This is a genomic window from Streptomyces sp. NRRL F-5755 (genome assembly GCF_001279365.1).
GTDB lineage: Bacteria > Actinomycetota > Actinomycetes > Streptomycetales > Streptomycetaceae > Streptomyces > Streptomyces rimosus.
Genome location: NZ_LGCW01000148.1, coordinates 1 through 53,349, shown reverse-complemented (window position 1 = coordinate 53,349; position 53,349 = coordinate 1). Strand labels below are relative to the sequence as shown.

The window sequence follows — 53,349 nt, the reverse complement described above, 5'->3', positions numbered from 1 at the left end:
CACAAAAGGACCCGGGGGCAACGCTGCCCGGATCCTTCTTGCCCAGCAGAATAGCCCACATGACTTCCGGACCCGAGGCGGATTTTGCGCGATCTTGTGTTCCGTCGATCACTTCGAGTGGCCGGCGCACGTCGCTGTTGACGGAGGACGGGGTCCGCATCGAGGCCCTGTACACGCCTCCGCGCGCCCCCGCCGGCGCCCCCTCGGACGTCCTCGCCGTGGTGCTCGCGCACGGCTTCACCGGAGCCCTGGAGCGGCCCGCGCTGCGCCGCGCGGCCGGGGTCTTCGCCCAGGATGCGGCCGTGATCACGTTTTCCTTCCGGGGGCACGGGCGGTCCGGCGGGCGGTCCACGGTCGGCGACCGCGAGGTGCTGGATCTGGCCGCGGCGGTCGGCTGGGCGCGGGCCCTGGGCCACCGCCGGGTCGCGACCGTGGGTTTCTCCATGGGCGGCTCGGTCGTCCTGCGGCACGCCGCGCTGTCCGGAGGGGCGCGCGGGGGGCGCACGGATGCGCGGACCGACATGGTGGTGTCGGTGAGTGCTCCCGCGCGGTGGTTCTACCGGGGCACGGCGTCGATGCGCAGGCTGCACTGGGTGGTGACGCGGCCCACGGGGCGCCTGGTGTCACGCCTGGGGCTGAAGACGCGCATCCATCCGGAGGACTGGGACCCCGTACCGCTCTCCCCCGTCGCCGCCGTCCCGCGCATCTCCCCCACCCCGCTGCTGATCGTGCACGGTGATCAGGACCCGTACTTCCCGCTGGACCATCCGAGGATGCTCGCCGCTGCCGCCGACCCGGACACCGCCGAGCTGTGGCTGGAGCACGGCTTCGGCCACGCGGAGAACGCGGCGCCCGAGGCGCTGCTCGGCCGTATCGCGGCGTGGACGGCGGAGCGGGCGGCAGAGCTGGACGGAAACTGACGACGGCGGCCCGTACCGCTCCCGGTACGGGCCGCCGTCCATGTCGCCGGATATCCGGTTATTCGGCCTCCGCCACCGGCTCCGCGAACTGCGCCGCGTACAGCCGTGCGTAGGCGCCGTCCGCCGCGAGCAGCGCTTCGTGGGTGCCCTGCTCGACGATCGCGCCGGACTCCATGACCAGGATCAGGTCCGCGTCGCGGATCGTGGAGAGCCGGTGCGCGATCACGAAGCTGGTGCGGCCGGTGCGCAGCTGCGCCATGGCGTGCTGGATGAGGACCTCGGTACGGGTGTCGACCGAGCTGGTGGCCTCGTCCAGGACCAGGATCGCGGGCTCGGCGAGGAAGGCGCGGGCGATGGTGATCAGCTGCTTCTCGCCCACCGAGACATTGGCGCCCTCGTCGTCGATGACGGTGTCGTAGCCGTCCGGGAGGGTGCGCACGAAGCGGTCCACGTGGGTGGCCTTCGCCGCCTCGATGATCTTGTCCATCGAGGTGCCCTCGGGCGCCCCGTAGGCGATGTTCTCGGCAATGGTGCCGCCGAAGAGCCAGGTGTCCTGGAGCACCATGCCGATGTTGGAGCGCAGTTCCTCGCGGCTCATCGCCTGGATGTCCACGCCGTCCAGGGTGATCCGGCCGCCGCGCACCTCGTAGAACCGCATCAGCAGGTTGACCAGGGTGGTCTTGCCCGCGCCGGTCGGGCCGACGATCGCGACGGTCTGGCCCGGATGGACGGCCAGCGACAGATCGTCGATCAGCGGCTTGTCGTCCTCGTAGCGGAAGGAGACGTCCTCGAAGACGACATGGCCGCTGATGTGCTCCGGGCGCTCGGGCGCGGCGCTGTCCGGCTCCTGCTCGGCGGCGTCCAGCAGCTCGAAGACCCGCTCCGCCGAGGCGACGCCGGACTGCACCAGGTTGGCCATCGAGGCGACCTGGGTGAGCGGCTGGCTGAACTGCCGGGAGTACTGGATGAACGCCTGGACGTCGCCGATGGACAGCGCGCCGGAGGCGACGCGCAGGCCGCCGACCACCGCCACCAGGACGTAGTTCAGGTTCCCGATGAACATCATCGCGGGCTGGATGATCCCGGAGATGAACTGCGCCTTGAAGCCCGCCTCGTACAGGTCCTCGTTCTCCTTGCGGAACAGCTCGGCGGACTCCTTCTGGCGGCCGAAGACCTTGACCAGGGAGTGGCCGGTGTACATCTCCTCGATGTGCGCGTTCAGCTTGCCGGTGGTCTTCCACTGCTGGACGAACTGGGGCTGCGCCCGCTTGCCGACCTTGGTGGCGACGACGACGGAGACCGGGACGGTGACCAGCGCGACCAGGGCCAGCAGCGGCGAGATCCAGAACATCATCGCCAGCACGCCGACGATGGTCAGCAGCGAGGTGAGGATCTGGCTCAGGGTCTGCTGGAGCGTCTGCTGGATGTTGTCGATGTCGTTGGTGGCGCGGGAGAGCACCTCGCCGCGCGGCTGCTTGTCGAAGTAGCGCAGCGGCAGCCGCGCCAGCTTCTCCTCGACCTGCTCGCGCAGCCGGAAGACGGTGCGCTGGACGGCGAAGGTGGCGATCCGGGCCTGCACGAAGCCGAAGGCGGACGCGCCCACGTAGATCAGCAAGACCCACATCAGGACGGTGCCGACGGCGCCGAAGTCGATGCCCTGGCCGGGTACGACCGGCATCGTGCCGAGCATGTCGGCGAGCCCGTTGTCGCCCTGGGCGCGCAGGTGGGCGACGGCCTGGTCCTTGCTGATGCCGGCCGGCAGCTGCCGTCCGACGATGCCCGCCACGATCAGGTCGGTGGCGTGGCCGAGGACCTTGGGGCCCAGTACGGACAGCGCGACGCCCAGCAGGCCGAGCACCACCGCCACCCACATGACGGCGCGCTCGGGCCGCATCTGCCGCAGCAGCCGCAGACCGGAGCCGCGGAAGTCCATGACCTTCTCGGTGGGCTGGCCGCCCATCATGCGCGCGGGACCGGCGGCCGGCGCGGGGCCGCGCCGCTGTGGCGCCTCCTGGCTACTCACGCGGCCTCCTGCTCGGTGAGCTGGGAGAGGACGATCTCCCGGTACGTGGCGTTGTCCGCCATCAGTTCGGTGTGGGTGCCGGTGCCGACGACCCGGCCCTCGTCCAGGACGACGATGCGGTCGGCGCCGCGGATCGTGGACACCCGCTGGGCGACGATCACGACGGTGGCGCGGCCGGTCTCGCGGGCCAGCGCGGCCCGCAGCGCGGCGTCGGTCGCGTAGTCCAGGGCCGAGAAGGAGTCGTCGAACAGGTAGATCTCCGGTCTGCGCACCAGCGCCCGCGCTATGGCCAGGCGCTGCCGCTGCCCGCCGGAGACATTGCCGCCGCCCTGGGCTATCGGCGCGTCGAGGCCGCCTTCCATCCGCTCGACGAAGTCGCGGGCCTGCGCGGTCTCCAGCGCGTGCCACAGCTCCTCGTCGGTGGCGTCCGGGTTGCCGTAGCGCAGGTTCGTGGCGACGGTCCCGGAGAAGAGGTACGGCTTCTGGGGGACGAGGCCGATGACGGAGGCCAGCGTCTCCGGGTCGAGGGTGCGTACGTCCACGCCGTCCACCAGCACCTGGCCGCCCGTGGCGTCGAACAGCCGGGGCACCAGGCCCAGCAGGGTGGACTTGCCGCTGCCGGTGGAGCCGATGACGGCGGTGGTCTCGCCCGGCCGGGCGAGCAGCGAGATGTCCTTCAGCACCGGCTCCTCGGCGCCCGGGAAGCGGAACTCCACGCCGCGCAGTTCCAGTTCGCCGTGCCGCCGCAGCTCGGTGACCGGGGCCTTCGGCGGGGTGACGCTGGTGTCGGTGCCCAGCACCTCCTGGATGCGCTCGGCGCAGACCTCGGCGCGCGGCAGCATCATCACCATGAACGTCGCCATCATGATCGACATGAAGATGTACATCAGATAGCTGAGGAAGGCGGTCAGCGCGCCGATCTGCATGCCGCCGCTGTCTATCCGGTGCCCGCCGAACCAGACCACGGCCACGCTGGAGACGTTCACGATCAGCATGACCAGCGGGAACATCAGCGACATCAGCCGGCCGGCGCGCAGCGAGACGTCGTACAGGTCGTGGTTGGCGCCCTTGAAGCGCTCGCGTTCGTAGCCGTCGCGGACGAACGCCCGGATGACCCGTATGCCGGTGATCTGCTCGCGCAGCACCCGGTTGACGGTGTCGATGCGTTCCTGCACACCGCGGAACAGCGGGCGCATCCGGCGCACGATCAGCGACACCAGGACCGCCAGGACCGGCACGATGACCAGGATCAGGCCGGACAGCGGCACGTCCTGATTGAGGGCCATCACCACGCCGCCGACGCACATGATGGGCGCCGCGACCATCATCGTGAACGTCATCAGGACCAGCATCTGGACCTGCTGCACGTCGTTGGTGGTACGGGTGATCAGGGACGGCGCGCCGAACCGGCCCACCTCACGGGCCGAGAAGGACTGCACCCGGTCGAAGACCGCGGCGCGGATGTCCCGGCCCAGCGCCATGGCCGTACGGGCGCCGAAGTACACCGCCCCTATGGAGCAGCAGATCTGGAGCAGCGTCACGGCGATCATGACGCCGCCGAGGCCGAGGATGTAGCCCATGTCCCCCTTGATGACGCCGCCGTCGATGATGTCGGCGTTCAGGGTGGGCAGGTAGAGGGTGGCCAGCGTCTGGATCAGCTGGAGCAGAACGATCAGGGATATCGGGCGCATATGGGGTCGCAGATGCGCCCGCGCCAATCGGACCAACACCTTTCGAGCCTAAGCGAGCGATGACCACCGGCAATCGAATTTTCCGGCGCCACCCGAACGGACCAGCAGGCTTTGCCAGAACTTGTCCGGACACCCGCCACGGTCAACCGGAACGGGGCCCGTCGCGGCGTACGCCATCATGGAGGCACCCTGAACGACGCAAGCAACGACGTGACGACAAGAACGACCACGAACACGACGAAGAGGCCGCCGTGACAACAACTGGCACCGTGCGCTACTGGGCCGCGGCGAAGGCCGCCGCCGGCACCGCCGAGGAGCCGTACGCGGCGGCGACGCTCGCCGAGGCGCTGGCCGCGGCGCGCGAGCGGCACGCCGCGAACCCGGAGTTCGCCCGCGTCCTGCTGCGCTGTTCGTTCCTGGTGGACGGGGACCCGGTCGGCAGCCGCGATCACGCGGCCGTCCGGCTGGCCGAGGGCGGCACCGTCGAGGTCCTGCCGCCGTTCGCAGGAGGATGAGCGAGAGCATGAGCGAGAACCAGTCGCCGAATCCGTACGGGCCCTACGGCCCGTACGAGCCGCAGGACCAGCAGCAGCCCGCACCGGACCCGCAGGCTCCGTACGGGGCCTCCGGGACGTACGAGAACGGCGGTGCGTACGGGCAGCAGGCACCGCAATCGTACGGCGGTCACGACGGCACCTACGGCCAGGCTCCGCAGCAGCCGTACGGCCAGCAGCAGCACGGACAGCAGGCGTACGGGCAGCAGCCGCAGCAGTCCTACGGCCACCAGGCATACGGAACCCCGCCGTACGGCCGGCAGCAGCACCAGCAGCACCCCCAGCAACAGGCTTACGACGCGTACGGGCAGCCGCAGCAGACGGCCTGGCCCGCGGCGGCCGGTCAACAACAGCAGACCGGTCAGTACGGACAGCCGGGCCAGGGCGGGCAGTCCGGCCAGTACCCCACCGGCCACGACGGCCGGGCGGGCTACGGCCAGGCACCGGCCCAGGGCACTTCGTACGGACAGGACGCCTATGCCACGGGCGGCGGCCACGAAGACCCGCAGACCCAGATCTGGACGGCGCCGACCTGGGACACCAGCGCCCAGCTGCCCGTCCTGGGCGCGGCGGACGCGGGCAGCGACCCGTCGGCCGCGGAAACCGCGTACCTGCCGAAGCAGAGCCCCGCGCCGGCCGCCGCGCGGAACCCGCAGCCGCAGCCCCGCCCCCAGACTCCGCCGCAGACCGGCGCGCGGCCGGCGCAGCACCGGGGCGCCGCGGAGCACGAGCGGCCGTCGGACGGGCCCGCGCCCGACCTGTCGCGGCTCGCGCCCAACCAGCGGGCCCGCGCCGAGGGCCGGTCGCCGATCATCCCGCCCGGCCTCCAGCCCGCGGCCGTCACCGCCGCGCTGGCCCTGCTCCTGGCGCTCGCCGCGCCGCTGCCCCGGGTGGCCCTGATGGTGCCGGTGGTGCTCCTCCAGGCCGTCACCGCGGCCGGCTGGTTCCGCCTGAACGGCATGTGGCCGGCCCGGCAGGGCATCGCGCTCGCCTTCCTGGCGGGCGTGACCACCGACATCGCGCTGCTGGCCACCGAACGCGAGCAGGCGCCCCTGGTCGCCATGGGCACGCTCGGCGTCTGGTGCCTGTTCGTGCTGATCCTCCAGCTGCGCAACCGCAGCAGCGCCGACGAGCGGATGTACGCGCTGACCGCGGGCCTCACCTCGACCGCCCTCACGGTGCTGGCCGCCGGCCAGCTGGCCGCCGCGGCGAGCGCGGTCACGGTGGGCTGCGTCGCGGTGGCCGTGGCCACCCTCGCCCGCGCGCTGCCGCTGCCCCCGGTCCCCTCGCTCGCCGTCGCCCTGCTCGGCGGCGCGGGCGCGGGCATCGCGGCCGGCCAGCTGAACGGCCTGGGCGCGGCCGGCGCCCTGCTCGGCCTGGTCGCCGCCGGCTGCGCCCTGATCGGCCTCCGCGTGGCCAGCTACGACTACCCGTCCCGCTTCGTCCACCTGACCGCGGGCGTGGCCCTGCCGCTGACGCTGGCGGCACCGGCGGTGTATGTGCTGGGGCGGGCGCTGGTCTGACGTCGCTGTTCACAGGCGGGCCCGGAAATGCCCTGGGCCCGCCTGTGCGCAAGCCCGTCCGGCGATTGAGGACATCCGCGCGGCAGCGCCGGATCCACCGGCCCCCAGGCCGCGGAAAAACTCCGGCTCCCATGAGCCGGTTAGGCTCACGGGAACAGACCGGGGGTCTGACCCGGTACGAAACCGGGCCGAAATCGGCCCCACGCCTGGGGGTAAGGGTTCGATGCGCGCACTACGAGTGCTGTTGGTGATCGTCGTGATACTCGGCGGCCTGTTCGTGGCCGCCGACCGTGTGGCCGTGAACATCGCCGAGGACAAGGCCGCGGACAAGATCCGCAGCAGCCAGGGGCTGGACCGTACGCCGGAGGTCTCGATCACCGGCTTCCCGTTCCTGACACAGGTCGCCGGCCGCAGCCTGGACGAGGTGGACGCCACCATCGACGGGCTGAACGCCACCGCCGAGGGGCGCACGCTGCGCATCCAGCAGTTGTCGGCGAAGTTCCATGATGTGAAGCTGACCAGCGACTACACCTCGATCGAGAGCGCCGCGAGCGCGTCCGGCGAGGCCCGTATCTCGTACGCGGACCTGACCACCGCGTCCGGCAGGAACGTCAAGGTGAGCTACGGCGGCGAGAAGAACGGCAAGAGCCAGGTGAAGATCTCGCCGAATCTGCCGAGCCTGCCGATGCTGAACTCGCTGGAGGTCACCGGCACAGTGAGCGTCGTCAACGGCGACACCGTACGGCTGCGCGCCGACTCGCTGCCGGCCCTGTGCTCGCAGCTGTCCGCCTGCCGCGACCAGGTCCGCGCGCAGACCGACCACGAGTGGAAGCTGAACCGGCTGCCCGGCGGCCTGAAGCTGGACAAGGTCGTCTCGACGCGCGACGGCATCTCGATCTCGGCCAGCGGCACGAACGTCAAGCTCCAGGGCTGATCTCCGCCCACGGCACCGGCCGGGGCACCCCCCACCCCCGGCCGGGCCGGTAACGGTACGGAACACCGCGAATCGCCCGGCCGTCCGAGCACTGAGACACCGCGTCCCGCACATCAGACCCGCACCGCCGCGCAGGCCGCACCCGGACGCCCCACAGCCCTCCTCCAGCCCCACCGCATACCGCCATACGGACGACCGCGTCTCAGCATCCGACACACCGGTGACACGTCAAGCCGTCCCTCCCTACGATCGGTCGCATGCAGAGCTCTCTGAGCGGTTCCCGTCACCGGGGACAGGCGAATCTCACGAAGCGGCGGGCAGTCGACCTGTGCCGCGTCGCCGCCATGCTCTGTCGCACTGCCTGACGGGCGGCCTCTCCCCCCGTACACGCCCGGCCCGCTGAGGCCACCCCTGCCACTTCCCACGCAGCGCCGCGCCCCTCGCCGCAGCGCGCACCGGCGTACGCGTGCCCCGCAACTGCCCCGGAGGAGAACAACATGAGCCGTAGCGACGTCCTGGTGGACGCCGACTGGGTCGAGGCCCACATCGACGACCCGAAGGTGGTCATCGTCGAGGTCGACGAGGACACCTCGGCCTACGACAAGAACCACATCAAGAACGCCGTCCGCATCGACTGGAAGCAGGACCTCCAGGACCCGGTGCGCCGCGACTTCGTCGACCAGGCGGGCTTCGAGAAGCTGCTCTCCGCGAAGGGCATCGCCAACGACGACACGGTCGTCCTCTACGGCGGCAACAACAACTGGTTCGCCGCGTACGCGTACTGGTACTTCAAGCTGTACGGCCACGACAGCGTCAAGCTGCTCGACGGCGGCCGCAAGAAGTGGGAGCTGGACTCCCGCGACCTGGTCGACGGCTCGCAGGTGCCGAACCGCCCGCAGACCGACTACAAGGCGAAGGCCCAGGACACCTCCATCCGCGCCTTCCGGGACGACGTCGTCGCCGCGATCGACAAGCTGAACCTGGTCGACGTGCGCTCCCCCGACGAGTTCAGCGGCAAGCTGCTCGCCCCCGCGCACCTGCCGCAGGAGCAGTCGCAGCGCCCCGGCCATGTACCCAGCGCCCGCAACATCCCGTGGTCGAAGAACGCCAACGACGACGGCACCTTCAAGTCGGACGACGAGCTCAAGGCCCTCTACGAGGCCGAGAACGTGGACCTGGCGAAGGACACCATCGCCTACTGCCGGATCGGCGAGCGCTCCGCGCTCACCTGGTTCGTCCTGCACGAGCTGCTCGGCCAGTCCAACGTCAAGAACTACGACGGTTCGTGGACCGAGTACGGCTCGCTGGTCGGCGTGCCGATCGAGCTGGGCGCCGCAAAGTAGGCGCACCGCCGCAGTACCGCCCCCGTACCCCTCAACCCTCCAAGGAAGTACCGACATGTGTGGAGCACAGGCCGGCGGCCCGGACGCTTCGACGATCAAGCCGGGCGAGACCACCATCCAGGGCAGCGTGACCCGCGACGGCCAGCCCGTCACCGGTTACGTGCGCCTGCTGGACAGCACCGGCGAGTTCACCGCGGAGGTCCCCACCTCGGCGACCGGGCAGTTCCGCTTCTACGCGGCCGAGGGCACCTGGACGCTGCGCGCGCTGGTGCCGGGCGCGACCGCCGACCGCACCGTGGTCGCCCAGCAGGGCGGCCTCGCGGAGGTCGCGATCGCCGTCTGACGACGGCGACCCATACGTACGCGCGTACGGCCGGAGGGCCGCACCCCAGGGGTTTGGACGCCTTGGCTGGGGGTGCGGCCCTCCGCGCTTCCCAGGCACCCCCACCGGACCTACGGTGGAAACATGTCCGCGCACCAGCGTCCGCCCGCGCAGCGCCGGCACCGCCGGTACTTCGCCCTGATGGGCGTGTGCATCACCCTGTTCGTGCTGGCGTGGGGTGTGGTGCGGCTGTGGTCCGTGCCGGCGGCCGTGGCGATGTGCGTGGTCGCCATGGTCATCCCGCCGTTCGCGGCGATCACCGGCAACCGGCGGGAGCCGGGTGAGCGCTGGTGGGACGAGTCCGGCGACCCGGAGTCGGACCGGTGGTGGCGCGAGCTCGACGATCACGGCCACGGGCGCCGCTGAGCCGCGTACGCCCGGCCCGCCCGCTTCCTGGCCGCAGGCGCCCGCCTCAGTACACCAGCGCCTGCACGCCGTCCGGCATGACCTCGCTGACGAAGACCTGCGCCCCGGCGATGCGGGCGCCCTCGATCAGGTCCTTCTCCTCGATGTCCCGGCGCGCCGCGCACTGCGTGCACACGGTGATGGTGCCGCCGCCCGCCGTGATCGACTCGATCAGGTCGGGGAGCGGGGCCGCGTGCGGCAGCTCGAACTCCGCCGCGCGGCCCGGCAGCGCGAACCACGCCGACTCGCCGGTCAGCCACAGCGAGACCTGCACCCCGCTCGCCACGGCCACCGCCGCCACGGTGAACGCCTGTGAGCACCGCTCGGGAGCGTCCGCCCCCGCCGTCACCTTGATCACCAGCTTCTTCGCCATGTGGCCACTCTAGGGCGCGCGGCGGACCTCACAGCGCTGCCCCCGGCCACGCCGACTAGACTCGCTCCCGGTCCGTAACACCTCACTGACGTCCGAGGAGCGCGCTCGTGCTTGAGGCAGTCTTCACCACCCTGCTCGTCCTGGTCGCCGTCGGCGTCGTCGCCTTCGCCGGGCTGACCTGGAAGAAGCTGTACCAGGGCCAGCGCTGACCCCCGCCGGACAGACCAGAACCTCCCCCAATACAGATCGCCTGAGCTGATGATCGAGATCCCGTCCGACCTGAACCCGGCCCTCGTGCCCCTCGCCTTCCTGCTGGGCAACTGGGAGGGCGCGGGCGTCGCCGACTTCCCCGGTTCCGAGAAGTGCAACTTCGGCCAGGAGGTCACCTTCACCCACGACGGCCGCGACTTCCTGGAGTACACCTCGCACAGCTGGGTGCTCGACGGCGAGGGCAAGAAGGTCGCTCCGCTGGAGACCGAGTCCGGCTACTGGCGCATCGACAAGGACCGCAAGGTCGAGATCGTGATGATCCGCGACGGTGGGGTCGCGGAGGTCTGGTACGGCGAGCTCGCCGACCAGAAGCCGCAGATCGACCTGGCCACCGACGCCGTCGCGCGCACCGCCGCCTCTGGCCCGTACAGCGGCGGCAAGCGCCTGTACGGCTATGTGAACAGCGACCTGATGTGGGTCGGCGAGAAGGCCACCCCCGAGGTCCCGCTGCGCCCGTACATGTCCGCGCACCTGAAGAAGGTCGTCGACCCGCGCGAGTGGGCCAAGGACATCAAGGACCTGCCGGACGACGGCATCGCGTTCTTCAAGTAGACAGCTTCTTCAAGAAGACAGCACATCGTCACACAGCGCCCCGCGGGGGAAGTCCGGTGAGAGTCCGGCGCTGACCCGCAACGGTAAGCGGAAGCCTGCTTCCGCAAGCCCGATCGCCCGCGGGGGCGCCCGTTCCTGACAACTCGCCGTGGACTGCGAGGGGACTCCGCCGCCGGCCTCGCGCCACGCGCCGTCACCCTTACCGTACGGAAGCGGCCCGAGCCGAAGGCGTACGTCCCCTTGGCCGCCTCCGCCCGTACCGCCGCTCCCCCGGAGCCCACCTCCGGGCCGCGCCGTACCGCCGCCCCGGTGCGTACCGTGCCGCTGGCCGCCGGGCTGGTCCTGGCGCTGCTCGCCTCACTGCTGTGCGGCGTCGGCCTCGGCGCATCCGGCGTGGGGTGGACCGATGTGCTGCGCTACCTCGGCGCGGGGCTGACCGGCGGCACCATCGCCCCGGACGAGGTCTCCGCGTACACCATCGTGTGGGAGCTGCGCTTCCCGCGCGCCGTGCTGGCCGCCGTGGTCGGCGCCGGGCTCTCCGCCATCGGCGTCGCCGTGCAGGCCCTGGTGCGCAACGCGCTCGCCGACCCGTTCGTGCTCGGCATCTCCTCCGGCGCCGCGGTCGGCGCCAACGCGGTCCTGCTCTTCGGTTCGCTCAGCGCGCTCGGCGTGTGGGCGCTGTCCACCGCCGCGTTCGGCTCGGCGCTGCTGGCCATGGTGCTGGTGTACGCGGCGGCCCGCAGCGCGCACGGTCTGACCCCGCTGCGCCTGGTCCTGACCGGCTCCGCGATGTACTACGGCTTCTCCGCCGTCTCCACGCTGATGATCTTCGCCCATGACCACGGCGAGGCGGCGCGCTCCGCGATGATGTGGCTGCTCGGCAGCCTCAGCGGCGCGGGCTGGGGCTCGGTACCGGTCGCCGCCGCCGCGGTGGCCGGCGCGCTGCTGTACCTGACGCTCTCCGCGGGCCGCCTGAACGCGCTCGCCATGGGCGACGAGTCGGCCGCCGCGCTCGGCGTGGACCCGGGACGGCTGCGCCGGGAGCTGTTCGCGGTCACGGCGGCCGTCACCGGCGCGGTCGTCGCGGTCAGCGGGGCGATCGGGTTCGTCGGGCTGATGGTGCCGCATGTGACGCGGATGCTGGTGGGCGCGGGGCACCGCCGCGTGCTGGCGGTGGCGCCGCTGCTGGGCGCGGTGCTGCTGGTGTGGGTGGACATCCTGTCCCGGGTGCTGCTGGCGCCCGTGGAGCTGCCGGTCGGGGTGATCACGGCCGTCATCGGGGTGCCGTGCTTCGTCCTGCTGATGCGGCGGCGCGGCTACTCGTTCGGGGGCGGGGCGTGATGCGGGGATACGGCACATCGTCCGGAGGCGAGGTCTGATGCGGCTCGATATCGACGCGGTGTCCGTGGACGTGGCCGGGGCCCGGCTCGTGCACGACATCACCCTGCACGCCGGCAGCGGCCGGGTCGTCGGGCTGGTCGGGCCCAACGGCAGCGGCAAGTCCACGCTGCTGCGCTGCGCGTACCGGGCGCTGCGCCCCGCCGCCGGGGCGATACGGCTGGACGGCGCCGACCTGCACGCCATGGACGTACGCGAGGGAGCCCGCCAACTGGCCGCGCTGCCGCAGGAGTCGGCGACCGAATTCGGCTTCACGGCCGCCGAGGTGGTCGCCATGGGGCGGCTGCCGCACCAGCGCGGATCGGGGCGCCCCAGCGCCGCGGACCTGCGGGTGTGCGAGCGCGCGCTGGACCGCACCGGCGCCGCGCACCTGGCCGAGCGGGCCTTCCTGAGCCTGTCCGGCGGCGAGAAGCAGCGCGTCCTGATCGCCCGCGCGCTGGCCCAGGAACCGAAGGTGCTCGTACTGGACGAGCCGACCAACCACCTCGACATCGCGCAGCAGTTGGAGCTGCTGACGCTGGTGCGGGACAGCGGACTGACGGTGCTGACCGCGCTGCACGACCTCAATCTGGCGGCCGGGCACTGCGACGAGCTGTACGTCATCTCCGGCGGCCGGATCGTCGCCTCCGGCGCGCCGCACGACGTACTGGCTCCGGAACTGCTCGCCGAGGTCTTCGGGGTGCGCGCGCACCGCGTACCGCACCCCGAGACCGGCGCCGTCCAGCTGCTGTTCGACCGCCTGCCCGGCCGTACCGGCGCACCGACCACCCCATGAGGACCTTCATGCGCACCCGCCACCGCTCCGCCGCCCTGCTCACCGCCCTCGCGCTCGCCGCGCTCACCGGCTGCGGCGCGCACGTCGCCGAGGACGGGAAGGGAGACTCCGCCAAGGCTTCCGGCTCCGGACGGTCCGGGCACTACCCGGTCACCATCGAGAACTGCGGCACGAAGACCACGTACGACAAGGCGCCACAACGGGTGGTCACCAACGACGTCGGGATCGCGGACATCATGTTCGCGCTCGGGCTGGAGGACCACATGGCCGGGTACGTGATGCCCGAATACCGGGGCAAGATCGACGCCGTCGCCTGGAAGGACGCGTACGGCAAGGTGCCCTGGCTGTCCAAGAAGGCGATCACCAAGGAACTGGCCCTGGACGCCAAGGCCGACCTGGTCTTCGCCGGGTGGAACTACGGCTTCGGCGAGGACAGCGACGTCACCCCCGCCTCCCTGAAGAAGCTCGGCATCGGCAGCTATGTGCTGACCGAGTCGTGCCGCAACGGGGCCGACGGCGAGAAGGGCACCGCGCGCGGCGTGATGCCGCCGCTGGACGCGCTCTACACCGACCTGAGGACGCTGGGGAAGATCTTCGACGTCGAGAACCGGGCGGACGCACTGATCGCCAAGTACCGCAAGCAGGTCGCCGACGCGCAGGCCAAGGCGCCCGAGGACGGCGCGCGGCCGACCGTCTTCCTGTACGACGGCGGCCAGGACAAGCCGATGACCTCCGGCCGCTTCGCCGGGCCGCACGACATCATCACCAAGGCCGGCGGCGACCATGTGATGAAGGACCTGAAGGACTCCTGGACCACGGTGGGCTGGGAGACGGTGGTCGAGCAGAATCCCGACGTGATCGTCATCAACGATTACGGCACACCGACCGCCGAACAGAAGAAGTCGTTCCTCAAGTCGTATGCGCCGCTGAAGAATGTCTCCGCGATCAAGAACGATCGCATTTTCGTCATGGATTACGCCGATCTGGTGGAGAGCCCGCGCAACCCCGCGGCCGTCACCGCGCTCGCCGGCTACCTGCGGGGCGTGAGCGGCCACTGACCGGACACGGCCGCCGGACGAACGCGCCCGCCGGACGCCCTCCTACACTGGGAGCGTGGTGAGCACCGACTGGCAGAGCGACCTCCGCAAGCGCGGGTACCGGCTGACCCCGCAGCGCCAGCTCGTGCTGGAGGCGGTGGACAAACTCGAACACGCCACCCCCGACGACATCCTCACCGAGGTGCGCAGGACGGCGGGCGGCGTGAACATCTCCACCGTCTACCGGACGCTGGAGCTGCTGGAGGAGCTGAAGCTGGTCAGCCATGCCCACCTCGGGCACGGCGCGCCCACGTACCACCTCGCCGACCGGCACCACCACATCCACCTGGTGTGCCGGGACTGCACGCAAGTGATCGAGGCCGATCTGTCGGTGGCCGAGCCGTTCACGGCGACGCTCCGGGAAACGTTCGGGTTCGACACGGACCTGAAGCACTTCGCGATCTTCGGGTGCTGTGCGGCGTGTACGGAGAAGAGCGCGGCCGCGGCGCCCGACGACGGGCCGGGGGCCGCGGGCGGCGCCTCCGGGGCCGGGTCGTAGCCGGGCGCACCGCCCGGGGCAGGGCACCGGCGCACCGGTCGTAGGCTGGGGGTATGCCGCGCCAACGTGAAGCCAGTCCGCTGCTGTCGCTGCCCGGTGCCGTCCCGGCCGAGGCCCCCGACGAAGGTGTCGCCGCCCACTACGGCGACCTGTTCCGCGAGCAACGCGCCCTCGCGGACGGCCGTGGCTTCGTCGACCTCTCGCACCGCGGCGTGATCACCGTCAGCGGCCCCGAGCGGCTGAGCTGGCTGCACCTGCTGCTGACCCAGCACGTCACCGAGCTGCCGCCCGGCCACGCCACCGAAGCGCTGATCCTCTCCGCCAACGGGCACATCGAGCACGCCCTCTACCTCGTCGACGACGGGGAGACGACCTGGCTGCACACCGAGCCGGGCGACGAGGAGCCGCTGCTCGCCTACCTGGAGAGCATGAAGTTCTTCTACCGGGTCGAGATCGCCGACCGTACGCCGGAGTACGCGGTCGTCCACCTGCCGGCCGGCTCCATCGCCGAGGCCCCGAAGGACGCCGTCGTACGGGAGACCGCGCACGGCCGGGACCTGTTCCTGCCGCGCGGCGAGCTGGAGTCCTTCGCGGCGGCCAACGGTCCCGCCGCCGGCACCCTGGCCCTGGAGGCGCTGCGCGTCGAGGCGCACCGGCCGCGCCTGGGCCTGGAGACCGACCACCGCACCATCCCGCACGAGCTGGGCTGGATCGGCACCGCCGTCCACCTCCAGAAGGGCTGCTACCGCGGCCAGGAGACGGTGGCCCGCGTCCACAACCTGGGGAAGCCGCCGCGCCGCCTGGTCTTCCTGCACCTGGACGGCAGCGAGGTGCACCTGCCGCCGCACGGCGCCCCCGTACGCCTGGCCGCCGACGGCCCCGAAGGCCGCCAGCTCGGCTTCATCACCACCTCGGCCCGCCACCACGAGCTGGGCCCCATCGCGCTGGCCCTGGTCAAGCGCAACGTCCCCGTGGACGCGCCGCTCCTCGCGGAGAGCACCGCGGCGGCGCAGGAGGTCGTGGTCGAGCCGTAAGAGCCTGTGTACGGCGCCCGCCGGTCCGGCGGGCGCCCGCTCACACCTCCAGCAGCACCGTGAACGGGCCGTCGTTCGTCAGCGAGACCTTCATGTCCGCGCCGAAGCGCCCCGTGGCGACCTCCGCGCCCAGATTGCGCAGCTGAGTGACGACCTCGTCGACGAGGGGTTCGGCCACCGGACCGGGGGCCGCCGCGTTCCAGGTGGGCCGACGGCCCTTGCGGGCGTCACCGTAGAGAGTGAACTGGCTGATGACCAGCAGGCCCGCACCCGTGTCCGAGCAGGACTTCTCCCCGTCCAGAATCCGCACCGACCACAGCTTGCGGGCGAGCTGCGCCGCCTTCGCCGGAGTGTCGTCGTGCGTGACCCCGACCAGCACGCACAGCCCTTCTCCGACGATCTCCCCGACCGTCTCGCCGTCCACCTCGACGCGTGCGCCGTCGACCCTCTGTACCACTGCTCGCATACCGCCCATGATGCACCGGGCTCCGCGGGCCTCCGACAGCCGTACCGGGCCGGGGCCGTTCGGGTGCCATGGCCATGGCTGGCCCTGCGGGGGCCCCGCCCGCAGTGGCACGATGCGTGCACGCGGTGCGTTCCACGGACAACCCGCCCGTGCGACCGCACCGGACGAGGGGACGGAAACGACTCATGAGCACTGCCGGTTCCGGGCACACACCCGGTCCCGTACCGACCGCCCGTACGGCGCCGCCCGCGGCCCGTACGACCACGACGGCCCAGGCGGGCCCAGGGCCCGCCCGCACGGAGGACGGTCCCATGGTCCAGGCAGGCACGGCCGCGGCACCGCACCGCGCCCCACTGCAACGCGACCGCTTCCGCCCGGTGTCCCGGCCCGACCTGAACGGACTGACCCTGCCCGACCTGCGGGTGGTGCGGCGCGAGGCGCAGCGGGAGGAGGCCGATCTGAGCTACGTACGGCGGCTGCTCCAGGGCCGGATCGACATCCTGCGCGCCGAGAGCACCCGCCGCACGGCCCCCCACTCACCCCTGCTGGACCGCCTCCCGGAGATCCTGACCGACGGGCCGTCCCGGCACCGCTCCTCGGCCCGCCATGTGACGCTCGGCATGCCGCACAGCGAGGAGTACCGCCAGCTGGCCGAGCAGCTGGCCGGCGAGGTGGAGCTGTCGGACCTCACCGCCCGTACGGACCAGGAGCTGCACGACGCGATGTGCCGCCTGGTCCGCTACGAGCAGCAGGTCTCCCGGCGCCGCCAGTCCCTCCAGCGGACCGCCGACGATTGCAGTGCGGAGATCGCGCGCAGGTACCGTGAAGGCGAAGCACAAGTAGACGACCTGCTCTCCTGACCCCGCGGCCACAGGTTCCGGGAGGAGCGCGGGCCACCTCCCGGAAGGCCGCCGCCGATGAGCACTGCCCCCGTTACCGAAGGGTCCGCCCCGTCCGGTATATCCCCCGTCCTCGCCGAGGTCGTGCGTTCGGGCTTCGTCGAGGGCCGGCACCGCGGATCACTGGTGGTCCTGGCGGCGGACGGCAGCGTGCAGACCGCCCTCGGTGACGTCACCTCCCCGGTCTTCCCCCGCTCCGCCAACAAGCCGATGCAGGCAGCGGCCATCCTGCGGGCGGGCCTGGACCTGTCCGGCGAGCGGCTGGCGCTGGCCGCCGCGAGCCATTCGGGCGAGGGCTTCCACCTCGACCTGGTGCAGAAGATGCTCAGCGAGCACGGCCTGTCCACGGACCAGCTGCGCACCCCGCCGGACCTGCCGCTGGACCCCGCGGAGGCGGAGACCTACCTGGCGTCCGGGCGGGTGCGCGAGCCGCTGACGATGAACTGCTCCGGCAAGCACGCCGCGATGCTGGCGGCCTGCGCCGCCAACGGCTGGCCGCTGGAGTCGTACCTCCACCCGGAGCACCCGCTCCAGCAGCTGGTGCTGGAGGCGGTGCGCTCCGCGAGCGGCGAGCGCGTCGAGCACATCGGTACGGACGGCTGCGGCGCCCCGCTGATGGCGATCTCGCTGACCGGCCTGGCCCGCTCCTTCCGGCACTTCGTGCTGGCCGGCGAGGGCACGCCGGAGCGCCGGGTGGCCGACGCGATGCGCGCGCACCCTGAGTACGTGGCCGGCACCCGCCGCCCCGACACCTGGCTGATGCAGGCGGTGCCCGGCGTGCTGTCCAAGATGGGCGCGGAGGCCGTACAGGCGGTGGCGCTGCCGGACGGGCGCGCGCTGGCGTTCAAGGTCGACGACGGGGCGACCCGTACCCTCGGCCCGATACTCGCCCGCGTCCTCGGCGAGATGGGCGTCGAGTCGCCGGTGCTGGCGCGCATCGGGGAGGCACCGCTGCTGGGCGGCGCCGAGCGCGTCGGGGAGATCCGCGCGGCGTTCTGAGGCGTCAGGGTGCCCGCGGTCCCGGGCACCCTGAAATTGCCGCGACGGCGGTACAGGGCCGTGGCTACCGTACGCGCATGGACATCGAGGTGCGTACGGTCGGCGACGACGACATACCCGAGTGGATACGGGCCCTGGAAGTGGGCTTCCTGCGGCCGCCCACGGCCTCCGAGGAGCAGATCGAATACCGCCGCGCCCGCTACGACCCGGCCCGCACACAGGGCGCGTACGACGACGGCCGCTGTGTCGCCACGTTCCGCAGCTTCGCGCAGGAACTGACCGTCGTCGGCGGGGCACCGGTGCCCGCCGACGCCGTCACGTCCGTGACGGTCTCCCCCACCCACCGCCGCCGCGGCCTGCTCAGCCGGATGATGGCGAACGACCTGCGGCTCGCCAAGGAGCGCGGGGACGCCCTCGCCACACTGATCGCCGCGGAGTTCCCGATCTACGGGCGGTACGGCTTCGGCCCGGCCACCTGGACCACCGAGTGGCACATCGACGTCGCGCGCGCCGGTCTGGACCCGCGCCACGCGGGCCCGGACTGCGGCGGCCGGATCGACTTCGCCGACGCCGCCGAGATCCTTGAGGCGGGACCCGCCCTCCACGACCGGTTCCGGGCCCGGCAGCCCGGCGCGATCGACCTCTCGCACGACTGGTGGCGGGAGCTGACCGGCGCGAACCCGCGCCCGTACAACCCCGCCAAGGACCGCTTCTACGCCCTCTACCGCAACGCGTCCGGCGAGATCGAGGGCCTGGTCTCCTACCGCGCGGACGACACGTGGGAGCGCAAGCTGCCGCAGAACACGGTCACCGTCGACCGCCTGACCGCGCTCACCCCGGCCGCCGAGCGGGCCCTGTGGCGGTTCCTGTGCTCGATCGACTGGGTCATGCACATCAAGTCCGGCCACCGCGGCCCCGACGACCTCCTGCCGTACCACCTCGGCGACCCGCGCGCGGCGAAGATCGAACAGCACGCCGACTACCTGTGGATACGCCCCCTCGACATCCCCCGCCTGCTGGAGGCCCGCACCTACCCCGCCGAAGGCTCCCTCGTCCTGGAAATCCGGGACAAGGCGGGCCTGGCCGACGGCCGCTACCTCCTACAGGCAACCCCGGCGGGCGCCACCTGCACCCGCACAAACCGAAGCGCCGAACTCACCCTCGACGTAGCCGATTTCGCAGCCCTCTACCTCGGCGACGAGTCCGCGGTACGCCTGCACGCCCTGGGCCGCGTCACCGAAGAACGCCCGGGCGCCCTGGCCACCTCCGACCTCCTGCTGCACACCGCCCGCCGCCCCTGGTGCCCGGACATCTTCTGACGGGCGCCGCGCGCCGGGGGCCCGGCGGTGGTGTGCTGCATAAGGTGGCGGAAACACGTAACGGCCCAGGCGGAAGTTGCAGGACACCGCCCACCACCGGAGCAGGAGGACGGCGACCATGAGTGACGCGAACACGGAGCCGCAGGGTCCCGACACAATCGAGCACGCCCACGACCCCGAAGTACTACAGCTCGCGGCCAAGGTCTTCGACCTGGCCCGGCACGGCGACACCAGCACCCTCGCCGCCTACGTCGACGCCGGTGTCCCCGCCACCCTCACCAACGACAAGGGCGACTCCCTGGTGATGCTCGCCGCCTACCACGGCCACGCCGACACCGTAGCCGCCCTACTGGACCGCGGCGCCGACCCCGACCGCACCAACGACCGCGGCCAGACCCCCCTCGCCGGCGCCGTCTTCAAGGGCGAGGACGCGGTCGTACGCATCCTGGTGGCCCACGGCGCGGACCCGTCCGCGGGGACGCCGTCGGCGGTGGATACGGCGCGGATGTTCCAGAAGGGGGAGTTGTTGGGGTTGTTCGGGGTGGAGTGAGAACGGGGCGCTCCGGGTGGCGGGCCGGCGGAGCGGCGTGACCCCAAGGCCACACCTTGACATCAACTTTGGTTGAGGTTTTAGCGTCTGGTCCTGGAGCCGACCGCCGGTTCCGTTCCGCCGTCTTCAGGAGGACCTGCCATGTCCGTGCGCCCCTTCACCCTGGCCGTCATCGTCGGCAGCACCCGGGAGGGCCGGTTCGCGCCCGTGGTGGCGAACTGGTTCGCCGCGCATGCCGGGCGGCGTGACGACGTCGTGGTGGACGTCGTCGATCTGGACGAGGTCCGTCCGTACGAACTGCGGCACGGCAGCGAGGAGATGGAGACCTACGCCAAGCGGATCGGCGCGGCGGACGCGTTCGTCGTGATCACGCCCGAGTACAACCATTCCTTCCCCGCCCCGCTCAAGCACGCCATCGACCTGCTGCACCAGCAGTGGCAGGCCAAGCCGGTGGGGTTCGTGTCGTACGGCGGGGTGTCCGGGGGACTGCGCGCCGTCGAGCAACTGCGGCTGGTGTTTGCGGAGTTGCATGCCACTACGGTGCGCGAGACGGTCAGCTTCCCGATGGCCGGGAACCTCTTCGACGAGGGTGGGCAGCTGCGTGATCCGCAGGACGCGGACCGGGCCGCCGTCGTGCTGCTTGACCAGCTGGCCTGGTGGGCGCTGGCGCTGCGGGAGGCGCGCGAGGCGCGGCCGTACGGGAGCTGAGGCCGCGTGTCCGGCGGGCGGGCCGGGCCCGCCCTCCCCGCGTCTGCCGTCGGCTTACGATGTGTCGCGTCCGGCGGCGAACGAGGGGGACACAGTCATGAGCCGACGCAAGGGCCCGTACGAATGCGGCCTGGATGCCGCCGTGGACGTCATCGGCGGCAAGTGGAAGGTCCTGCTGCTCTGGCAGCTCGCGCAAGGGCCGCAGCGCTTCGGTGAGCTGAAGCGCGCGCTGCCGGACATCAGCGAGAAGGTGCTGGTCCAGCAGCTGCGCGAGATGGAGACCGACCGCATCGTGCACCGCGAGGTCTACCACCAGGTCCCGTTGAAGGTGGAGTACTCGCTCACCGAGCTGGGCGCCTCGCTCAACGCCGCTCTGGAACCGCTCGGCGCGTGGGGCCTGGTGCACATGGGGGAGATCGAGGCGACGTACGAGGCGCGCCACCCCCGCGCCAGCTGAAGGCCGGCTCCAGCACGGCTTTAGCGCGGGGGTTCACGGCTGCTGCGGCGCGCGCTCCTCCCCGTATCGCTCTCGGGCCAGCGCCAGTGACCGGTCGAAGTCCCGCTGGGTGGCTTCGCACCAGTGCAGCAGGTCGGCCAGGACGCGCTGGAGCGTCTCGCTCGGGCTCGCCCGCCAGCCCGCCTCGGAGAGTGTGTATGTCTCCAGGGCGGCGCCCGCGCGCCGCACCTGTTCCTCGTTGCCGGTCATGGCGTCCCCTTCCGGTGTCGGTGCGCCCAGCGTACCAATGCAAGCGCATCGGAAAAGAAGGGTAGGGCCAGGGGTCATTCCCGGTCCGGTATCCAATTTCCGTGGAAACCGACCGGCACCCGCACCGGCAGATGCACCCGCGCGACCGGCTCGCCCGTGATGTCCTGGGCCGCGAGGATGACGAGGTCCGTCGCGTCGCGTTCCGGGGCGTGGACGTACGCCAGCAGCCAGCCGTCGTCCTCGGCGGCGTCCGGGCCGGCGGGCACGAACACGGCCTCGCCGACGCCGCCCTGCGGGGAGAAGCGGCGCACCTCGCTGGTGCCGCGCTCCAGGTCGTACTTCACCAGCCCGCAGCCCATCCGCTCGATCCCCGGGAACCGGGCGGCCCGCAGGTCCGAGTCGGCGGACTCCAGCACCGCGTAGCCGTACCGGTGGGGCAGCGTGAGCCGCCGCGGGTCCACGCGCGGCAATTCCACCGGCCGGTCGTCCAGCCGCTCGCGGTGGACCCGGCCCGCCCGGAGGTCCACGGTCCAGCGTTCCAGTGCGGGCGGTGCCCCGTCGGGGCCGGTACGGCCCTTCGCGAACAGCCGCTCGTAGCGCACGAGATGGATCACGATCCGGCCGCTGCCGTCCTCGGTCTCGTACGCGTTCATCGGGTGGAAGACGAAGCACGGGTCGATCTCCAGCCACCGCACGTCCGCCGCCCGCCCCTCCCGCGGCAGCACGCCCAGCCGGGCCGGGCGCCCCGGCTCCCACACGTACGGGAAGGACGGGCCGACGCCGACGCCGCCCGGGTTGAAGACCACCGGCAGGTCGTACAGCAGCACGTGCCGCTCGGTGAGCGAGAAGTCGTGCATCATCGGCCGCCCGTCGACGGGGACGTCCACGCGGCGCCGGACGCGGCCGTCCGTCCCCACGACCAGGTACTGCACGTACGGCCAGGCCCAGCAGTACGCCACGCAGTGCAGTTCCTCGGTGTCCGGGTCGATCGTAGTGTGCGCGGCGAGGCCGCCCGGCAGGGTGCCGGCGAAGTCGAAGGGGCCCACTGTGTCCAGCTCGGCGTCCACCTCGTAAGGCAGCGAGCCGCCCTCGACCAGCGCGAGGAGGCGCCCGGCGAAGCGGGTGACGTGGCTGTTGGGCGCGAAGTCCATGTCCAGGTGGCGCGGGCCGTGCAGGATCTTCTCGCCCAGGCGCAGCGCCATCGCGTCGGAGCGGACCCAGCGGTTGCGGTACCACTCGGCACGGCCGCCGCGCAGCCGGACGCCGTGCAGCATCCCGTCGCCGCTGAACCAGTGGTACGCCGCCGGGTCGTCCACGCCCAGCGGGTTCGGCCCGTTGCGTACGTACCGCCCGTCCAGCTCCTCCGGTATCCGGCCGGTCACGGCCATTTCGTACGCGGTCGTCTCCTCCTTCACCGGCGCGAACAGTCCCCGCATGTACGGGTTCTTGGCAACCGCCATCGCCGCCCACCTTCCCGGCTCCGCCCCGCGGCGACCCCCCGGTCACCGCCTCCCGCGCAGCACCCCGCTTCCACCCTCCAGCCCCGGCACCGCCGCGTCGAGACCACCTGCGGTCCCGGGGGCGCGAAGGGCACCTCCGCGCGCCCCCTGCGGAACCGCCCGTCAGCCCCGTACCGCGTCCTCGCGCCCCGCTTCGGGTAAGGTGACCGCCTCAAGCAGTGAACGAGGAGGTGAGACCCATTACCGCTGTCCAGGCCGGGTGCTCTCACCGCACGGCTGTACGGTCCCTCCGAGGCAGGTGACCGCGAGAGCGCCCTTCGGCATACCGAAAGGCCCGAACTCGCATGTCACACCACCTGTCTTCGCCCTGTTCCCCCGCCGAACCCGCCCCGCTGCCCTCCCTCGTCGCCAGACTCCGCGCGGCCGGCTGCGTCTTCGCCGAGGACGAGGCGGAACTGCTCCTCACCACGGCCCGCACGCCGTCCGACCTCGCCGCCATGACGGACCGGCGCGTCGCCGGCTTCCCGCTCGAACAGGTCCTGGGGTGGGCGGAGTTCTGCGGCCGGCGGATCGCCGTTGATCCCGGCGTCTTCGTCCCCCGCCGCCGCACCGAATTCCTCGTCGGCCAGGCCGCCGCCCTCGTACGCGCCGCACTCCGGCCGCAGCCCGTCGTCGTCGACCTGTGCTGCGGTACGGGCGCGGTGGGCGCGGCGCTGGCGGCGGCCGTCGGCAGTCACGCGGACCCGTCCGCTCCCCGCATCGAACTCCACGCCGCCGACATCGAACCCGCCGCCGTACGCTGCGCCCGCCGCAACATCCCGCCCGCCACGGGCCGGGTGTACGAGGGCGACCTCTACGCCGCGCTGCCTGCCGGTCTGCGCGGACGCGTCGACATCCTGGTCGTCAACGCCCCGTATGTACCGACCGACGCCATCAGCCTGTTGCCGCCGGAAGCCCGCGACCACGAGCCGCTGGTGGCGCTGGACGGCGGCGCGGACGGGCTCGACGTGCAGCGCCGGGTGGCGGCCGAGGCCGCTCAGTGGCTCGCCCCCGACGGCCACCTCCTGATCGAGACCAGCGAACGCCAGGCGCCGCACACGCTCGACGCCTTCCGGCGCGGTGGGCTGCGGGCCTGGCTGGCCGAGGATGAGGATCTGTGCGCGACGGTGGTCATAGGGGCCGGACGGGATGGCGCATCGTCCTGATATGGGCTGGCCCTGATATGGGTCCGCCGGGCGCGGATATTGCGTTGTCCGGCGGGGAGCCTGGGCGGCAGCATGGCGCTCCATGCAACGTGACGAGTACGCCGGTCCGTTGGCGCTGCGCGCCATGCAGAGCCTGGCCGTCCGCGCCTTCCCGGCCACCGGTTACCGCCATGCCGGCGACCTCGCCTGGAACTGGTGCCTGGCGCTCGACCGCGCCGAACGCTGCCCGACGGCGGTCTGGAGCGACGGCGGCCGGACGGTGGCGTGGGGCTGGCTGGAGCTGCCCGACGGGCTGATGCTCCAGGTCGATCCGGAGCGGCCGGAGTTGGTGCGTGACGTGCTGGGCTGGGCTGAGGCGACGGCTGGTACGGCAGGGTCCGGCCCGCTCCGCGTCGAAGTCGCCGACACCGAGCGGGCCGTGATCGAGGCGCTGGAGCTGCGGGGGTACGTACGGGAGACCGGCGGGGCGGGCGGAGAGCCCGCCACCGGCCCGGACACTCGCCCGTACATGACCTGCCTCGGCCGCCCGCTCACCGGCGGCCTCCCGCCCCTCCCCCGCCTGCCGGACGGCTACGTGATCCGCGCCCAGCGGAACGACGCGGACGTGGCGGGCCGGGCGGCAGCCCACCGCGCCGCCTTCGGGTCGGACCGGATCACCGCCGAGCGCCATGCCCGGATGCGTGCGACCTGGCCGTACCGTCCGGAGTCCGACCTCGTCGTCGCCTCCCCCGGCGGCGACATCGTGGCCTACTGCCAGGGCTGGTACGACGAGGTGAACCGTACGGGCGTGTTCGAGCCGGTCGGCACCCGACCGGACCACCGCCGGCTCGGGCTGGCGCGGGCCGTGTGCGCCGCGGTTCTGCACGCCTTCGCCCGGGCCGGCGGGCACCGTGCCGTCGTGCAGGCCCGTGGTGACGCCGCCTGTCCGGTTCCCAAGCGGCTGTACGAGTCGCTGGGGTTCGCCGCGTACGCCCGGACGTACACGTACACCCGTACGCGCACCTCCGGGCGTACGCCCGTGCCGCCCGGTCAGGCGCCCACGTAATCCGCCAGGTGCTCGCCGGTGAGCGTGGAGCGCGCGGCGACCAGGTCGGCGGGGGTGCCCTCGAAGACGATCCGGCCGCCGTCGTGGCCCGCGCCGGGGCCGAGGTCGATGATCCAGTCCGCGTGGGCCATGACCGCCTGGTGGTGCTCGATGACGATGACCGACTTGCCGGAGTCGACGAGGCGGTCCAGCAGGCCGAGCAGCTGCTCGACATCGGCGAGGTGGAGGCCGGTGGTCGGCTCGTCCAGGACGTAGACGCCGCCCTTGTCACCCATGTGGGTGGCCAGCTTGAGGCGCTGCCGCTCGCCGCCGGAGAGCGTGGTGAGCGGCTGGCCGAGGGTGAGGTAGCCGAGGCCGACATCGGCGAGCCGCTGGAGGATCTTGTGGGCCGCCGGGAGCCGCGCCTCGCCCGCGCCGAAGAACTCCTCCGCCTCGGCCACCGGCATCGCCAGCACCTCGCTGATGTCGCGGCCCCCGAGGCGGTACTCCAGCACCGACGCCAGGAACCGCTTGCCCTCGCAGTCCTCGCAGGTGGTCGCCACACCGGCCATCATCGCCAGGTCGGTGTAGATCACGCCGGCGCCGTTGCAGGCCGGGCAGGCGCCCTCGGAGTTGGCGCTGAACAGCGCCGGCTTCACGCCGTTCGCCTTGGCGAACGCCTTGCGGATCGGGTCGAGCAGCCCGGTGTACGTCGCCGGGTTGCTGCGCCGCGAGCCGCGGATCGGCGCCTGGTCCACCGCGACCACGCCCGTATCCGCCGGGATCGAGCCGTGCAGGAGCGAGCTCTTGCCGGAGCCCGCGACACCGGTGACCACGCAGAGCACCCCGAGCGGAATGTCGACGTCCACGTCCCGCAGGTTGTTCGCCGTGGCGCCGCGGACCTCCAGCGTGCCGGTGGCCTCGCGCACCGACTCCTTGAGCGCGGCCCGGTCGTCGAGGTGGCGGCCGGTGACGGTGCCGCTCGCCCGCAGCTTCTCGACGGTGCCCTCGAAACAGACGGTGCCGCCCGCCATGCCGGCGCCCGGCCCGAGGTCCACCACATGGTCGGCGATCGCGATCGTCTCCGGCTTGTGCTCCACGACGAGCACCGTGTTGCCCTTGTCGCGCAGCCGCAGCAGCAGGTTGTTCATCCGCTGGATGTCGTGCGGATGCAGGCCGACGGTCGGCTCGTCGAAGACGTAGGTGACGTCGGTGAGCGAGGAGCCGAGGTGGCGGATCATCTTGACGCGCTGCGCCTCGCCGCCGGAGAGGGTGCCCGCCGGGCGGTCGAGGGAGAGGTAGCCGAGGCCGATCTCCGTGAACGAGTCGAGGGTGCCCTGCAACGCGGTGAGCAGGGGCGTCACCGAGGGTTCGGCGATGCCGCGCACCCACTCGGCCAGGTCCCGGATCTCCATCGCGCACGCGTCCGCGATGGAGATGCCCTTGATCTTCGAGGACCGGGCGGCCTCGCTGAGCCGGGTGCCGTCGCACTCGGGGCAGGTGGTGAAGGTGACGGCCCGCTCCACGAACGCCCGGATGTGCGGCTGCATCGCCTCCTTGTCCTTGGCCAGGAACGACTTGGTCACCCGCGGGATCAGACCCTCGTAGGTCATGTTGATGCCCGCGATCTTCATCCGGGTCGGCTCCTGGTGGAGGAGGGCGTGCAGCTCCTTCTTGGTGAACTTGCGGATCGGCTTGTCCGCGTCGAAGAGGCCCGACTCGGCGTAGAGCCGCGCGTTCCAGCCGCCCGCCGTGTAGCCGGGGATGGTGAACGCGCCCTCGGAGATCGACTTGGAGTCGTCGTAGAGCTGGGTGAGGTCGATGTCGGAGACCTTGCCGCGGCCCTCGCAGCGGACGCACATGCCGCCGGTACGGCTGAAGGTCACCTTCTCCGTCTTGGTCTTCTCCCCGCGCTCGACCCGGAACCCGCCGCTCGCCGACACCGAGGCGGTGTTGAAGGAGTACGCGCCGGGCGGGCCGATGTGCGGCGAGCCGAGCCGGCTGAAGAGGATGCGCAGCATCGCGTTGGCGTCGGTGGCGGTGCCGACGGTGGAGCGGGGGTCGGAGCCCATCCGCTGCTGGTCGACGATGATCGCGGTGGTCAGCCCGTCCAGTACGTCCACCTCGGGGCGGGCCTGGTTCGGCATGAAGCCCTGCACGAACGCGCTGTACGTCTCGTTGATCAGCCGCTGCGACTCGGCGGCGATCGTGTCGAACACCAGCGAGCTCTTGCCCGAGCCGGAGACCCCGGTGAACACCGTCAGGCGGCGCTTCGGGATCTCGATGCTGACGTCCTTGAGGTTGTTCTCGCGCGCGCCGTGCACGCGGATCGCGTCGTGGCTGTCGGCGGCGTGCCGCGCAGCCGGCGCCTGATCCGTCTTCGGGCCCGTGCTCATACGTTTCTCCCTGTGTGAGGCGGCGCCGCCGCCGCGGTTCCCCCGTCGGCGTCGCCTGTTTCCGAGTGGCAGCTTGCGGCCGTACGACCGGTTCGTGCCGGACCGGCCCCGGTCCCGTCCGGCACCGCCGCCGGCCGGTGCGGTCACCGGCCGGCGCCCGGTTCACTTCTTGCGCTGAGCGAAGCGCAGCATATTGCCCGCGGGGTCGCGGAAGGCGCAGTCCCGCACCCCGTACGGCTGGTCGACCGGCTCCTGGAGCACCTCGGCGCCCGACGCCTGGACGCGCTCGAAGACCGCGTCCACATCGTCGGACGAGAAGATCACGCCGCGCAGCATGCCCTTGGCGAGCAGCTCCGCCATGGCCTGCCGGTCGGCCGGCGAGGCGTTCGGGTCCGCGAGCGGCGGCTCCAGCACGATCTCCACGCCGGGCTGCGACGGCGCACCGACCGTCACCCAGCGCATCCCCTCGAACTTGACGTCGTTGCGCACCTCCAGGCCGAGCACGTCCCGGTAGAAGGGCAGCGCCTTGTCGTGATCGTCGACGGCGATGAAGCAGGTGGAAAGGTGAATGTCCATGCGCAACACGCTACGGCGGGGCCGTGCGCGGCGCTTCTCCATTCGTGACCGGTTAGGGGCGGGGCCGGGCTCAGCCGCTGTTGTCGGCGCCGTTGCCGTCGTCACCGGTGCCGGTGCCGGTGGGTGGCGGTGACATGTTCCGTACCGGCCGCGTGTAGATCTTGGCGACGCAGGCCGGAATCGCTGCCCCCGGCTCGTGCGAGCGCCCCCGGTACGCACTCGGGCTCTCCCCCACCAGCTCGGTGAACCGCGAGCTGAACGACCCGAGCGACGTACACCCCACGGCGAAGCAGACCTCCGTCACCGACAGGTCCCCACGCCGCAGCAGCGCCTTGGCCCGCTCGATCCGGCGCGTCATCAGGTAGCCGTACGGCGTCTCCCCGTAAGCGGCACGAAAACTCCGCGAGAAGTGCCCCGGCGACATATGCGCCGCCCGCGCCAGCGCCGGCACATCCAGCGGCTGCGCGAAATCCCGATCCATCAGGTCCCGCGCCCGCCGCAGCTGAACCAGGTCTTCCAGCTTCACGGGGTCAGGATCGCATGGGGGGCGTGGCGCGGCATCGTCGCAGGTCACATCGTCGCCGTCGGGGGTGGTCGAGTGCCGGGCGACGGTGCCGTATGCCATACGGACGGCCTGCGGGTAGGTTGCTCCGGCCACGGGCGAGGACAGCGACACCGCCGCCAACTGGCGGCATACAGAGGGCCCGCAGGCAGGGGGCAAGGGCCGGGGACGTCGGAGGACCAGATCATGAAGCGCGAAGACCTGGCGGTCATGCTCGGCGCGCAGGGATCGGCGTGCGGGACCGCACGCGAGGCCCTGCTCGCAGGGGGTGCTTTCGTCGTCTGGGAGGGCACGACCCCCGCCGGCCGGCTCGCGCACATCTACCGGGCCCGGCTCCGTCGCACCGAGCGGCGCGGCCAGCCGACACAGGGCCTCGCCGCCACCGTCGGGATCCTCGAAGAGGCGGGGCAGGAGCCGCTTCGCATCGGCCGGATCGACACGGCGGACGGGACCTGGTCGTACATGCTGTTCCTCGACGCCGCGGCGACTGCCGTACTGGCATGCACCGGCGTCGCATCGGGCGCCCGCCCCACGTCGGGCGCGCATCCCGCGTAACGCCCTCCAGCTGGCACTGTCGCGTCCGGCCAGGCCCGCCAACGCCGCCTCCATACGGATGCTCTCGTACGTACCCAGCACGGGGCCCCTCACGCGGGTGCCCGGCATCAGGAACAGCCACCCCAGCGTTGCCGCACGGGGGCCAGTGCGATCGCCACGCACAGGCCGACGACCAGCGAGTACGCCGCCAGGTTGCGTACGGAAGCGGACCAGAGGCCGGGCCGCCGCGTCGGCAGCCGGCAGCCGGCAGCCGGCAGAAGGAGAAGATCACCGCCAGCAGCGTGACCCCGATATAGGTGGCGAACCACTGCCACGAACCCTGCGCGAGCACGGCCGTCAGTACGGCGGCGAGTCCGATACCCAGTGGCACCCCCCAGTCGGCACCCGCCAGGATCGCAGCATGTGTGCCTTCCTGGAGACCAACCGGCTGGTGCTGCGGCCGTTCACCGCCGACGACACCGACCACCTTTTCGCGCTCGACAATGACCCGGACGTCATGCGTTTCATCAACGGCGGCCGCCCCGTAAGCCATGAGGCGATCGAGGAGCGGACCTTGCCGCGGTTCCTGCACGATTACCCGTGTTTCGGAACGCGCGGATACTGGGCGGCGCAGGAGAAGGGCACCGGGGTTTTCCTGGGCTGGTTCGAATTCCGGCCTCTGGAGGATGACAATCCCGCCGTGGCCGAACTCGGCTACCGGCTCAACAGAGCGGCCTGGGGCCGCGGCTATGCCACCGAGGGCGCACGGGCGCTCATCGACAAGGGGTTCACCGAACTCGCCGTTGAGCGGGTGACCGCCAACACCATGGTGGTCAATCGAGCGTCCCGGCGGGTGATGGAGAAGTCCGGCCTGTCATTCCTCCGGAACTTCACCGGCGATTGGCCGGAGGCGATTCCCGGCTCGGAGCACGGCGAGGTCGAGTACGAACTCACGCGGGCCGAGTGGGAGCGGCGGCGGTAGGTGCTGATACCCCGTACTGCTGACGTTGCGCAGGGGGCTCAGCTCAACCGGGCGCGCAAAAGGCAGAATTCATTGCCTTCGGGGTCGATGAGTACGTGCCAGGGCTCATCGCCACTCTGGCCGATATCGGCCGGACGCGCCCCTAGCTTCAGAAGCCGTTCCAGTTCGGCGTCCTGATCGCGGTCGGTGGCGTTGACATCGAAGTGCAGCCGCAATTGGCCCGACTTGGGCTCGGTGGTGGGGACGAAGACCAGAGTCGGCTGCAGTCCGCCGAATCCTTCCGGTGGTCCGATCTCCACCGCGCCGTGGTCGTCGGGGTCGAGTACGACGAAGTCCAGCACCTCGCACCAGAACGCCGCCAGCCCTTGCGGATCCCGGCAGGGAATGATCAGTTCGGAGATACGGCAAGCCATGACCGGCACCCTACGGGCATCAACTGCGCCCGGCCAGACCTATGAGCAACAGACACCCCTTGTACAACTCAGTGAATGCGATCATCCGCCTCGTCAGCGCGATCGCCTTCGTGGTCGGCTCCGTGCGGACGACGAGCGTCTGGTGACCCGTCGAGCGCGTCGAGCACCGCGTCACCGTTCGCCCTCGCCCACTCGGTCAGCATGTGGATCGGTTCGATCAGCGTCGACCCGAGCGGGGTGAGTTCGTACTCGACGCGGGGCGGCACCTCCGCGTACGCGTGGCGGCGGACGAGTCCGTGCGCCTCCAGCCGTCGGAGCGTCTGGGTGAGCATCTTGCGGGAGATGCCGCCGATCAGGCCGATCAGCTCGCCGTGGCGCACCGGGCCCCTGCTGAGGCCGTAGAGCACAACCACCGTCCACTTGTCGGCGATCATCTCGACCGCCAGACGCGCCGGACAGTCGGCGAGAAAGGGATCACCGGGACCGAATCCGCTCATGGCGCCCAAGGTATCCGCTGGTCCCCACAGGTACCTGCGGGTTCCTGTCGCAAACCTAGCCTGGGATTTCTCCCCCTCTCAAAGCCAGGAGAGTCATGCGAGTCATCACCCAACAGACGCTCGGCGGCCCCGAGGTGCTCACCGTCGTGGACGCGCCCGAGCCCCGGCCCCTGCCGACCGAAGTCCTCGTCCGCGTGAAGGCGATCGGGCTGAACCCGCTGGAAGCGCGGCTGCGCGCCGGCGAGTTCCCGCTGATCGGCCGGCCGCCGTTCGTCCTCGGCTGGGACATCAGCGGCGTGGTCGAGGAGGCGGCGACGTGGCGGTTCAGGCCCGGCGACGAGGTGTTCGGTATGCCGCTGTTCCCGCGGGCGGCGAACGCGTACGCCGAGGTCGTCGCGGCACCGGCGCTGCACCTGATCCGCAAGCCGGCGTCGCTCTCGCACGTCGAGGCGTCGGCGCTGCCGGTCGTCGGGCTGACGGCGTGGCAGGGCCTCGTCGACCTCGCCGGTGTCAGCGAGGGCGACCGCGTCCTGGTCCACGGCGGTGGCGGCGGGGTCGGCCACGTCGCGATCCAGATAGCGAAAGCGCTCGGCGCGCACGTGATCACGACCGCCGGCGGCAGCAAGCGGGAGTTCGTCGAGGGGTGCGGCGCCGATGAGGTGATCGACTACACGGCCGTCGACTTCACCGAGGCGGTCCGGGACGTCGACGTCGTGCTCGACACGATCGGCGGCGACATCGCCGAGCGCTCACTCGAAGTGCTCCGCCCGGGCGGTCACCTGGTGACGGCGGTCGCCGAGGAGGACTCGAAGCTCATCGCCACGTACGAGACGGCCGGCATGCGCTTCAGCGGCATCGCGGTCGACCCCGACCCGGTCGCCCTGCGCGGTCTCGTCGCACTCGTCGAACAGGGCAGGCTCCGGGTCCACGTACAGGAAGCGTTCCCCTTCGAACGCGTCGCCGACGCACACCGCCTGCTCGACGGCGGTCACCTTCAGGGCAAACTCGTCCTCACCGTCTGAACCCGTCATGGGGCTCCGCGTGAGTGCGACTGCCTCAGTTGCACCGCCTCAGTTGCACGGAGCGCTGCACAAAGACACGACAGGCGGGTACTCGGCACCCGGCCACCACCCCCACTCAACCACTTTTGCTAGCACCCGCTTGCAATAGTTAGCACGATGCCGCACCATCGGGGTATGGCATCACTCAACGTCGGCAACCTCGGCGAGTTCCTGCGGGAGCAGCGGCGCAATGCGCAGCTGAGTCTGCGGCAGCTCGCGGATGCCGCCGGGGTGTCCAACCCGTATCTCAGTCAGATCGAGCGCGGGCTGCGCAAGCCGAGTGCGGACATCCTGCAGCAGCTGGCCAAGGCGCTGCGGATCTCCGCCGAGACGCTGTATGTGCAGGCCGGGATCCTCGACGAGCGGAAGGTGGACGGGGTCGAGGTGCATACCGCGATCCTCACCGATCCGGCGCTGACCGAGAAGCAGAAGCAGGTGCTGCTGCAGATCTACGAGTCCTTCCGCAAGGAGAACGGACACGGGAGCGGAAGCGACGGCACGCCCGCCGGCGAGACCGCTCCGGATGCCCGAGAGGCCGACGGCGACCCGCACGCCACCTGAGCGACCGACCACCGATTCCAGGAGGAACCACGCCATGGCCATCACCGACGACGTCCGCAAGGCGCTGACCGACCCGACTCCGCTGTACGCCATCGCGGGCACCGTGGACTTCGCCGCCGAGAAGGCCAAGGAGATCCCGGGCCTGGTCGAGAAGATCCGCGAGGAGGCACCGAAGCGTTTCGAGGCCGTCCGCAACACCGACCCGAAGACCGTCCAGGACCGTGTCAGCAAGGAGGCGAAGGAGGCGCAGGACTGGATCACCCGGCAGCTGAGCCTGCTCGACTCCGACTTCAAGAAGCTGAGCCAGCAGACGCAGGACCTGGTGCTCCAGGGCGTGGGCCGGGCGGCCGAGGCCGCCGTCAAGGCGCGTGAGGGGTACGAGGAGATGGCCGAGCGCGGCCGCAACGCGGTGCAGACCTGGCGTTCCGAGACCGCCGAGGCCACCGAGGACCTGGCGGTCGCGATCGAGCCGGAGCCCAAGCAGGAGCCCGTGACGGAGCCCCGCTCCGAGGGCGAGGGCGCGACCGGGCCCGACACGGCGGGTGACAGCGACGCGAAGGCGGCTTCCGCCAAGAAGACCGCCCCCGCGAAGAAGACGACGGCCAAGAAGACCACGGCGTCGACCGAGAACGGCAAGTAACGCATCCAGGGGCCGCGGGCCGGGCACGCACCGCGTGTCCGGCCCGTTCTCCGGGTACGGTGGGGCGGCGACGGACCGAGTCGAACGGGTGGTGGCAGTGCTGATCTACGGGTTCCAGAACGTGCTGAGCTGGGTGCAGCTGGCCCTGGCCGTGTACGCCGCCGTGATGCTCGTCGACGCGGCCGTGCGGCGCGAGGACGCCTACCGGGCCGCCGACAAGCAGACCAAGGGCATGTGGCTGATCTTCCTGGTGATCGCCACGGCACTGCTGTTCCTGCTGCCGCTGATGTCGTTCCTGCCGATCATCGGGCTGATCGCGGTGATCGTCTACACGGTGGACGTACGGCCCGCGATCAAGGCGGTCTCCGGCGGCCGCGGCCCGCGCCGCGGCGGCGGGTCGAGCTCGGACGGGCCGTACGGACCGTTCAACGGGCGGTAGAAAGGTTCCGGCCCTGGCCGCAAGGTTCCGGCCCCGGCCGCGGCAAGCCCCGTACGTCAGCTCCGGCCCCGGCCGCGGCATGTCACGTACGCCAGCTCCGTCCCCCGGCCCCGGCAGAGCCCATACGTCAGCCCCGCACCCTCCCCCGATCCAACAGCAGTACGGCCACATCATCCGTCAGCTCCCCGCCGTTGAGGTCCCGTACCTCCGTGACGGCCGCGTCGAGCAGTTGCTCGCCCCGTAGACCGGCGGCCAGTTGACGGCCCACCAGTTCGGCCATGCCTTCCTGGCCGAGGCGTTCCCTGCCTTCGCCGATACGGCCTTCGATCAGGCCGTCCGTGTACATCATCAGGCTCCACGAGCCGCCCAGCACGAACTGGCGGCGCGGCCAGCGGGCACCCGGGAGCAGGCCGAGGGCCGGGCCGCCCTCCTCGTACGGGAGCAGTCGCGGCGTGCCGCCGGAGCGGGCGAGCAGGGGCGCGGGGTGGCCGGCCAGGCAGACGCCGGCGTGGCGTCCGTCCGGTGCGATGTCGACCAGGCAGAGCGTCGCGAAGATCTCGTCGTCGGCGCGCTCGTTCTCCAGGACTTTCTGGAGGGTGGACAGCAGCGCGTCACCGCACAGGCCGGCGAAGGTCAACGCGCGCCAGGCGATGCGCAGTTCCACGCCGAGGGCGGCCTCGTCGGGGCCGTGGCCGCTGACGTCGCCGATCATCGCGTGGACCGTGCCGTCGGGGGTGCGCACCGTGTCGTAGAAGTCGCCGCCGAGCAGCGCGCGGCTGCGGCCGGGGCGGTAGCGGGCCGCGAAGCGCAGGTCGGAGCCGTCCAGGAGCGGGGTGGGCAGCAGGCCGCGCTCCAGGCGCCGGTTCTCCTGGGCGAGCATCCGGGATTCGGTGAGCTGGCGCTGCGCGAGGTCGGCGCGCTTGCGCTCGACGGCGTAGCGCACGGCCCGGCTGAGGACCGAGGCGTCCAGCTCGTCGCGGAAGAGGTAGTCCTGCGCGCCGACGCGGACGGCCTCGGCGCCCCGCTCGGCGTCGGCCTCGGCGGTCAGTACGAGGACGGCGTGGGCGGGGGCCATCCGCAGTACCGCGCGCAGGGCGCCCAGCTCGTCGCGGCCGCCGTCCGCCTCCGGCGCCAGGCCGTCCGCCGCTCCGGCCGGTGCCAGGTCGAGCAGGATGCAGTGCACGTCGTCGGTGAGCAGCCGCTCCGCCTCGGTGAGGTTGCGGGCCGTACGGACGCGGGCCCGGCGGCCGTCCCGGTCCCGCATCTCGGGGACCGAGCTGGTGGGGTCCTCGCCGATGAGCAGCAGGGTCAGTCCCGGCCCGCCGGTGTCCGCGGGCCCCGCCTCCGTGCCCGCCGCATCCGCCGTGCCCGCCGCGTCGTCGCGCGGGTAGCCCGCCGGCGCTGCCTCGTGCGGCAGCACGGCCGTCCGCTGACGCGGTATCGGTACGGACATGCTCAGCTTCCTTCCCTCCCCCGAGGGTGCGCGGGCCCGCCGAACGGCGTGCCACTGTGCCCGGTTCCGCCGCCGCCCGGCGGTCGGTCCGGGCGGTGCGCCACCGGGCACCGAGACGCGACCATAGCGGTAGCGCCGAGGGAGAGGGAATGGCCGACGGCACCCCGCTCTTGGCATATGCCGTCCGCCACAGACGTTTTGACCTGGGAAGGGAGGACTGCGGAATGACGAACATCACCTCGCGAACGGCACGTTCGCCCTCCACGCACCGTGACGAAACGCACGCGGGGGTCACGCTCTGTGGAGCGTCGCGAACGGTCCAGCCGTACGGTCGGACCGTTCGCTTCACGGAGCGGTACGCGCGGCACCGCCCCCTCACTTGTCCGGCCGCACCACCCCGAGAATCGGCATCGACCCGGCACCGGCGAGCGTGACCTGCCGCCCCGGCCGCGGCGCGTGCACCATCGCGCCGTCGCCGACGTACATGCCGACGTGGCTCGCGTCGCCGTAGTAGATGATCAGGTCACCGGGGCGCATGTCCTTGATGTCGATGCGCGGCAGCTGCCGCCACTGCTCCTGCGAGGTACGGGGTACGGCCTTGCCCGCCGCCTCCCAGGCGCGCATGGTCAGCCCCGAGCAGTCGAAGGTGTCCGGGCCCTCGGCGCCCCATACGTAGTCCTTGCCGATCTGCGCCGTCGCGTACGCCACGGCCTTCTTGCCAGCCGCCGAGGCATGGGCGTCGATGTCCTTCAGTACACCGGAATCCAGCCATTTCTGCTGCTCCAGGAGGGCCCGCGCGTCCTCCAGCTTGCGCAGCCGCTCCTTCTCCTCGGCGGCCAGCCGGGATTCCAGCTCCTGCGCGGCCTCGACCTTCTTGCGGATGTCGAGCTGCGCGGCCTCCTGCTTCCGGCGGTTCTCCTCCAGCCGCTCCCAGCGGTCGGTCGCGTCCTGCGAGTAGCCCTCCAAGGCGTTCTTGGTGCGGCCGAGTTGAGCGATCAGGTCGTTGGCGGCGTGCTGGCTCTTGCGTACCAGCGTGGCGTCGTCGAGGAAGCGCTCGGGGTCCTTGTTGAGCATCAGACGGGCCTCGGGGGGAATGCCGCCGCCGCGGTACTGCGCGCTGGCCAGCGCGCCCGCCTGGCGCTTGAGTTCGTCCATCCGCCGCTGCGTCGTCTCGATGTTCTGCGCCAGCTTGACGATCTCCTTCTGCTGGAGATCCACCTGCTCCTTGGCCGCGTTGTACGCCTCGGTGGCCTTCTCCGCCGCGCGGTAGAGGTTCTCCAGCTGTGTGCGGACCTCCTCCAGGCGCGTTTCGGACACGGTCGGCCCGGGGTCCGCGTACGCGGCCGGTGCCGTACCGGCGAGCATCCCCGTCACGCCCAGCACCACGGCCGTCGCCGTCACCGCGGCGCGCAGCCCCCGTACGCCCGGCCGGCTCCCCTTGCCGCGGCGGCCCGGTACACCGATCGGCCCCGCCGCGCCCGGCACCCCCGCCGCACCGTTGACGCTCCGTACATCCCGTATGCCGTACGCACCGCGAATGCCCCGCCCTGCCCCCTGCCGCCCCACCAGCCACCTCCGGCTCGATCCGCACCGATTCGTGCACCCCTACAGGCGCGGATGCTGCCATACCGGCGGGTAATCCGACAGGGCGACGCCGAGGATTCCGGGCCGTACGAATGCCACCCCCAGCTGTCGGCCGAGGTTCACCCTGCGTTCACCGTCCTCCATCGGCAGCTTCACCTGATCTGCCTAATTTCGGCCGTACCGAGCGGCGCGCCGCTCCTTCGGGGCGAGCGCGGCACGGCATAGCTGGGCAACCGGCTCCGGCGGCCCTTGTCCCACCGCTCCGGCCGCCGCACAGTGACCGGCACAGGCCCGCCCCGCCGGGGCGGCCATCCCGGTCACCGCCCCGGTGACCGCACACGTCTCCACCGCACGCCGAAGAAGCGGCGCGCCCCAGGAAGGAACTCACGACAGTGAAGCAGCTGCAGCGCAAGAACCGGGTTCGCGCCCTCGCCGTCGGCGCTCTCGCCGTCACCGGTGCCCTGGCCCTGTCGGCGTGCGGCTCCGACGACACCAGTGGTGGCGGCGGCGCGGCGTCGGCGGCGAAGACCGGCAACATCAAGTGCGAGGGCAAGGGCAAGCTGCTCGCCTCCGGCTCGTCCGCGCAGAAGAACGCCATGGACGCCTGGGTGCAGGCGTACTCGGGCGCCTGCAAGGACACCAGCATCAACTACCAGCCCACCGGTTCCGGGGCCGGCATCACCACCTTCCTCCAGGGCCAGACCGCCTTCGCGGGCTCCGACTCGGCGCTCAAGCCCGAGGAGGTCGAGAAGTCCAAGAAGATCTGCAAGGGCGGCCAGGCGATCAACCTGCCGATGGTCGGCGGCCCGATCGCGGTCGGCTACAACGTGCCCGGTGTGGACAGCCTCGTGCTGGACGCACCGACCCTCGCCAAGATCTTCGACTCGGAGATCACCAAGTGGAACGACGAGGCGATCAAGAAGCTCAACCCCGACGCCAAGCTGCCGGACCTGAAGATCCAGGCGTTCCACCGCTCGGACGACTCGGGCACCACCGACAACTTCACCAAGTACCTCAAGGGCGCCGCGCCCGACGCCTGGAAGCACGAGCCGGCCAAGACCTGGGAGGGCAAGGGCGGCCAGGCCGCGTCCGGTTCGGCCGGCGTGTCCTCGCAGGTCAAGCAGACCAGCGGTGCGATCTCCTACTTCGAGCTCTCGTACGCCACGGCCAGCAAGATCAACACGGTCAAGCTGAACACCGGCGCCAAGGCCCCGGTCGAGGCCACCGTCGACAACGCCTCCAAGGCCATCGCCGAGGCCAAGCAGGTCGGCCAGGGCAGCGACCTGGCCCTGAAGCTGAACTACACCACCAAGGCCGAGGACGCCTACCCGATCACCCTCGTCACGTACGAGATCGCCTGCGACAAGGGCAACAAGGCGGAGACGCTGCCCGCCACCAAGTCCTTCCTGACCTACATCGCCGGCAAGGACGGCCAGAACTCCCTGAAGGAGCTGGGCTACGCGCCGCTGCCGACCGAGATCGCGGAGAAGGTCCGCTCGGCCGTCTCCTCGCTCTCCTGACCCACCGGGCGGCGGCCCGCGCACCCCGCGCGGGCCGCCGCCCTTCCGGTGCACCGCCGCGCCAGGAGCCCCCGCCGGGCTCCGCAGACCGGAGAAACCATGAATTCAGCACCCTCGATATCCAACGCCCCGCCACCGCCCGCGCCGGCCGCCTCCTCGGTGTCCGGCAAGGCGGTACGCCCCGGAGACCGGATCTTCCTCGGCCTCTCCCGCGGCTCCGGCATCGCCCTCCTGGTGATCATGGCCGCCATCGCGGCCTTCCTCACCGTCCGCTCGGTGATCGCCATCTCCGGTGACCACGCGAACTTCCTCACCTACTTCGAGTGGAACACCTCGGGCCCCGAGCCCAAGTTCGGCATCGCGGTCCTCGCCTTCGGCACCGTCGTCAGCTCGGTGATCGCGATGCTCATCGCGGTCCCGGTCGCGGTCGGCATCGCGCTGTTCATCTCGCACTACGCGCCCCGCAGGCTGGCCTCCCCGCTCGGGTACGTCATCGACCTGCTCGCCGCCGTGCCCAGCATCATCTACGGCCTGTGGGGCGCCCTCTTCCTCGTGCCGCACCTGACCGGCCTCTTCAGCTGGCTGGACGACTACTTCGGCTGGACCGGGATCTTCTCCTACGCCGACGAGGCCCCCCGCGCGCTGTTCACCGTCGGCATCCTGCTCGCGATCATGATCCTGCCGATCGTGACCAGCGTCAGCCGCGAGGTCTTCCTCCAGGTGCCGAAGATGCACGAGGAGGCCGCGCTCGCGCTCGGCGCCACCCGCTGGGAGGTCATCCGCATGTCGGTGCTGCCGTTCGGCCGCTCCGGCGTCATCAGCGCCTCGATGCTGGGCCTGGGCCGCGCGCTCGGCGAGACGATGGCCGTGGCCACCGTGCTGTCCCCCAGCTTCCTGATCAACGCCAGCCTGCTGAACCCGGGCGGCGGCACCTTCGCGCAGAACATCGCCAGCAAGTTCAGCGAGGCCGACGAGTTCGGGCAGGACGCCCTGATCGCCTCCGGCCTCGTCCTCTTCGTCATCACGCTGCTCGTCAACGGCGCGGCCCGCATGATCATCGCGCGCCGCAAGGAGTACTCGGGGGCCAACGCATGAGCAACACGGTCACCCCGCCCCGGCGCGTCGCCGACAGCGCCCCGCTCCCGGTGCCGCTCAAGCAGCCCCGGCTGCCCCGCTGGGCCCCGGCCGCCCTCGCCCTGGCCGCGGTCGCGGTGGGCTGCGGCATCGGCCTGGCCGGCGGCCTGGAGAGCCGCATCCAGTGGGGCCTGATCGCCGCCCTGCTGTTCATCCTCGGTACGTACGCGCTCGCCACCGCCGTCGAAGGCACCCGGCAGGCCAAGGACCGCCTCGCCACCAGCCTGGTCTGGATCTGCTTCATCCTGGCCGTGGTCCCGCTGGCCTCCCTCATCTGGGAGACCGTCGCGCGCGGCCTCAAGGTCCTCGACGGCTACTTCCTCAGCCACTCGATGGGCACCCTGCCCGACGCGCTGCCCGGCGGCGGCATCTACCACGCGATCATCGGCACCCTCCAGCAGGTCGGCCTGGCCGCCCTGATCGCCGCGCCGATCGGCCTGCTCACCGCCATCTACCTGGTCGAGTACGGCCGCGGGAAGCTCGCCAAGGCCGTCACCTTCTTCGTCGACGTGATGACCGGCATCCCCTCGATCGTCGCCGGCCTGTTCATCCTCTCGGTGTGGATCCTGATCCTCGGCTTCGGCCCGTCCGGCTTCGCCGGCGCGATGGCCCTGGCGATCCTGATGATGCCGGTGGTCGTGCGCTCCACCGAGGAAATGCTCAAGCTGGTGCCGAACGAGCTGCGCGAGGCGTCGCTGGCCCTCGGCGTACCGAAGTGGCGCACCATCCTCAAGGTGGTCCTGCCGACCTCGATCGGCGGCATCACCACCGGTCTGATGCTGGCCGTCGCCCGTATCACCGGCGAGACCGCGCCCGTCCTACTGCTCGTCTGGGGCGCGAAGACGATCAACAACAACCCCTTCGAAGGCGCCCAGCAGTCGCTGCCGCTGTATGTGTTCCAGCAGTGGCAGCAGGGCTCCGATGCCTCCTACGACCGCGCCTGGGCCGCGGCCCTGGTCCTCATCGCCTTCGTCATGATCCTCAACCTGGTGGCCCGCGGCATCGCCCGCTGGAAGGCCCCCAAGACCGGCCGCTGACCTCCTCCCCCAGCGACACGAAAGAAGCAGTGATCCCCATGGCCAAGCGAATCGACGTCAGCGGCCTCTCCGCGTACTACGGCAGCCACAAGGCCATCGACGACATCTCCATGACCGTCGAGCCCCGCTCGGTGACCGCCTTCATCGGCCCCTCGGGCTGCGGCAAGTCGACATTCCTGCGCACCCTGAACCGGATGCACGAGGTCACCCCCGGCGGCCGGGTCGAGGGCAAGGTGCTGCTGGACGACGAGAACCTCTACGGCAGCGGCGTGGACCCGGTGGCGGTGCGCCGTACCGTCGGCATGGTCTTCCAGCGCCCGAACCCGTTCCCCACCATGTCGATCTTCGACAATGTGGCGGCGGGCCTGCGGCTGAACGGCTCGTACAAGAAGTCCGAGCTGAACGACGTCGTGGAGAAGTCCCTCAAGGGCGCCAACCTCTGGAACGAGGTCAAGGACCGGCTGAACAAGCCCGGCTCGGGCCTGTCCGGCGGCCAGCAGCAGCGGCTGTGCATCGCCCGCGCCATCGCGGTCGAGCCGCAGGTGCTGCTGATGGACGAGCCGTGCTCGGCGCTCGACCCGATCTCCACCCTCGCCATCGAGGACCTGATCGGCGAGCTGAAGGAACGGTTCACGATCGTCATCGTGACGCACAACATGCAGCAGGCCGCGCGCGTCTCGGACCGTACGGCCTTCTTCAACCTGGCCGCGGTCGGCCAGCCGGGCAAGCTGGTCGAGATCGACGAGACCGAGCGGATCTTCTCCAACCCGTCGGTCCAGGCCACGGAGGACTACATCTCCGGCCGCTTCGGCTGAGGGGCGGTCTCCGGGGCCCGCCCGGGCCTGGGACACCGGCTCCGGCCGGCCCCGTGCGTCCTTTCGGTGCTGCATGGCGGTGCCACCGCAAGGACGAGGGCCCGCCCTCCGGCTTCGGAGGGCGGGCCCACAAGAACGTACGGACGGCCCGCGCGGGCCGCGGTCACGTCACGCGAACACGAGGTGGACGCACCAGTAGCTCAGAGCGGCCACCGCCGCGCCGGCGGGCATGGTGATGAACCAACCCATGACGATGTTCTTGGCGACGCCCCAGCGCACCGCCCGGGTGCCCTTCGTCGAGCCCACACCCATGATCGCCGAGGTGATGACATGGGTGGTGGAGATCGGCGCGTGGAACATGAACGAGGCGGTGTACATGACGGACGCCGCGGTCGTCTCGGCCGCGAAGCCCTGCGGCGGGTCCAGTTCGATGATCCGCCGGCCGAGCGTACGCATGATGCGCCAGCCGCCCGCGTACGTGCCCAGCGACAGGGTCAGCGCACAGGCGATCTTCACCCAGACCGGGATGGCGTCGCCCGCGCTCTGGACATCCGCGATGACCAGCGCCATCACCACGATGCCCATGGTCTTCTGGGCGTCCTGGAGGCCGTGCCCGAGCGCCATGCCCGCCGCCGAGACCGTCTGCGCTATACGGAAGCCGCGCTTGGCCTTGTGCGGGTTGGACTTCCGGAACAGCCACATGATCAGGACCATCACGAGATAGCCGAGGACCAGGCCGATCACGGGCGAGAGGAACATCGGAACGACGATCTTCTCGATGACGCCCGACCAGTAGACGGTCGTACCGCCCGCCAGCGCGGCGCCCACCATGCCGCCGAAGAGCGCGTGCGAGGACGACGACGGGAGCCCGAAGTACCAGGTGACCAAGTTCCAGACCACCGCGCCGACCAGGGCGGCGAAGAGGATGCCCATCCCCTTGGAGCCCTCGGGCGTGGAGATCAGCCCCTCGCTGACCGTCTTGGCGACCCCGCTGCCCAGGAAGGCACCGGCGAGGTTCATCACCGCGGCCATCGCCAGCGCCGCCCGCGGGGTCAGCGCCCGCGTGGAGACCGAGGTCGCGATGGCGTTCGCGGAGTCGTGAAAGCCGTTGGTGTACGTGAAACCGAGCGCGACCCCGATGGTCACGATGAGCGCGAAGGTGTCCACCGGAGGTCAGGACTCCTTGACGGCGATCGTCTCGACCGTATTGGCGACATGCTCGAAGGCGTCGGCCGCCTCTTCCAGGATGTCCACGATCTGCTTGAGCTTGAGCACCTCGATGGCGTCGTACTTGCCGTTGAACAGGTGCGCGAGCAGCTTGCGGTGGATCTGGTCGGCCTGGTTCTCCAGACGGTTGACCTCGATCCAGTACTCGGTGAGGTTGGACATCGTCCGCAGGTTCGGCATCGCCTCGGCGGTCAGCTCCGCCGCCCGCGCCAGGACCTCGATCTGCTGCTCGACGCCCTTGGGCAGCTCCTCGATGCTGTAGAGGACGACCAGGTCGACGGCCTCCTCCATGAAGTCCATGATGTCGTCCAGCTTCGAGGCGAGGTTGTAGATGTCCTCGCGGTCGAACGGCGTGATGAACGAGGAGTTCAGCTGGTGGAAGATCGCGTGGGTCGCGTCGTCCCCCGCGTGCTCCGCCGCCCGCATCCTCTCGGCGATCTCTGTCCGCGCGGAGGCGTCCGCCCCGAGCAGTTCCATCAGGAGCTTGGAGCCCGTGACGATGTTGTCCGCGGACGCGGCGAACATGTCGTAGAAGCTCGTCTCCCTGGGGGTCAGACGAAAGCGCACGTGAAATCCTCGGGGTGCATCGGATTCGGTCGAGTTGATGCTAGGCGCATCATCCAGCCACAGCTAACCGGCATTCCTTCAGTGTCGCCCATCGGGCAGCATGCTCTGCACGGGGGACCGCCCGCGCCCGCGAATTTCTGTACCATATACCCGCTAGGGGTATATGGACCGCCTACGTACCACGGGAGATGGCCATGACGACCACGGACGCCGACACCGACGGCAGCACCGCAGCCGCCGCGGCCTGCCACGCCGACGGGCCGAAAACCGCCGTCCGGCCGGACCCCGACGCCGTCACCGATCACGATCTGGGCATCCACGGTTACGCGAAGCAGAAGGACGCGCACCTCAAGAGGCTGCGCCGGATCGAGGGCCAGATCCGCGGCCTCCAGCGCATGCTGGAAGAAGATGTGTATTGCATCGACATACTCACCCAGGTCTCGGCGAGCACGAAGGGCCTCCAGTCCTTCGGCCTCCAGCTCCTGGAGGAGCACCTGCGGCACTGCGTCGCCGACGCCGCCGTCAAGGGACCCGAGGCCATCGACGAGAAGGTCAAGGAAGCCACCAGGGCGATCGAGCGGATGCTGCGCACCTGAGAGCGGGCGCCGGACGCACGGCCGCCGCGCGCCGCCGCGCACGGCGCCGCCGCCCCGTCACGTAAGGCCGCCGGGCCCCGGCCCCGGCTGCGGGCGGTCCGCGTCCACGTCCAGCACCTCGTCGATACGGTCCGAGCTGAGCCGATCCTCGCTCGCGGCGGCCGCCGCGATCATCAACTCACCAGTCAGGTCGATCTCGACGAGGGCCACGTGGTCCTGAACCGTCGGGTTGCGGTGTCCGGCCACGTACAACACCTCCTCCTTCGAGCGCCTCCCCACTCTTCTGGTGGTTACGCCCAGAGTAGGTACGGGCGCACGCTCCGCGCATGGCACGGATGGACCATTTCCGCCGGTTCGCACAGGCCGTGCTCACCCGCCGGCCCGCGGACCTCAGCCGCCGTCGGCGGTGACCCGGCCCGAGTAGATGTCGCGCCGGTCGGGCAGCCGGACCGGGACCGGCGCGCCGAAGCCGTGGAGGGTGGTGGTGGAGGTCACCGACGTGCCCCCCGTGCTGCCGTTGGCGAAGCGGAAGCGCTGGCGGACCTTGCGCAGCCGCCCGGCGTCGTCCAGATACGCGTCGAAGGCCACCTCGTCGGTGGTGAAGCCTTTCTCCGCCGCGGTCAGCGCGGGCCGGTACGCCGGGGACGCCGCGCGCGCCGCCGAGCCGATGTGCGTCGTACCGCTGAAGTGCCGCACCCAGGCGCCGTCCAGCCGCTCCCGGCCCTCGTACGTCACCTCGCGCACCCCGCGCAGCAGTTCGGCGGCGGCCATCGGGTCGGTCGCGCCGCCAGTGACGAGATTGCCGTCGGCGAGCGAGGCGGTGTCCACCCGCACCCACTTGTCGGCGGGCACGCCCGCGCCGCGGTTCTTCATGTAGAGGGCGCCCGGCGTGAGGATCTCCGTGATCGTGCGGTCCGCGCCGCGGCCGTCGCCGGTGTCCGGGAGGCGGACGTTCAGCTGCCCGGTGCGCCCGCGGTAGTCGTGGCCGCCGGTGCCGCGGATGGCGATACGGGTGCCGCCGCTGGTGGTCTCCAGGTCCGTGCGTACGCGGGAGGAGCCCGCCCGGACCAGGGCGTCGGCGCAGGCGCGCAGGGCCGCGGCGTAGTCCGTGCGGCCGGAGGGGGACCCGGCGGCGGACGCGCCCGCCGGGTCCGGATCCCCGGTGGACGACCGGGCGCCCGGCGGGCGGGCACGGTCGGTGAAGGGCAGCCCGGCCGCGGACCCGCCCACCGGGCCGTCTGCGAAGCGGCCGGCCGAGGTCTGGTCGTCGGCCGCCGCCCCGTTCGAGGAGCAGCCCGTCGTGAACAGTCCGACCGCCAGCCCCACCCCGCACGCGGCGGCCGCGACAGCGCCGCCTCGCCTGTCCTGCACCACCATCGCGTACGAGCCCCCTCGGCCGCTCTGCTCGTGAAGTTCCGGACCGAGATGTTCCGGTTGCCCCGGAGCAGCCCGACCCGTTCCGTTCAACGACCGTTCAGGCCGCTTCGTCACGCCCGTACACCCCCGGCGCGTACCCTGGCGCCGTGCACGACCGAGCCTCGGCAGAGCCGATACCGCACTCCTCAGAGCCGACCGACCACCGGACCACCACCGTCGAACGGGGATCCTTCTGCCTCGCCCGCTGCAGCTGCGGCTGGCACGGCCCGGCCCGCCGGGCCCGCTCCCAGGCCCGTACGGACGCGGAGCGGCACCTGCGGGCGGAGTGATCCCGAACCCCGCCGCCCCCGCGTGACGAGCCCTGACGACAGCCCCCGGGCGGTCGCGCCGTACCCGCGGCCGACCGCCCGTCAGCACGCCCCTGGAACCTCCCCCGCCTCCCGCCCCATCTGAGTGGAGGGAAGTCATCCACGGCGCGCGGGCCCCCACGGGGGTCCCAAAAGGGGCAGTTCACGATGAAGCGGCGCACGATACTGGCAGCCGGCGGCGGACTCGCGGCGACGGCGGTCACCGCGGCCTGCGGCGGCAGTTCCGGCCACGCGAGCCCGCCGGGCACCGGCCCGTCGTCCGGCGGCGTCACCCTGACGGCGGGGTCACGGGCCGCCAAGCGCCCGGCCGACAAGGCGTCCTGGGAGGCGCTGCGCAAGAGCCTGGACGGCAAGCTGATCCAGGCCGGGGACGCCGCGTACGACACCGCCCGGCGCCTGTACAACACCCGCTTCGACAATCTGAAGCCCGCGGCCGTGGCGTATGTGCGCCATCCGTCCGACATAGCCGAGTGCCTGTCGTTCGCCCGCCGCTACGCCGCCCCCGTCGCGATACGCAACGGGGGCCATTCGTACGCCGGTTGGTCCAGCGGCAACGGCGCGCTGATCGTCGACGTATCGGCCCTGAACTCCGTCTCCGCGCCGTCCGGCGGCATCACCCGCATCGGCGCCGGCGCCAAGCTCATCGAGGTCTACGAGGGCCTGGGCAAGCACAACGCCACGATCCCCGGCGGCTCCTGCCCGTCCGTCGGCATATCCGGCCTCACCCTCGGCGGCGGCCACGGCGTCGCGTCCCGCGCGTACGGCCTGACCTGCGACAGCCTGGTCGGCGCCACCCTCGTTACGGCCGACGGCAAGACCGTGGAGTGCGACGCCAAGCGCAACAGCGACCTCTTCTGGGCGCTGCGCGGCGCGGGCAACGGCAACTTCGGCGTCGTCACCGAACTCCGCTTCCGGACCCATGCGGCGCCCCGCTCGGTCATGGCCTACATGACCTGGCCCTGGTCCAAGGCCACCGCCGTCCTGCGCGCCTGGCAGGAGTGGGGACCCGCCCAGCCCGGCGAAATATGGTCGTCACTACACCTGGACGCCCACCCCGGCGGCACCCCGTCCGTCGCCGTCGCGGCGTTCTCCCTGGGCTCGTACGGCGACCTCCAGAACGCCGTGGACAAACTGGCCGACCGGGCGGGCGGCCCCGGCCCCGCGAAGTCGGTGCGCCTGACGCCGACCTCGTACCTGGACGCGATGGAGTCGTACGCGGGCTGCTCCTCGAAGACCACCGAGCAGTGCCATCTGCCCGGCGACGTCCCCGGGCGCAGCGCCTCGGGCAAGCTGCTCCGCGAGACGTACGCCGCCCGCTCGGACTTCTTCGACCGCTCGCTGGACGCGGCCGGTATGCGGGCCCTGCTGGGCCAGATCGAGGCGGCGAGCCGCAAGGGCGTGGCGGGCAACGCGTCGCTGACCGCGCTGGGCGGCGCGATCAACCGGGTCCGCCCCACGGACACCGCCTTCGTGCACCGCCGCTCGCGCTTCCTCGCGCAGTACCTGGCGTCCTGGAAGGCGGGCGGTTCCGGCTCCGCGCAGAGCGCGTGGCTGGCGAGCGTGCACGGCGCGATGCGGCGGTACGCGTCGGGCGCGGCGTACCAGAACTACACGGACGCGGCCCTGACCGACTGGAAGAGGGCCTACTACGGTCCGGCCGCCGGCCGGCTCACCAAGCTGAAGCAGCAGTACGACCCGAACGGGCTGTTCAGGACGTTTCCGCAGGCGTTGTGACCCCTCCCTGTGATGTCAGGAGTTTGACACCGCCAGAGGGCATCCATACAGTCCTCGATGTCAAACTCCTGACACTGGGCCCTTGGGAGCACCCGCCATGAGCAGCACCACGATCTCCCCCGACGCCGACCTGATCACCCTGGTCAACGTCTTCACCGTCACCCCCGGACGGCAGACCGAACTCGCCGACGCCCTCGACCGGGCGACCCGCGACGTGTTCCTGGCCGTGCCCGGCTTCGTGTCCGCGAACCTGCACGTCAGCCTGGACGGCCGGCGCGTCGTCAACTACGCGCAGTGGGCGGGCGAGGAGCAGTACGAGGAAGCGCTGCGGCGCACCGACGTCCGCGCGCACATCGGCCAGGTGGCGGCGATCGCGGAAGCCTACGACCCGACCCTCGTACGGGTCCGCTCGGTCCACCACGGCCGGCAGGCATGACCGCCCGACGGCCGCTGTCCGGCCGTACCGCCCTGGTCACCGGCGGCAGCAGGGGCATCGGCGCGGCCGCCGCCCGGTCCCTGGCCGCCATGGGCGCCGGCGTGATCATCACCTACCGCAGCGCCCGCGACGCCGCCGAGGAGCTGGCGCTGCGCCTCCGGGCCGAGCACGAGGTCCCCGCGCACGCGGTCCCGTTCGACCTGGCCGCGCCCGAAGCGGCGCCCGAGAGCGCCTCCGGGCTGATCGAATCCGTCGCCCGGCTCGCCACCGGGGTCGACATCCTCGTCGCCAACGCCGCCGCCCCCTACCCGCACGCCCCCCTTCTGGAGCTGCCGGCGCAGCAGCTGGCCGCCAAGGTGGGCCAGGACGTCGCCGCCACGCACCGGCTGGTCACGGCCGTGGCCCCGGGCATGCTGGAACGGGGATACGGCCGGATGATCCTGATCGGCTCCCTCCACGCCGAGGGCCCCTCCGCCCCGGGAATGACCGCGAACGGCGTCACCAAGGCCGCGCTCGCCGCGTACGCCCGTTACGCCGCCGATGAGCTGACCGGGCCGGGCGTCACCGTCAACGTCGTCCATCCCGGCTATGTCGCCACCGGAACCAGCAGCCACCTGCCGTCCGCGATCCCGCCCGTACTGGCGGCGCTGACTCCCGGCGGCCGGACCGCGGTCCCCGACGACATCGCCGGTGCGATCGCCATGCTGACCCGCGACGAGGCGGCGTTCCTCAACGGCGCCTGCCTCCCCGTCAGCGGCGGTCTGAATCAGCCGGTTTCGTTCCGTCGTCTGCAGTCCGTGAACTGACCGCGGGCCTCGCACTCAGCGCGCGGCGGGCAGCGGGCAGCGGGCAGCGGGCCGTCATGCGTCGGGGGGAGGACCGGGCCCTGTGGCCCCGTCCTCCCCCCGATGTGCGGCGTGCCGCGCTCGGCTACGCCGCCAGGTCCTCGTCCCGCTCCGTGTGGGACACCGGTGGTACGGCCGTCACCGGCTCGGACACCGGGCGTGCCGCCGGGCCGCCGGCCCGGACCAGCCACCACCCGGGCGAGCGGCTCACGGCGGTCGTCACCGGCGCCAGCAGCGCCAGCGCCACCGGCGCGAGCAGCAGCGCGACGGCCGTGCCGAGCGCGAAGCCGCCGATCACGTCGGTCGGGTAGTGCACGCCCATGTAGACCCGGCAGAACCCTTCCAGCAGCGCCAGCGCGATACCGATCAGGCCGTACTTGCGGTGGGCGATGAACAGCCCCACACCGACCGCCATGGTCAGCGTCGCGTGGTCGCTGACGAACGAGAAGTCGCTCTTGCCCGGGATGAGCACTTCCAGGCCCGCATGGTCCTTGAACGGCCGGGGCCGCTCCACCACCGCCCGGATCGGGATGTTGGCCAGCAGCGCCATACCGGCCGCCAGCGGCGCCCAGACCAGGCCCGCCACGGCGGACGGCGCGTCCGGCCGCTTGCGGGCGCCCCACCAGGCGATCAGGCACAGCACCGCGAGGCCGGCGATGATGCCGTACTCGCCGAGGTACTCCATGGCGCGGTTGAGCCAGTGCGGTGCGTCCTTCGCGAGGCCGTTGATGCCGTCGAGCACGTCCACATCGGGGTTCGACCCGTCCATTGCGAGTCCAGCCATCTGCCGCGGCCCCTTACCTTTCGCGCGCGCGAGCGCCGTGTGAGTGCTGCCAACCCCCGTGGTCGTCGGGCGTGGCCGGATTCCTACGGCCCCGCCATGTCTCCACGCCTAGGAAACGCGATGCGCATCCGAGCCGTTCCACCTTCTACCGGATGATCACCAGGACGTTACCGAAGAGAGACTGATGTCCGCAGTTCAGGGCCCCATGTTCACGCAGCGTTCGCGCTGGGCAGCGCTTTCGCGCCGTCCTCGGTGACCCGGGTCGCCCCGATGTAGTCCGGCTTGTCGATCTTGTCGAACCGGATCACCGCGCCGGTGTACGGCGCGTTGATCATGTACCCGCCGCCCACGTAGATCCCCACGTGGTGGATGGAGCGCGGATCGTTCAGATGGTGCGCGAAGAACACCAGGTCCCCCGGCAGCAGCTCGTCCCGCTTCGGATGCGGCCCGGCGTTCCACTGGTCGTTGGCGACGCGCGGCAGCTCGATCCCCACCGAGTGGTACGCCGCCTTCGTCAGCCCCGAACAGTCGAAACGCCCGTTCTGCTCCGGTGTGCCGTTGCCGCCCCACAGATACGGCTTGCCCAGCTGCTCCTGGGCGAAGTAGATCGCGGAGGCCGCCTGCCGGGACGGCGCGACCCGCCCCACCGGCGCCTCGAAGCTCTTCGCGAGGGTCGTGATGATCCGTACGTAGTTCTGCGTCTCGCTGATCGCCGGCACCCCGCCCGCCCGGATGACGCGGTACGCGCCCGCGTTGTACGCCGCGAGCATGTTGTGCGCCGGGTCGCCGGGCACGTCCTTCACGTACTTCGCCAGCTCGCAGTCGTACGACGCCGCCGACGGGATCGCGTCCGCCGGGTCCCACACGTCCCGCCGGCCGTCCCCGTTCCCGTCTATGCCGTGCGTCTGCCATGTGCCGGGGATGAACTGGGCGATGCCCTGCGCCGCCGCCGGGCTCTGGGCGCGGGGGTTCCAGCCGCTCTCCTGGTAGAGCTGCGCGGCGAGCAGCGCCGGGTTGATGGCGGGGCAGAGGTTGCCCCACTTCTGCACCAGCGGCTGGTACGCGGCCGGTACGGCCCCCTTGGCCAGCCCAACGGCCCGGCCCGCGCCGCCCGCCAGTCCCGCGGCGGCCGCGTACACGCCCACCACGAGCAGCGCGAGGAAACAGAGCACCAGCCCGACCCCGAGCCCACCCGCCACCCAGAATTTGCGCACCCCACAACCCTCCCCCAAACGGGCGGGTTTCACCGCCGTTTTCGGCATGTACCTCGCCACACGGTGGCCGTACCGGCCCGCTCGCCCCCGTTCTTCAGCCCCCCAGCTCGAACCAGACCGACTTCCCGCGCCCCGGCCCGTGACGGCACACGCCCCACTCGTCGGCACAGGTACCGACCAGGTACAGCCCCCGGCCGCCCACCGTGTCACCCGCAGGCCACCGCTGGACCGGCAGCCCCGGCGCCCCGTCGTGCACCAGCACCCGCAACGTGGCCGGCGCGGGCCACTCCCCGTACAGCGTCACCGGCTCGGAACAGCCACTGCTGCGGCAGGCGTTGACCGCGTTCGTCACCACCTCGGACGTCAGCAGCACCGCGGTGTCCGCCAGATCCCCCCGCCCGGCGCCCCGCACCGCCGTACCGACCGCGTCCCTGGCCGTACGCACCCACCCCGGATCCGGCGGAAAGACGAGCGAGAAGTCACACAGTGTGTGCGGATGGTGAGCGGCCTCGGTGGTGGGACACATGGTGTGGCCTCCTCGGGTCACGGGCCGGGGGGTGCGGGGCGCACGAGGGCCTGCCCGATGAAGCTAGGGACGAAGTTGAGGTAGTTGCAACCGAGTCCCCGGAATCCCCCTCGGACGAGTGGCAGACCGGCCCAAACGTGTTTCTCTGCCGCGGAATCGCGCCACACTGCGGCCGGACACCGAGGAGGAACCCATGGCTCCCAGAACCCAGCCCACCGAGCGCCAACGGCGCCTCGGCGCCGAGCTGCGCAAACTGCGCCTGGCCGCGGGCCTCTCCGGCGACCAGGCCGCCGCCGTGATCGACGCCGACCGCCAGCGCGTGAGCCACATCGAGAGCGGCCGCGTCGACGTCCCCCGCAACGGCCTCTACAACCTCCTGCGCTCCTACGGCTGCGCGGAAGGGCCGCTGTTCGAGGGGCTGATGGCGATGGCGCAGCATCGGGGGAAGGGCTGGTGGGACGAGTACCGCGACGTGATGGGGCGTCCGGCCCTCGACCTCGCCGAGCTGGAGGCCGGCGCCACACGCGTCCGTATGCACGAGTCGTCGGCCGTACCCGGCATGCTCCAGACCGCCGACTACGCACGAGCCATGTGCGCCATGGCGGCGGACGAGGTCACGGACGAACCCATCGACCGTGGTGTCGAATTCCGCCTGGCCCGCCAGCGCATCATCGAACGATCCCCGGGCACGCCGTACCACGCCGTGATCCACGAAGGGGCCCTGCACACCTTGGTCGGCAGCGCCGACATCATGCGCGGGCAGCTGCGCCGGCTCATCGAGGTGGCGCGCCTGCCGCACGTCACCGTGCAGGTCTTCCCGTTCTCCGCCGGTGGCTTCTCGGCCTACAGCCGTCCCTTCGCCCTCTTCGGCGGTCCGACGCGAGAACTCGACACGGTCCGGCTGGAGCAGCCGCTCGGCTCCGTCCTGCTCCACGACCACCAGTACGTCGACAGGTACTCCGCCATCTTCACGAAGCTGTCCGAACTGGCGCTGCCGCCGGTTGACCCCGAGACGAGGCCCGAGTCTCATGAGGGCCGGGACTCCCTGACCTTGATCCACCACCTCATGTACGCCATGCAGTAAGGAATCACCATGTCGCAGCTCGCCTGGCAGAAGTCGTCGTACAGCACACACGCCCAGGACGACTGCTTAGAGGTGGCGGCCCCGTGCGTCGGCCCGGTCCTCTACCGTGAGAGCGACCATCCCGGCGCGGTCGGGCGGGCCACCGCCCCCAGCTGGGCCGCGTTCCTCCGGGCCGTCAAGGCCGACCGCTGTGCGGCCGGGCCCCGCTGCCCCTGAACCATCACCGCATGTATGCCTTCCCATAAGGAACCGCCATGCCGCAGGCCATCTGGCAGAAGTCCTCGTACAGCGGCAGCGGACAGGACGACTGCATAGAGGTGACGCCCCACCCCGGCGGCCCCATCCTCTACCGTGAGGGCGACCATCCCGCCACAGTCGGGCGGGCCACCGCCCCCAGCTGGGCCGCCTTCCTCCGGGCCGTCAAGGCCGACCGCTGTGCGGCTGGCTTCCGCTGACCGACCCTCAACCCGCTTCCGTCCCTACGAAGGAATGGCCATGCCGCCCACCCCGCCCATCCCCGCCGACCTCAACTGGCAGAAGGCCACGGACGACGAGAGTGCGCCCGAGTACATCGAGGTCGCCTTCGGGGACGATGACCACGTCTACCTGCGGACGAACATCGAGCCGGACAACGTCGTGGTGACGACGCGTACCAAGTGGGACGCGTTCGTCCTGGGGGTGAAGGCCGGCGAGTTCGACCACTTCGTAGGGCTTTAGCGGCAATTGCCTGGGGTGGCCGGGCGTGATACACACGGTCACGCTGATGGGCCCCGGAGCGCCGCGCGTCCCCGTATGCACGGAATCCCCACGGGATCCGTCAAAGAAAGCCGTCAAGTCGACATGCGATGGCGGTTTTGTCAGCGAAGATAGAGGCCGGCCCGCACCGTGTGGCGCGGGTTGCGCAACTACGCATTAGGGGCGGTGAGTTCATACATGTACTTGGCGGCCGAAAAGGGCGACATCACCACCATCATTGGCGGAATCGCCCCGAACTGGGGCCCGTTCGGGACGCTGGGCAACGAAGCGCGCGTGATGATCGAAGTGGTCATGGCAGTAGCGATTCTCCTCTGCCTGGGCATCGCGATCTGGGGTGCGGCCAAACAGCGCATCGGCGCCACCGCGCTGCGCGACACGTTCAGCGCCGAGCAGGGCAAGGGCCTCATCGTCGCGGGCCTGACCGGGGTCTTCATCATCGGCTCACTGGGGACGCTGTTCACGATCGTGTACGGGATGGCGGTGTAGCCGCCGTACCGCCGGGGCCGCCGCAGGGCGGTACGG

Annotated in this window: 62 protein-coding genes and 1 riboswitch; of the genes, 42 read left to right on the top strand and 20 right to left on the bottom strand. The window is 71.3% G+C overall.

Going from position 1 to position 53,349, the window contains the following annotated elements:
- The first annotated feature begins 59 nt into the window (after positions 1-59).
- A complete protein-coding gene (locus ADK86_RS15745) occupies positions 60-920 on the top strand; it encodes an alpha/beta hydrolase family protein (protein ID WP_078952061.1) in 861 nt (286 codons plus the stop codon).
- A 58-nt stretch (positions 921-978) separates the two neighbouring features.
- Here ADK86_RS15745 and ADK86_RS15740 read toward each other — a convergent pair whose 3' ends face one another.
- Both ADK86_RS15740 and ADK86_RS15735 read right to left on the bottom strand, forming a co-directional pair.
- Complete coding sequence (locus tag ADK86_RS15740) at positions 979-2,880, bottom strand: ABC transporter ATP-binding protein (protein ID WP_234345882.1); 1,902 nt, start codon at positions 2,878-2,880, stop codon at positions 979-981.
- A gap of 59 nt (positions 2,881-2,939) precedes the next feature.
- Positions 2,940-4,673 carry an ABC transporter ATP-binding protein gene (locus ADK86_RS15735; protein ID WP_053697138.1) on the bottom strand — a complete coding sequence of 578 codons (1,734 nt, stop codon included), beginning with the start codon at positions 4,671-4,673 and terminating at the stop codon, positions 2,940-2,942.
- Positions 4,674-4,885: 212 nt separating this feature from the next.
- On the opposite strand from ADK86_RS15735, the gene ADK86_RS15730 reads away from it, so the two are divergent.
- The 7 genes from ADK86_RS15730 (at position 4,886) to ADK86_RS15705 (ending at position 9,736) form a co-directional block, all read left to right on the top strand.
- A complete protein-coding gene (locus ADK86_RS15730) occupies positions 4,886-5,149 on the top strand; it encodes a MoaD/ThiS family protein (RefSeq protein ID WP_208853437.1) in 264 nt (87 codons plus the stop codon).
- An 8-nt stretch (positions 5,150-5,157) separates the two neighbouring features.
- Complete coding sequence (locus ADK86_RS15725) at positions 5,158-6,711, top strand: hypothetical protein (RefSeq protein ID WP_053697137.1); 1,554 nt, start codon at positions 5,158-5,160, stop codon at positions 6,709-6,711.
- A 223-nt stretch (positions 6,712-6,934) separates the two neighbouring features.
- A complete protein-coding gene (locus tag ADK86_RS15720) occupies positions 6,935-7,645 on the top strand; it encodes a DUF2993 domain-containing protein (RefSeq protein ID WP_053697136.1) in 711 nt (236 codons plus the stop codon).
- Positions 7,646-7,902: 257 nt separating this feature from the next.
- A complete protein-coding gene (locus tag ADK86_RS45640; RefSeq protein WP_351860202.1) occupies positions 7,903-8,010 on the top strand; it encodes a putative leader peptide in 108 nt (35 codons plus the stop codon).
- A gap of 132 nt (positions 8,011-8,142) precedes the next feature.
- The gene (locus tag ADK86_RS15715) at positions 8,143-8,988 is read left to right on the top strand and encodes a sulfurtransferase (protein WP_053697135.1); all 846 of its coding nucleotides are present in this window, start codon (positions 8,143-8,145) and stop codon (positions 8,986-8,988) included.
- 55 nt (positions 8,989-9,043) lie between these two features.
- A complete protein-coding gene (locus ADK86_RS15710) occupies positions 9,044-9,331 on the top strand; it encodes a DUF1416 domain-containing protein (RefSeq protein ID WP_030372838.1) in 288 nt (95 codons plus the stop codon).
- Between the two features lie 123 nt (positions 9,332-9,454).
- Complete coding sequence (locus ADK86_RS15705) at positions 9,455-9,736, top strand: DUF3099 domain-containing protein (RefSeq protein WP_003983029.1); 282 nt, start codon at positions 9,455-9,457, stop codon at positions 9,734-9,736.
- A 46-nt stretch (positions 9,737-9,782) separates the two neighbouring features.
- Here the strand turns inward: ADK86_RS15705 and ADK86_RS15700 are convergent, their stop codons facing one another.
- Positions 9,783-10,148, bottom strand: a complete 366-nt coding sequence (locus ADK86_RS15700; RefSeq protein WP_003983030.1) for a DsrE family protein — start codon at positions 10,146-10,148, stop codon at positions 9,783-9,785.
- 258 nt (positions 10,149-10,406) lie between these two features.
- On the opposite strand from ADK86_RS15700, the gene ADK86_RS15695 reads away from it, so the two are divergent.
- The 6 genes from ADK86_RS15695 (at position 10,407) to ADK86_RS15670 (ending at position 15,773) form a co-directional block, all read left to right on the top strand.
- Positions 10,407-10,970, top strand: coding sequence for an FABP family protein (locus ADK86_RS15695; RefSeq protein ID WP_030592261.1), 564 nt, complete (start codon positions 10,407-10,409; stop codon positions 10,968-10,970).
- 8 nt (positions 10,971-10,978) lie between these two features.
- A riboswitch (cobalamin riboswitch) is annotated at positions 10,979-11,110 on the top strand.
- A gap of 100 nt (positions 11,111-11,210) precedes the next feature.
- On the top strand, positions 11,211-12,311 hold the full coding sequence (locus ADK86_RS15690; RefSeq protein WP_053697134.1) for a FecCD family ABC transporter permease: 1,101 nt from the start codon (positions 11,211-11,213) through the stop codon (positions 12,309-12,311).
- Positions 12,312-12,348: 37 nt separating this feature from the next.
- A complete protein-coding gene (locus ADK86_RS15685; RefSeq protein ID WP_003983034.1) occupies positions 12,349-13,143 on the top strand; it encodes an ABC transporter ATP-binding protein in 795 nt (264 codons plus the stop codon).
- 8 nt (positions 13,144-13,151) lie between these two features.
- Complete coding sequence (locus ADK86_RS15680; protein WP_053697133.1) at positions 13,152-14,201, top strand: ABC transporter substrate-binding protein; 1,050 nt, start codon at positions 13,152-13,154, stop codon at positions 14,199-14,201.
- Between the two features lie 55 nt (positions 14,202-14,256).
- The gene (locus ADK86_RS15675) at positions 14,257-14,739 is read left to right on the top strand and encodes a Fur family transcriptional regulator (RefSeq protein WP_053697132.1); all 483 of its coding nucleotides are present in this window, start codon (positions 14,257-14,259) and stop codon (positions 14,737-14,739) included.
- Positions 14,740-14,792: 53 nt separating this feature from the next.
- Positions 14,793-15,773 carry a YgfZ/GcvT domain-containing protein gene (locus tag ADK86_RS15670; RefSeq protein ID WP_030646058.1) on the top strand — a complete coding sequence of 327 codons (981 nt, stop codon included), beginning with the start codon at positions 14,793-14,795 and terminating at the stop codon, positions 15,771-15,773.
- Between the two features lie 40 nt (positions 15,774-15,813).
- Here ADK86_RS15670 and dtd read toward each other — a convergent pair whose 3' ends face one another.
- Positions 15,814-16,239 (bottom strand): D-aminoacyl-tRNA deacylase, encoded by a 426-nt coding sequence (dtd, locus tag ADK86_RS15665; protein ID WP_053697167.1) that lies wholly within the window; start codon positions 16,237-16,239, stop codon positions 15,814-15,816.
- A gap of 185 nt (positions 16,240-16,424) precedes the next feature.
- Here dtd and ADK86_RS15660 point away from each other — a divergent pair, with 185 nt between their 5' ends.
- The 6 genes from ADK86_RS15660 to ADK86_RS15635 all read left to right on the top strand — a co-directional run bounded on the left by ADK86_RS15660 (position 16,425) and on the right by ADK86_RS15635 (position 21,171).
- Positions 16,425-17,099: an ABC transporter substrate-binding protein gene (locus tag ADK86_RS15660; RefSeq protein ID WP_078659500.1), complete on the top strand. Its 675-nt coding sequence runs from the start codon at positions 16,425-16,427 to the stop codon at positions 17,097-17,099.
- A 57-nt stretch (positions 17,100-17,156) separates the two neighbouring features.
- Positions 17,157-18,137 (top strand): asparaginase, encoded by a 981-nt coding sequence (locus ADK86_RS15655; RefSeq protein ID WP_053697131.1) that lies wholly within the window; start codon positions 17,157-17,159, stop codon positions 18,135-18,137.
- A gap of 77 nt (positions 18,138-18,214) precedes the next feature.
- Positions 18,215-19,456, top strand: coding sequence for a GNAT family N-acetyltransferase (locus tag ADK86_RS15650; protein ID WP_053697130.1), 1,242 nt, complete (start codon positions 18,215-18,217; stop codon positions 19,454-19,456).
- A gap of 118 nt (positions 19,457-19,574) precedes the next feature.
- Positions 19,575-20,006 (top strand): ankyrin repeat domain-containing protein, encoded by a 432-nt coding sequence (locus ADK86_RS15645; protein ID WP_053697129.1) that lies wholly within the window; start codon positions 19,575-19,577, stop codon positions 20,004-20,006.
- Positions 20,007-20,147: 141 nt separating this feature from the next.
- Complete coding sequence (locus tag ADK86_RS15640) at positions 20,148-20,714, top strand: NADPH-dependent FMN reductase (protein WP_053697128.1); 567 nt, start codon at positions 20,148-20,150, stop codon at positions 20,712-20,714.
- Positions 20,715-20,811: 97 nt separating this feature from the next.
- On the top strand, positions 20,812-21,171 hold the full coding sequence (locus tag ADK86_RS15635) for a winged helix-turn-helix transcriptional regulator (protein WP_053697127.1): 360 nt from the start codon (positions 20,812-20,814) through the stop codon (positions 21,169-21,171).
- A 33-nt stretch (positions 21,172-21,204) separates the two neighbouring features.
- On the opposite strand, the gene ADK86_RS15630 is transcribed toward ADK86_RS15635, so the two are convergent.
- Together ADK86_RS15630 and ADK86_RS15625 are read right to left on the bottom strand one after the other, a co-directional pair.
- Positions 21,205-21,420, bottom strand: coding sequence for a hypothetical protein (locus ADK86_RS15630; RefSeq protein ID WP_053697126.1), 216 nt, complete (start codon positions 21,418-21,420; stop codon positions 21,205-21,207).
- Positions 21,421-21,494: 74 nt separating this feature from the next.
- Positions 21,495-22,880, bottom strand: a complete 1,386-nt coding sequence (locus ADK86_RS15625; protein ID WP_199834412.1) for a carotenoid oxygenase family protein — start codon at positions 22,878-22,880, stop codon at positions 21,495-21,497.
- A 344-nt stretch (positions 22,881-23,224) separates the two neighbouring features.
- On the opposite strand from ADK86_RS15625, the gene ADK86_RS15620 reads away from it, so the two are divergent.
- Together ADK86_RS15620 and ADK86_RS15615 are read left to right on the top strand one after the other, a co-directional pair.
- Complete coding sequence (locus tag ADK86_RS15620; RefSeq protein WP_053697125.1) at positions 23,225-24,085, top strand: putative protein N(5)-glutamine methyltransferase; 861 nt, start codon at positions 23,225-23,227, stop codon at positions 24,083-24,085.
- Between the two features lie 82 nt (positions 24,086-24,167).
- Complete coding sequence (locus ADK86_RS15615; RefSeq protein WP_053697124.1) at positions 24,168-25,130, top strand: GNAT family N-acetyltransferase; 963 nt, start codon at positions 24,168-24,170, stop codon at positions 25,128-25,130.
- Here the strand turns inward: ADK86_RS15615 and ADK86_RS15610 are convergent.
- From ADK86_RS15610 to ADK86_RS15600, 3 genes are all read right to left on the bottom strand, one after another.
- Positions 25,115-27,505 (bottom strand): ATP-binding cassette domain-containing protein, encoded by a 2,391-nt coding sequence (locus ADK86_RS15610; RefSeq protein ID WP_053697123.1) that lies wholly within the window; start codon positions 27,503-27,505, stop codon positions 25,115-25,117. The two genes, ADK86_RS15615 and ADK86_RS15610, sit on opposite strands and share 16 nt — an antisense overlap.
- Positions 27,506-27,667: 162 nt before the next feature.
- Positions 27,668-28,081: a VOC family protein gene (locus ADK86_RS15605; RefSeq protein WP_053697122.1), complete on the bottom strand. Its 414-nt coding sequence runs from the start codon at positions 28,079-28,081 to the stop codon at positions 27,668-27,670.
- A gap of 70 nt (positions 28,082-28,151) precedes the next feature.
- Positions 28,152-28,607 carry a helix-turn-helix transcriptional regulator gene (locus ADK86_RS15600; RefSeq protein WP_053697165.1) on the bottom strand — a complete coding sequence of 152 codons (456 nt, stop codon included), beginning with the start codon at positions 28,605-28,607 and terminating at the stop codon, positions 28,152-28,154.
- Between the two features lie 222 nt (positions 28,608-28,829).
- Between ADK86_RS15600 and ADK86_RS15595 the strand changes: the two genes are divergently transcribed.
- Positions 28,830-29,198: a hypothetical protein gene (locus ADK86_RS15595; protein ID WP_053697121.1), complete on the top strand. Its 369-nt coding sequence runs from the start codon at positions 28,830-28,832 to the stop codon at positions 29,196-29,198.
- 400 nt (positions 29,199-29,598) lie between these two features.
- The gene (locus ADK86_RS15590; protein WP_053697120.1) at positions 29,599-30,159 is read left to right on the top strand and encodes a GNAT family N-acetyltransferase; all 561 of its coding nucleotides are present in this window, start codon (positions 29,599-29,601) and stop codon (positions 30,157-30,159) included.
- A gap of 38 nt (positions 30,160-30,197) precedes the next feature.
- Here ADK86_RS15590 and ADK86_RS15585 read toward each other — a convergent pair whose 3' ends face one another.
- On the bottom strand, positions 30,198-30,572 hold the full coding sequence (locus ADK86_RS15585; protein ID WP_053697119.1) for a VOC family protein: 375 nt from the start codon (positions 30,570-30,572) through the stop codon (positions 30,198-30,200).
- Between the two features lie 68 nt (positions 30,573-30,640).
- Entirely contained in the window at positions 30,641-31,069 is a 429-nt protein-coding gene (locus tag ADK86_RS15580) for a winged helix-turn-helix transcriptional regulator (protein ID WP_234345879.1), read from the bottom strand.
- Positions 31,070-31,164: 95 nt separating this feature from the next.
- Between ADK86_RS15580 and ADK86_RS15575 the strand changes: the two genes are divergently transcribed.
- The 4 genes from ADK86_RS15575 (at position 31,165) to ADK86_RS15560 (ending at position 33,770) form a co-directional block, all read left to right on the top strand.
- Positions 31,165-32,091, top strand: a complete 927-nt coding sequence (locus ADK86_RS15575; RefSeq protein WP_053697118.1) for an NADP-dependent oxidoreductase — start codon at positions 31,165-31,167, stop codon at positions 32,089-32,091.
- 174 nt (positions 32,092-32,265) lie between these two features.
- Positions 32,266-32,691, top strand: coding sequence for a helix-turn-helix domain-containing protein (locus ADK86_RS15570; protein WP_053697117.1), 426 nt, complete (start codon positions 32,266-32,268; stop codon positions 32,689-32,691).
- A gap of 34 nt (positions 32,692-32,725) precedes the next feature.
- The gene (locus tag ADK86_RS15565; RefSeq protein ID WP_053697116.1) at positions 32,726-33,331 is read left to right on the top strand and encodes a hypothetical protein; all 606 of its coding nucleotides are present in this window, start codon (positions 32,726-32,728) and stop codon (positions 33,329-33,331) included.
- Positions 33,332-33,428: 97 nt separating this feature from the next.
- Positions 33,429-33,770: a DUF2516 family protein gene (locus ADK86_RS15560; RefSeq protein WP_003983061.1), complete on the top strand. Its 342-nt coding sequence runs from the start codon at positions 33,429-33,431 to the stop codon at positions 33,768-33,770.
- A gap of 127 nt (positions 33,771-33,897) precedes the next feature.
- Here the strand turns inward: ADK86_RS15560 and ADK86_RS15555 are convergent, their stop codons facing one another.
- Complete coding sequence (locus ADK86_RS15555) at positions 33,898-35,223, bottom strand: PP2C family protein-serine/threonine phosphatase (RefSeq protein WP_053697115.1); 1,326 nt, start codon at positions 35,221-35,223, stop codon at positions 33,898-33,900.
- 375 nt (positions 35,224-35,598) lie between these two features.
- The gene (locus tag ADK86_RS15550) at positions 35,599-36,588 is read right to left on the bottom strand and encodes a C40 family peptidase (RefSeq protein ID WP_053697164.1); all 990 of its coding nucleotides are present in this window, start codon (positions 36,586-36,588) and stop codon (positions 35,599-35,601) included.
- A gap of 611 nt (positions 36,589-37,199) precedes the next feature.
- On the opposite strand from ADK86_RS15550, the gene pstS reads away from it, so the two are divergent.
- The 4 genes from pstS (at position 37,200) to pstB (ending at position 41,313) form a co-directional block, all read left to right on the top strand.
- Complete coding sequence (gene pstS, locus ADK86_RS15545; RefSeq protein WP_053697114.1) at positions 37,200-38,327, top strand: phosphate ABC transporter substrate-binding protein PstS; 1,128 nt, start codon at positions 37,200-37,202, stop codon at positions 38,325-38,327.
- Positions 38,328-38,426: 99 nt separating this feature from the next.
- Positions 38,427-39,422 (top strand): phosphate ABC transporter permease subunit PstC, encoded by a 996-nt coding sequence (gene pstC, locus ADK86_RS15540; protein ID WP_053697113.1) that lies wholly within the window; start codon positions 38,427-38,429, stop codon positions 39,420-39,422.
- The gene (gene pstA / locus ADK86_RS15535; RefSeq protein WP_053697112.1) at positions 39,419-40,498 is read left to right on the top strand and encodes a phosphate ABC transporter permease PstA; all 1,080 of its coding nucleotides are present in this window, start codon (positions 39,419-39,421) and stop codon (positions 40,496-40,498) included. Before pstC ends, pstA begins: the two co-directional genes overlap by 4 nt.
- A 38-nt stretch (positions 40,499-40,536) precedes the next feature.
- Complete coding sequence (gene pstB, locus ADK86_RS15530; RefSeq protein WP_030372816.1) at positions 40,537-41,313, top strand: phosphate ABC transporter ATP-binding protein PstB; 777 nt, start codon at positions 40,537-40,539, stop codon at positions 41,311-41,313.
- A gap of 168 nt (positions 41,314-41,481) precedes the next feature.
- Here pstB and ADK86_RS15525 read toward each other — a convergent pair whose 3' ends face one another.
- Both ADK86_RS15525 and ADK86_RS15520 read right to left on the bottom strand, forming a co-directional pair.
- Entirely contained in the window at positions 41,482-42,480 is a 999-nt protein-coding gene (locus ADK86_RS15525; protein ID WP_030592178.1) for an inorganic phosphate transporter, read from the bottom strand.
- Between the two features lie 6 nt (positions 42,481-42,486).
- On the bottom strand, positions 42,487-43,107 hold the full coding sequence (locus ADK86_RS15520) for a DUF47 domain-containing protein (RefSeq protein WP_003983068.1): 621 nt from the start codon (positions 43,105-43,107) through the stop codon (positions 42,487-42,489).
- Positions 43,108-43,301: 194 nt separating this feature from the next.
- Between ADK86_RS15520 and ADK86_RS15515 the strand changes: the two genes are divergently transcribed.
- Positions 43,302-43,703, top strand: coding sequence for a metal-sensitive transcriptional regulator (locus ADK86_RS15515; protein WP_053697111.1), 402 nt, complete (start codon positions 43,302-43,304; stop codon positions 43,701-43,703).
- 57 nt (positions 43,704-43,760) lie between these two features.
- Here the strand turns inward: ADK86_RS15515 and ADK86_RS15510 are convergent, their stop codons facing one another.
- On the bottom strand, positions 43,761-43,955 hold the full coding sequence (locus tag ADK86_RS15510; protein WP_053697163.1) for a hypothetical protein: 195 nt from the start codon (positions 43,953-43,955) through the stop codon (positions 43,761-43,763).
- Positions 43,956-44,093: 138 nt separating this feature from the next.
- Complete coding sequence (locus ADK86_RS15505; RefSeq protein WP_053697110.1) at positions 44,094-45,080, bottom strand: hypothetical protein; 987 nt, start codon at positions 45,078-45,080, stop codon at positions 44,094-44,096.
- A gap of 146 nt (positions 45,081-45,226) precedes the next feature.
- Here ADK86_RS15505 and ADK86_RS40870 point away from each other — a divergent pair, with 146 nt between their 5' ends.
- The 4 genes from ADK86_RS40870 (at position 45,227) to ADK86_RS15490 (ending at position 48,424) form a co-directional block, all read left to right on the top strand.
- Positions 45,227-45,409, top strand: a complete 183-nt coding sequence (locus ADK86_RS40870) for a hypothetical protein (RefSeq protein ID WP_078882241.1) — start codon at positions 45,227-45,229, stop codon at positions 45,407-45,409.
- Between the two features lie 186 nt (positions 45,410-45,595).
- Positions 45,596-47,182, top strand: coding sequence for an FAD-binding oxidoreductase (locus ADK86_RS15500; protein WP_053697109.1), 1,587 nt, complete (start codon positions 45,596-45,598; stop codon positions 47,180-47,182).
- Between the two features lie 97 nt (positions 47,183-47,279).
- Complete coding sequence (locus ADK86_RS15495) at positions 47,280-47,618, top strand: antibiotic biosynthesis monooxygenase family protein (RefSeq protein WP_053697108.1); 339 nt, start codon at positions 47,280-47,282, stop codon at positions 47,616-47,618.
- Positions 47,615-48,424 (top strand): SDR family NAD(P)-dependent oxidoreductase, encoded by an 810-nt coding sequence (locus ADK86_RS15490; RefSeq protein WP_053697107.1) that lies wholly within the window; start codon positions 47,615-47,617, stop codon positions 48,422-48,424. The genes ADK86_RS15495 and ADK86_RS15490 overlap by 4 nt, the downstream gene beginning before the upstream one ends.
- A gap of 124 nt (positions 48,425-48,548) precedes the next feature.
- Here the strand turns inward: ADK86_RS15490 and ADK86_RS15485 are convergent, their stop codons facing one another.
- From ADK86_RS15485 to ADK86_RS15475, 3 genes are all read right to left on the bottom strand, one after another.
- Complete coding sequence (locus tag ADK86_RS15485; protein ID WP_053697106.1) at positions 48,549-49,247, bottom strand: phosphatase PAP2 family protein; 699 nt, start codon at positions 49,245-49,247, stop codon at positions 48,549-48,551.
- 209 nt (positions 49,248-49,456) lie between these two features.
- A complete protein-coding gene (locus ADK86_RS15480; RefSeq protein ID WP_053697105.1) occupies positions 49,457-50,461 on the bottom strand; it encodes an NlpC/P60 family protein in 1,005 nt (334 codons plus the stop codon).
- A 94-nt stretch (positions 50,462-50,555) separates the two neighbouring features.
- On the bottom strand, positions 50,556-50,987 hold the full coding sequence (locus ADK86_RS15475; RefSeq protein WP_053697104.1) for an ATP-binding protein: 432 nt from the start codon (positions 50,985-50,987) through the stop codon (positions 50,556-50,558).
- A 193-nt stretch (positions 50,988-51,180) separates the two neighbouring features.
- On the opposite strand from ADK86_RS15475, the gene ADK86_RS15470 reads away from it, so the two are divergent.
- From ADK86_RS15470 to ADK86_RS15450, 5 genes are all read left to right on the top strand, one after another.
- Positions 51,181-52,071 carry a helix-turn-helix domain-containing protein gene (locus tag ADK86_RS15470; RefSeq protein ID WP_053697103.1) on the top strand — a complete coding sequence of 297 codons (891 nt, stop codon included), beginning with the start codon at positions 51,181-51,183 and terminating at the stop codon, positions 52,069-52,071.
- A gap of 9 nt (positions 52,072-52,080) precedes the next feature.
- The gene (locus ADK86_RS15465; protein WP_053697102.1) at positions 52,081-52,287 is read left to right on the top strand and encodes a DUF397 domain-containing protein; all 207 of its coding nucleotides are present in this window, start codon (positions 52,081-52,083) and stop codon (positions 52,285-52,287) included.
- 38 nt (positions 52,288-52,325) lie between these two features.
- On the top strand, positions 52,326-52,526 hold the full coding sequence (locus tag ADK86_RS15460) for a DUF397 domain-containing protein (RefSeq protein ID WP_053697101.1): 201 nt from the start codon (positions 52,326-52,328) through the stop codon (positions 52,524-52,526).
- Between the two features lie 34 nt (positions 52,527-52,560).
- Positions 52,561-52,788 (top strand): DUF397 domain-containing protein, encoded by a 228-nt coding sequence (locus ADK86_RS15455; RefSeq protein ID WP_003985770.1) that lies wholly within the window; start codon positions 52,561-52,563, stop codon positions 52,786-52,788.
- A 216-nt stretch (positions 52,789-53,004) separates the two neighbouring features.
- Positions 53,005-53,313 (top strand): hypothetical protein, encoded by a 309-nt coding sequence (locus ADK86_RS15450; protein ID WP_003985768.1) that lies wholly within the window; start codon positions 53,005-53,007, stop codon positions 53,311-53,313.
- The last annotated feature ends 36 nt before the right edge of the window (positions 53,314-53,349 follow it).

What these genes read in the sequence shown, in the direction of transcription:
- ADK86_RS15745 (WP_078952061.1), top strand. Translation starts at nt 60, where the DNA reads ATGACTTCCGGACCCGAGGCGGATTTTGCGCGATCTTGTGTTCCGTCG.
- ADK86_RS15740 (WP_234345882.1), bottom strand. Translation starts at nt 2,880, where the DNA reads ATGGGCGGCCAGCCCACCGAGAAGGTCATGGACTTCCGCGGCTCCGGT.
- ADK86_RS15725 (WP_053697137.1), top strand. Translation starts at nt 5,158, where the DNA reads ATGAGCGAGAACCAGTCGCCGAATCCGTACGGGCCCTACGGCCCGTAC.
- ADK86_RS15720 (WP_053697136.1), top strand. Translation starts at nt 6,935, where the DNA reads ATGCGCGCACTACGAGTGCTGTTGGTGATCGTCGTGATACTCGGCGGC.
- ADK86_RS45640 (WP_351860202.1), top strand. Translation starts at nt 7,903, where the DNA reads ATGCAGAGCTCTCTGAGCGGTTCCCGTCACCGGGGACAGGCGAATCTC.
- ADK86_RS15715 (WP_053697135.1), top strand. Translation starts at nt 8,143, where the DNA reads ATGAGCCGTAGCGACGTCCTGGTGGACGCCGACTGGGTCGAGGCCCAC.
- ADK86_RS15710 (WP_030372838.1), top strand. Translation starts at nt 9,044, where the DNA reads ATGTGTGGAGCACAGGCCGGCGGCCCGGACGCTTCGACGATCAAGCCG.
- ADK86_RS15705 (WP_003983029.1), top strand. Translation starts at nt 9,455, where the DNA reads ATGTCCGCGCACCAGCGTCCGCCCGCGCAGCGCCGGCACCGCCGGTAC.
- ADK86_RS15700 (WP_003983030.1), bottom strand. Translation starts at nt 10,148, where the DNA reads ATGGCGAAGAAGCTGGTGATCAAGGTGACGGCGGGGGCGGACGCTCCC.
- ADK86_RS15695 (WP_030592261.1), top strand. Translation starts at nt 10,407, where the DNA reads ATGATCGAGATCCCGTCCGACCTGAACCCGGCCCTCGTGCCCCTCGCC.
- ADK86_RS15685 (WP_003983034.1), top strand. Translation starts at nt 12,349, where the DNA reads ATGCGGCTCGATATCGACGCGGTGTCCGTGGACGTGGCCGGGGCCCGG.
- ADK86_RS15680 (WP_053697133.1), top strand. Translation starts at nt 13,152, where the DNA reads ATGCGCACCCGCCACCGCTCCGCCGCCCTGCTCACCGCCCTCGCGCTC.
- ADK86_RS15670 (WP_030646058.1), top strand. Translation starts at nt 14,793, where the DNA reads ATGCCGCGCCAACGTGAAGCCAGTCCGCTGCTGTCGCTGCCCGGTGCC.
- dtd (WP_053697167.1), bottom strand. Translation starts at nt 16,239, where the DNA reads ATGCGAGCAGTGGTACAGAGGGTCGACGGCGCACGCGTCGAGGTGGAC.
- ADK86_RS15660 (WP_078659500.1), top strand. Translation starts at nt 16,425, where the DNA reads ATGAGCACTGCCGGTTCCGGGCACACACCCGGTCCCGTACCGACCGCC.
- ADK86_RS15655 (WP_053697131.1), top strand. Translation starts at nt 17,157, where the DNA reads ATGAGCACTGCCCCCGTTACCGAAGGGTCCGCCCCGTCCGGTATATCC.
- ADK86_RS15650 (WP_053697130.1), top strand. Translation starts at nt 18,215, where the DNA reads ATGGACATCGAGGTGCGTACGGTCGGCGACGACGACATACCCGAGTGG.
- ADK86_RS15645 (WP_053697129.1), top strand. Translation starts at nt 19,575, where the DNA reads ATGAGTGACGCGAACACGGAGCCGCAGGGTCCCGACACAATCGAGCAC.
- ADK86_RS15640 (WP_053697128.1), top strand. Translation starts at nt 20,148, where the DNA reads ATGTCCGTGCGCCCCTTCACCCTGGCCGTCATCGTCGGCAGCACCCGG.
- ADK86_RS15635 (WP_053697127.1), top strand. Translation starts at nt 20,812, where the DNA reads ATGAGCCGACGCAAGGGCCCGTACGAATGCGGCCTGGATGCCGCCGTG.
- ADK86_RS15630 (WP_053697126.1), bottom strand. Translation starts at nt 21,420, where the DNA reads ATGACCGGCAACGAGGAACAGGTGCGGCGCGCGGGCGCCGCCCTGGAG.
- ADK86_RS15625 (WP_199834412.1), bottom strand. Translation starts at nt 22,880, where the DNA reads ATGGCGGTTGCCAAGAACCCGTACATGCGGGGACTGTTCGCGCCGGTG.
- ADK86_RS15620 (WP_053697125.1), top strand. Translation starts at nt 23,225, where the DNA reads ATGTCACACCACCTGTCTTCGCCCTGTTCCCCCGCCGAACCCGCCCCG.
- ADK86_RS15615 (WP_053697124.1), top strand. Translation starts at nt 24,168, where the DNA reads ATGCAACGTGACGAGTACGCCGGTCCGTTGGCGCTGCGCGCCATGCAG.
- ADK86_RS15610 (WP_053697123.1), bottom strand. Translation starts at nt 27,505, where the DNA reads ATGAGCACGGGCCCGAAGACGGATCAGGCGCCGGCTGCGCGGCACGCC.
- ADK86_RS15605 (WP_053697122.1), bottom strand. Translation starts at nt 28,081, where the DNA reads ATGGACATTCACCTTTCCACCTGCTTCATCGCCGTCGACGATCACGAC.
- ADK86_RS15595 (WP_053697121.1), top strand. Translation starts at nt 28,830, where the DNA reads ATGAAGCGCGAAGACCTGGCGGTCATGCTCGGCGCGCAGGGATCGGCG.
- ADK86_RS15590 (WP_053697120.1), top strand. Translation starts at nt 29,599, where the DNA reads ATGTGTGCCTTCCTGGAGACCAACCGGCTGGTGCTGCGGCCGTTCACC.
- ADK86_RS15585 (WP_053697119.1), bottom strand. Translation starts at nt 30,572, where the DNA reads ATGGCTTGCCGTATCTCCGAACTGATCATTCCCTGCCGGGATCCGCAA.
- ADK86_RS15580 (WP_234345879.1), bottom strand. Translation starts at nt 31,069, where the DNA reads ATGAGCGGATTCGGTCCCGGTGATCCCTTTCTCGCCGACTGTCCGGCG.
- ADK86_RS15575 (WP_053697118.1), top strand. Translation starts at nt 31,165, where the DNA reads ATGCGAGTCATCACCCAACAGACGCTCGGCGGCCCCGAGGTGCTCACC.
- ADK86_RS15570 (WP_053697117.1), top strand. Translation starts at nt 32,266, where the DNA reads ATGGCATCACTCAACGTCGGCAACCTCGGCGAGTTCCTGCGGGAGCAG.
- ADK86_RS15565 (WP_053697116.1), top strand. Translation starts at nt 32,726, where the DNA reads ATGGCCATCACCGACGACGTCCGCAAGGCGCTGACCGACCCGACTCCG.
- ADK86_RS15555 (WP_053697115.1), bottom strand. Translation starts at nt 35,223, where the DNA reads ATGTCCGTACCGATACCGCGTCAGCGGACGGCCGTGCTGCCGCACGAG.
- ADK86_RS15550 (WP_053697164.1), bottom strand. Translation starts at nt 36,588, where the DNA reads ATGCTCGCCGGTACGGCACCGGCCGCGTACGCGGACCCCGGGCCGACC.
- pstC (WP_053697113.1), top strand. Translation starts at nt 38,427, where the DNA reads ATGAATTCAGCACCCTCGATATCCAACGCCCCGCCACCGCCCGCGCCG.
- pstA (WP_053697112.1), top strand. Translation starts at nt 39,419, where the DNA reads ATGAGCAACACGGTCACCCCGCCCCGGCGCGTCGCCGACAGCGCCCCG.
- pstB (WP_030372816.1), top strand. Translation starts at nt 40,537, where the DNA reads ATGGCCAAGCGAATCGACGTCAGCGGCCTCTCCGCGTACTACGGCAGC.
- ADK86_RS15515 (WP_053697111.1), top strand. Translation starts at nt 43,302, where the DNA reads ATGACGACCACGGACGCCGACACCGACGGCAGCACCGCAGCCGCCGCG.
- ADK86_RS15505 (WP_053697110.1), bottom strand. Translation starts at nt 45,080, where the DNA reads ATGGTGGTGCAGGACAGGCGAGGCGGCGCTGTCGCGGCCGCCGCGTGC.
- ADK86_RS15500 (WP_053697109.1), top strand. Translation starts at nt 45,596, where the DNA reads ATGAAGCGGCGCACGATACTGGCAGCCGGCGGCGGACTCGCGGCGACG.
- ADK86_RS15495 (WP_053697108.1), top strand. Translation starts at nt 47,280, where the DNA reads ATGAGCAGCACCACGATCTCCCCCGACGCCGACCTGATCACCCTGGTC.
- ADK86_RS15490 (WP_053697107.1), top strand. Translation starts at nt 47,615, where the DNA reads ATGACCGCCCGACGGCCGCTGTCCGGCCGTACCGCCCTGGTCACCGGC.
- ADK86_RS15485 (WP_053697106.1), bottom strand. Translation starts at nt 49,247, where the DNA reads ATGGCTGGACTCGCAATGGACGGGTCGAACCCCGATGTGGACGTGCTC.
- ADK86_RS15475 (WP_053697104.1), bottom strand. Translation starts at nt 50,987, where the DNA reads ATGTGTCCCACCACCGAGGCCGCTCACCATCCGCACACACTGTGTGAC.
- ADK86_RS15470 (WP_053697103.1), top strand. Translation starts at nt 51,181, where the DNA reads ATGGCTCCCAGAACCCAGCCCACCGAGCGCCAACGGCGCCTCGGCGCC.
- ADK86_RS15465 (WP_053697102.1), top strand. Translation starts at nt 52,081, where the DNA reads ATGTCGCAGCTCGCCTGGCAGAAGTCGTCGTACAGCACACACGCCCAG.
- ADK86_RS15460 (WP_053697101.1), top strand. Translation starts at nt 52,326, where the DNA reads ATGCCGCAGGCCATCTGGCAGAAGTCCTCGTACAGCGGCAGCGGACAG.
- ADK86_RS15455 (WP_003985770.1), top strand. Translation starts at nt 52,561, where the DNA reads ATGGCCATGCCGCCCACCCCGCCCATCCCCGCCGACCTCAACTGGCAG.
- ADK86_RS15450 (WP_003985768.1), top strand. Translation starts at nt 53,005, where the DNA reads ATGTACTTGGCGGCCGAAAAGGGCGACATCACCACCATCATTGGCGGA.